The sequence below is a fragment of the Streptomyces sp. Ru71 genome (assembly GCF_002920535.1).
GTDB lineage: Bacteria > Actinomycetota > Actinomycetes > Streptomycetales > Streptomycetaceae > Streptomyces.
In genome coordinates this window covers 1-55502 of sequence record NZ_PQSS01000039.1, presented here as the reverse complement: position 1 = coordinate 55502, position 55502 = coordinate 1, and the positions used below count along the sequence as shown (strand labels likewise).

Sequence of the window (55502 nt, the reverse complement as noted above, 5' to 3'; positions counted from 1 at the left end):
CGGCCGGGCCACCGCCCATCTCACCGACTGCGATGTGCACCGCACCACCGCCGACGGGGTCACGCTGGACACCGACGCGGTGGTCACCCTGGCCGACTGCCGTATCCACGACATCCCGGAGAACGCGGTCGATCTGCGCTCGCGTTCGGTGCTCACGCTCACCCGCACCTCGGTGCGGCAGTTCGGCCGCAACGGGCTGTCGGTGTGGGATCCGGGCACGCGTGTGGACGCCAACCAGTGCGAGATCTTCGACAGCACCGGCGACTACCCGGCCGTGTGGGTCAGCGACGGCGCGACGGCGGTGCTGGACTCGTGCCGGGTGCACGACGTGCCCGACGCGCTGTTCGTCCTGGACCGCGGCTCGCGGGTGGACGTCGTCGACAGCGACCTGTTCCAGGTGCGCAACACGGCCGTGTCGGTCAGCGACGGCGCCACCGCGCAGCTCGACGACTGCCGCGTGCGGGACGCGGCGACCGGGGCGTGGTTCCGCGACCACGGCAGCGGCGGCACGCTGAACTCCTGCACGCTGTCGGGCACCCAGACCGGAGTCATCGTCACCAAGGGCGCCGACCCGACCATCGAGCGGTGCACGGTCGACTCCCCGTCCGAGGCGGGCTTCTACGTGTCGGCGGGCGGCCGCGGCAGCTTCCTGAACTGCCGGGTGACGGGCAGCGGCGGCTACGGCTTCCATGTGATCGACGGCTGCCGCACCACGCTGAGGAAGTGCCGCACGGAGCGCTGCGCCCGCGGTGGTTACGAGTTCGCCGACGGCGGCCCGGACACCGGCTCGGGGACCGGGCCGGTGGTCGAGGACTGCACCGGCGACGAGAGCGCGAGCCTGCGCACCCCGGTGGCGCCGGAGCCGGCCGTGCAGACGGTGAGCAGCTCGATGGGCCTGCTCGGCGGGGTCCCTGAACAGCGCGTCACCGTGCCCGGGCCGGCCGCCGCGGAGCCCGCGGAGTCGGCGCGCACCAGCAAGGACGTGCTCGGCGAACTCGACGCGCTGGTCGGTCTGGAGAGCGTCAAGCGGGAGGTCCGCGCCCTCACCGACATGATCGAGGTGGGCCGGCGCAGGCAGCGGGCAGGGCTGAAGGCGGCGTCGGTCAAACGGCACCTGGTCTTCACCGGTTCCCCCGGCACGGGCAAGACGACGGTCGCCCGGCTGTACGGCGAGATCCTCGCCTCCCTCGGGGTGCTGGACAAGGGCCATCTGGTCGAGGTGTCCCGGGTCGACCTGGTCGGCGAGCACATCGGCTCCACGGCCATCCGCACCCAGGAGGCCTTCGAACGGGCGCGCGGCGGGGTGCTGTTCATCGACGAGGCCTATGCCCTCTCCCCCGAGGACGCCGGGCGGGACTTCGGCAAGGAGGCCATCGACACGCTGGTGAAGCTGATGGAGGACCACCGTGACGCGGTGGTGGTGATCGTCGCCGGCTACACCGCCGAGATGGAGCGGTTCCTGTCCGTCAACCCCGGGGTGGCCTCCCGCTTCTCACGGACGATCACCTTCGGCGACTACGGCCCCGAGGAGCTGCTGCGGATCGTGGAGCAGCAGGCGGAGGAGCACGAGTACCGGCTGGCGCCGGGCACGGCCGAAGCGCTGCTGAAGTACTTCACGGCGATCCCCAAGGGGCCGGCCTTCGGCAACGGGCGCACCGCGCGGCAGACGTTCGAGGCGATGGTGGAGCGGCACGCCGGCCGGGTGGCGCAGCTGGCCGAGCCGGACACCGACGACCTGACCCTGCTCTACCCGGAGGACCTGCCGGACCTGCCCTGAAGGCCGCGGCCGCTCAGGTGCTCTCCGCGGCCCGGTCGCCGTCGTCCTGCGGCCGCTGCGGCGGCACCCCGGGTGCGCCGGGCGCCGGGGCCTCGCCCATGCCGTCCGGCACGGCGGGCTCCGCGTGCCGCAGCCGGGCCAGCAGCTGCCGGCGTTCCTCGGCGAAGGCCGGGTCGGCCTGGTAGTCGGAGTGGCCGAGGATGGGCGCGGGCAGCGGGTGCAGTGCGGTGCGGCCGTAGGACAGGGGGTCCTTCAGGGGTTCCCGGTCGACCTCGGGGCCGCCGGCGCCGGTCAGCCGCACGGGGCCGCCGATGGGGTCGGTGAGCCGGTGGAGGTTGCGCCAGCGGTCGACGTCGTGGTGCAGCGAGGCGAGCGCGGCGGTCCCGAAGTGGGCGGGGAACCAGCGGCCGTAGAGGCGCTCGATCGGGGAGCCGTAGGTCAGCAGGGCCACCCGCTTGCGGGCGGACGGTGGCAGCTGCCAGGCCGCGGCCGCTGCGAGCACGCTGCCCTGGGAGTGCCCGGAGATCACCAGGCTGCCGCCGGTGGCCCGGGTCCAGGTGGCCATCCGCCAGGTCAGGTCCGGCACCGCGCGCTCGGCGTAGCAGGGTGGTGCGAAGGGGTGGGCGGCGCGCGGCCAGAAGGTGCCGACGTCCCACAGGATGCCGATGGTGCGCCGGGCGGAGGCGTCCTTGTAGGCACGCCGGCCCCAGGTGACGAACAGCAGGAAGCCCAGCCCTATCAGCCAGGACCCCAGCGCCTGCGCGGTCTCGGCGGCGCCTTGCACGAAGGGGTGCGCGTCGCGCGCGGCGCCCACCGGGGTCTTCCCGCTGCCCAGCGCGCCCACGAGGGCGGCGGCGCCGAGCAGCAGCGTGGTGACGGAGGTGATCGCGACGATCCGGGGTGCGCGGTCGGTGAGCGAGGCCAGTGCGCGCGTGGTGGCGATACGGCGGGTCAGGGCTGTGTCGCCGGCCTCGCCGTGGTAGTCGCGCTCGACGGCGGCCATCTCCGCGCGGCGCAGCCTCCAGGCGCGGCGCGCGAGCCAGCCGCACAGGGCGAGCACCACCACCAGCAGCGGCGGGATGACGGAGGCCTGCCAGGTGAGCAGCACGGGCGGGCCGGGCAGGGAGGCGCCGGTGCCGTCCAGCCAGTCGGCCACCCGCTGCGACACGCCGCCGGAGATCACACCGCCCAGGGCGCAGGCGAGCATCGCGACGGCCGGTCCGCCGAGGCCCCGCATCGCGGCACGCCGGTCGGGCCGGGTGCGGTGCAGCAGGTGGGCGACCACGCCGAGGACGACGACGAGCAGGCTCTGGACGAGGGTGATGCCGCCGAAGGTCGCGTTGCCCGGAAGCCGGCCGGCCGACCGCCAGCCCGGCCGTTCCCATCCCGCGTACACCGCGGCCGCGAGGAGGAGCAGCAGGGCGGCCAGCGGCAGCCACCGCACGAGGTGGGCGTCGAGGGCCCGGTCCTTGCGGCGTTCGGTGCGGCCGCGGCGGCACACGACCCACACCACGGTCACCGCCCCGGCCACGATCGCGCCCTGAAGCAGCCAGCCGAGCAGGTTCAGGACTGCGGGGCCGCCGGGCCGCCGGTCGAAGCGCGCCGCGGCCGACCCCACGGCGGCGGCCACCGTCAGCAGTCCGGCGGCGGTGTGGGCGGCGCGCAGCCGGGCCACCAGGCGGCGCCCGTACCAGAAGCCGGGCCGGCTCAGGGCGGTGCGGCCGATCGCCTCGTCGGGTTCGACGGGGCGGTCCATCGGCTCGGTGGCCTCGTAGGCGTTCCAGGTGCGCAGGGACAGGTACCACAGCAGTCCGGTGAGGGCGGCGGGGACGAGCGCGGCGAGCGCGAGGCGGCGTCCCGGCCGGCTCCACCAGCCGCCCGCGGACTCGGTGGGCGACAGGAAGCCGAGCCAGGAGTGCCGCCGCGCGCAGTCGGGGGTGCCGGCGCACTGCCAGGCGGCGAGGTCGAGGGCCACCTCGCAGGCGGCCGCCACCAGCAGCACCGTCAGGGTCAGCCCGGCGAGGCGCACCAGCAGCCCGTACAGGCGCACGGTGCGCCGGCGGCCGTGGGCGGAGGGCCGCATCCAGTGGGCGAGGTTGACGACCATGAACGGCAGGAGCAGCAGCCACAGGGCGCGGGTGCCGTTGCCGGAGGTGAGGTTGCACCACACGTACGCCTCGGGCACGGGTTTGCCGCGGTAGTCGCCCGGACGCTGCTCGGCGTCCACGTCGCCGGCCCGCCGGAAGACGGCGGCCGTGTCGTCGCCGGTGATCCGTACCGTGCGCGGATCGCCCAGCATCTTCTCGGGTGTGGCGCCCCCGACTCCGTGGACGAGGAGTTCCAGGGCCGTTGATTGCGCGCGTTCCACTGTCCGCACTTCCCCCGTGGTGCCGCCGTCGGCTGTCGTGTGCCGGGACCAGGATCTCCGCCGCGGGCGGGTCCTGTACCCTCCGTCACCAAATCTCCCCGATCCGTGCGGCGGCGAACCGGGCCGACGACATCAGGATGGCATGTGCGCGACGGGCCGGGCGGGTGGCGCGCGGTCCACGGCGACGTGCGAGGATGGGACGTCCGCACACCCGGGCGGACAAGCTCCTCGTCGCGGCGGGTGCGCCGGGCGTGTCGGAGCGGACGGCGGCTTGAGGCGAAAGGACCGGAGCGTCACGTGAGTGAGAATCAGAACCTCCTCGCGGAGCAGCGACGTGCCCTGATCGTGGACGAGGTCCGGCGGCGTGGCGGGGTCCGGGTCAACGAGCTGACCCGCAAGCTCGGCGTGTCGGACATGACGGTCCGCCGTGACCTGGACGCGCTGGCCCGGCAGGGTGTGCTGGAGAAGGTGCACGGCGGCGCGGTGCCGGTGGTCGAGGCGAGCACGCACGAGCCGGGGTTCGAGGCCAAGTCCGGTCTGGAGCTGACGGCGAAGGAGGACATCGCGCGGGCGGCGGCCGAGTTGGTGGCGCCGGGCAGCGCGATCGCCCTGTCGGGGGGTACGACGACGTACGCGCTGGCGCACCGGCTGCTGGACGTGCCGGATCTGACCGTGGTGACCAACTCGGTCCGGGTCGCCGACGTCTTCCACGCGGCGCAGCGCACGTCCGGGCCCCGGCAGGGGGCGGCCACGGTGGTGCTCACCGGTGGAGTGCGCACGCCGTCCGACTCGCTGGTGGGTCCGGTGGCCGACCAGGCGATCGCGGCGCTCCACTTCGATGTGCTGTTCCTCGGGGTGCACGGGATATCGGCGGAGGCCGGGCTGTCCACGCCGAACCTCGCTGAGGCGGAGACGAACCGCCGGCTGGTGCGGTCGGCGCGGCGCGTCGTCGTGGTCGCGGACCACACCAAGTGGGGCACGGTGGGTCTGAGTTCGTTCGCGAAGCTGGACCAGGTGGACACCTGGGTGACGGATGCCGGGCTGCCGCGGGAGGCACGCGCGGAGATCTCCGAGCATGTGCGGCTGGTGGTCGCGGGTGAGCCGGAAGAGGACGGCGAACCCGTGCGGGCCGCAGACAACTGACGGTCCGCCAGATATCGTGACGGCCCGAACGCGGGCCGCTGCGAAGGGGGATGCACCCATGGCTCACCGTCTGCGCCCGGTGGGGCTCGACTTCACCGGCACGGCTGCCGTACGGCATGTCTTCGCCCAGGAGATCACGGCCGGTCCTCAGCGGGTGTACGGGGCGCTGGCCGAGGACGTACCGGGCTGGTCCGAGTGGTTCTGGGCGGTGGCACTGGTCCGGCCGTTCGACGACGGTGCGCGCCGGGAGGTGCGGCTGCGCGGCGGGACGCGCTTCCTGGAGACGATCCTCGCGGCGAAGGAGCCGGAGGTGTACGCCTACCGCGTCGACGTGACCAACGCGCCGGGCTGCCGGGCCCTGCTGGAGGAGTGGCGTCTGACGCCGTCCGGCACCGGCACCCGCGTCCAGTGGACGTTCGCCGCCGACGGCACGCTCCCCTTCCGTCTGGCTCTGGGCGCGGCCCGCCCGGGTCTGGCCCGGTCGTTCCGGGGCGCGGTGACGGCACTGGACCGGCGGCTGGCGGGTTAGACCGGGGGCGTTGTCGTACCCGGCCCTTAGGCTCACCGCATGAGCGTGTCCCTCTATTACCACGCGCGCCGTGAGACGCCGCTGACCGAGGCCGAGAGGGCCGAGGTCGAGCGGATCACCCGCGCCCACCTGGAGTCGTTCCCGTACGCCGACGAGGAGAGCCTGTACTTGTACACCGGCGGTGGCGGCGAGCCGGACCAGGTACTGGCCGGGTCGACCAAGCTACCGAAGCGACCGGGGCGGCTGTTGCCGGTGATCGCCCATGTCCTGGACTCGCTGACCGAGTTGCGCCGGGCGGTGCCGAGGGCCGCATGGAGCGTGCACATCGACGGCGAGGACGTGCCGTGGGACGAGGACGAGGGATACGCCCTGCCCGGCATGCGGGACGAGGACCTCATCGCCGAGCTCGGCGGCCCCTGACGCGCATCGCCCCCGCCCCGGCGGGCAGCTCCGCCGCGGAGCCCACCGTCGCCCTCAGTCCGGCCACACCCCGGTCGCCAGCAGGGAGTCGATGGCCTCGGCGTACGGGGCGATGTCCAGGCCCTGTTCCCTGAGCCAGGTGTCGGAGTAGTACTTGTCCAGGTAGCGGTCGCCGGGGTCGCACAGCAGGGTGACGACGCTGCCGTGGCGGCCCTGCGCGACCATGTCGGCGACGATCTTCAGCGCGCTCCACAGGCCGGTGCCGGTCGAGCCGCCCGCCTTGCGGCCGATGGCCCGCTCCAGGGCGCGTACGGCGGCGACGGAGGCCGCGTCGGGGACCTTCATCATGCGGTCGACGGCGCCCGGCACGAAGCTCGGTTCCATGCGCGGCCGGCCGATCCCCTCGATCCGCGAGCCGCAGTCGCAGGTGACGTCCGGATCGCCGGTGGTCCAGCCCTCGAAGAAGCAGGAGTTCTCCGGGTCGGCGACGCAGATCCGGGTGTCGTACTGCATGTAGTGCACATAGCGCGCGATGGTCGCGGACGTGCCGCCGGTGCCGGCCGTCGCGACGATCCACGCCGGTTCCGGGAACCGCTCCAACTCCAGCTGGCGGAAGATGGATTCGGCGATGTTGTTGTTGCCGCGCCAGTCCGTGGCCCGTTCGGCGTAGGTGAACTGGTCCATGTAGTGGCCGCCGGTGTCGGCCGCGAGGCGGGCGGACTCCTCGTACATCGTGCGCGGGTCGTCCACGAAGTGGCAGCGGCCGCCGTGGAATTCGATCAGGCGGATCTTCTCGGCGCTCGTCGTACGCGGCATCACCGCGACGAACGGCACGCCGATCAGCTTGGCGAAGTACGCCTCCGACACGGCCGTCGACCCGCTGGACGCCTCGATCACCGGGCGGTCCGGGCGGATCCAGCCGTTGCACAGGCCGTAGAGGAACAGCGAGCGGGCGAGGCGGTGCTTGAGGCTGCCGGTGGGGTGGGTCGACTCGTCCTTGAGGTACAGGTCGATGCCCCAGTGCTCGGGCAGCGGGAAGCGCAGCAGGTGGGTGTCGGCCGAGCGGTTGTGGTCGGCCTGGACCTTGCGGACCGCTTCTTTCAGCCAGTCGCGGTAGGCGGCGTCGCTGCGGTCGACGTCCAGGGTGGCGCCGGTCGGGGTGTGCTCGATGGTGCTCACGACAGTGCTCCTCACACTTCGCGCCGACGGCGCGTCGCGCGGCCGACACACCGATGATAAGCACCCCTCGCACCACTTCTCACCTGCATAAACGCCTCTTTGGGCGGCTCAAAGCCGCCCTGGGGCACGCACGTGCGAACCGGCCCCCGGCGCAGGCGTGCGCACCTGCCGTGACGTGGGGGGCGCATTCGGCCAGTGCGCCGGGAGGCGCTGTCGCACCCTGGTGCTCGGCGGACTCGGCGGGCAGACTTCCGGACGTGACGCAGCCCACGGCCCTCGGGCCGGACGGGTCGGGAGCCACGTGTGCCTGACGGGGCGTGGCCGGATCACCACACGCGCAAGGGGGCAGGTCGGCATGGCGGAGCCGGAGTTCACGGCCACGGACGTGCGGATCGACACGGGAGCGCGCTCGCTCACCCGGGCCGGCCGGATCCGGATCAGCGGCGGCGGGCCGGGGTTGCCCACCGGCCAGGGCAGTGAGATCGCCGGCGCCCCGGTGCGACCGACGCGCGTGAGCAGCCCCTTCCTCGCCCCGCGCGGGCGTGCGTCGGCCGTCCTCGGCGGCCGGCGTCACCTGCTGACGCTGGGTGAGAACGACCCCGCCCCGGGCGTGCCGGGCTCACCGGCGGCACGCCCGTTCCGCCGGGCCGTGCACGGGGCGGCCGGGCGCACCGGCTGACCACGCAGCGCAGGCGATCGGTCGCGGCGAGTTGCGGGACCGCATCCCCTGGGTCACGCTGGTGTCACGTCACTTAGGGTTTACCGGCGACAACGCTGCGAACCAGCCCGCCGGCCACGACAGCAGGCGGCAGTGTCACGCAGGCGTCCTGCTGAAGATCCGTCCTCCGTGTTCTTCCGGACCTCACGTCGGGGAGTCGCAGCCGTGATCAGTTACCCGAGCAGGCACTGCACGGTGGAGCTCCAGGCCCTGCCGTCGCGGATCGGCCAAGTCCGCAGAATCGTATCTGCGCAGTTGCGCTACTGGCATCTGGACCCACTGATAGACCGGGCGACGCTCGGTGTGACCGAGTTGCTCACCAACGTCCACCAGCACGCCGAGCCCGACAAGACATGCACCGTGGAGATCGAGCTGCTGCCGTCGCAGCTCGTCGTCTCCGTCCGGGACCGCGATCCACGTCTGCCGGTCCTGGACACCGACCAGCAGACGGACACGGACGCCACCTGTGGGCGGGGCCTCGCCATGGTCGCCGCCGTCAGCGAGAGCTGGGGAGCGCGTCCGGAGGGCGAGGACGGCAAGGTCGTGTGGTTCACCCTGCCCACGCCCGCCTCCGCACCGGCCCGGCCGGCCCGCGCCCCGCGGCGCACGGCCGCGGAACCCCGGTTCGTCGAGGTCGCCGTCGAGCCCGTGGGCCCTGTGGGGCCCGTCGCACCCGTGGCCTCCGCGGCGCCCGTGGTCGACGAGCCCGCCCCCGCGCACGCGCACGCTCCCGCCCGGTCGGCCGTTGTCGGCTGACCGGGCGGTGAGGCACCGCGCCGACCGGGCGCCGGGAGCGGTGGGACGTACCGCTCCCCCGCGTCACTCGGTGGCGATGGCCCGCAGCACGTCCAGGCGGGCCGCCCGCCGGGCCGGCCTGAGCCCCGCCAGGGCACCGGCCGCGAGCCCCACCAGGGCCACCACCGCGAGCCGGCCGGGCGGCAGCGCGAAGGCGAACGCGCTGTCCGACGCGCCGTCGGAGGCGCGCACCAGCACCCAGCCGAGGAAGCCGCCGAGCCCGAGCCCGCCGACCGTGCCGAACGCGGCCACCAGCACCGACTCCCAGCGAACCATGGCCCGCAGCTGGGCCCGGGTCTGGCCGACGGCCCGCAGCAGACCGAGTTCGCGGGTGCGCTCGTGGATCGCCAGCGTCAGCGTGTTGGCGATACCGAGCAGGGCGATCAGCACCGCGAGCGCGAGCAGCGCGTAGACCAGGGTGAGCATCATGTCGATCCCGCCCGCCGAGGACTGCGCGTACTCGTCGCGTGTCTGCACCTCGGGGTCGCCGTAGCGCGCGGCGACCTTCTGCACGGCCGCCTTGCCCGCGTCCTGGCTCACGCCGTCCTTGAAGGAGACGGCGAGGAGGGTGTCGGAGTCCTGCGTGCGGTGCGGGGCCCAGGCCGCGCGGGTGATGACGTAGTCGCCGGCCAGTTCTGAGCGGCCGTAGACCGCGCGGACGGTGAAGGGCTTCCTCACCCCGTCGGTGAAGGTGAGTTCGGCGGTGTCCCCGGTCTCCAGGCCCTGCCGGTCGGCCTCCGCGCGGGTGACGGCGATGCCGTCGCCGCCCAGGGCGCGCAGGTCGCCGCGTACGGTGCCGAGGTCGAAGGTGCGCGCCAGGGCGGCCGGGTCGGTGACGGTCAGCGCCCGTCCCTTCCCGTCGACCTGGGCCACTCCCCTGCCGAGCCCGACGGCCGTGTCCACCTCGGGCAGCCGGGCGACGGCGGGAGCCAGTTTCGGGCTGAGGCCGCTGCCGCCCGCCCCGAACGAGGGGGTGCTCACCGCGACGTCGCCGGCGAAGGACCGGGAGACGGTCTGGTCCATGGTCGCCTTCAGCGAGGCGCCGAAGACGGTGAACAGGGACACCACCGCCACGCCGATCATCAGCGCCCCCGCGGTGGCCGCGGTGCGCTTCGGGCTGCGCAGCGCGTTGCGCCGGGCGAGGGAGCCGGTCACCCCGCGCAGCCGGTCCAGCGGGCCGCCGAGCAGGCGTACGGCGGTGCCGGCGGCGACCGGGCCGAGGACCACGAACGCGGCCAGGGCCAGCAGCGCGCCCGCGCCCGCGAGCCACACGGACGGCGAGAGCAGGACGCCGGTGAGCGTCGCGGCGGCGGCCAGCACGATCAGCGCCGCTCCGGCGGCTGCCCGCGACCGGGAGGCGCCGGAGGTGTCGACGGCCGTCTCGCGCAGCGCGGCCAGCGGGGCGGTGCGCCCGGCGCGTAGGGCGGGCAGCAGCGCGGAGCCGAGGCAGACCAGCACGCCGACGGCCAGGGGCAGCGCCATCGACAGGGCGCCGATCACCAGTCCGCCGTCCGGGAAGGGGAACCCGATGGCCGGGAACAGGGCCTGCAGCCCGGCGGCGATGCCGATGCCGCCCGCGAGGCCGGCGAGCGAGGCGGTCACGGCGACGGCGCTCGCCTCGGCGAGGGTGGTCGCGGTGATCTGGCGGCGGGAGGCGCCGAGCGCGCGCAGCAGGGCGTTCTCGCGGGTGCGCTGGGCGACGACGATGGCGAAGGTGTTGTGGATGGAGAAGGTCGCGACCAGCAGGGCGACCCCGGAGAACACGAGGAGGAAGGTGGTGAAGAGGGTCAGGAACTGACTGGAGATCATGTCGGTGTTCTCCTGCGCCGACTCCTGCCCGGTGATGGCCTCGACGCCGTGCGGCAGCACGGGCGTGAGCCGCTCGACGAGCTGACGCTCGCTCACCCCGGCGTCCCCGCGCACCTGGATGCTCGCCGCCTGGCCGGGCCGCGCGGTGAGGTACTTCTCCGCGTCGGCCTGCGTCATCCCGGTGAAGGTCACCTGGGCCATGCCGTCCGCGCCGCCGAAGGTCGCCAGGCCCACGATCCGCACCCGGACCGGGTCGGGCGTGCGCAGAACCGTGGTGTCGCCGAGGTGCAGTCCGCCCTTCTTCGCGGCGCCCCGGTTGACGACGACCTCGCCCGGCTTCCGTGGGACGCGGCCCTCGGCGAGGGTGTACGGGTTGAGCCGCGGGTCGGTGATCCAGTTGCCGGCCAGGGTGGGCGGGCCCTGGCCGCCGACGGGCTTGCCGTCGCTGCCGACGAGCTGGCCGGCGCCCTGGATGTTCGGGGCGGCCGCGGCGACACCGGGCACGCCCTCGATCCTCCTCACCAGGTCGGTGCGCACGGGCTGCCGTACGCCCTGGCTCTCGCCGGGTGTGGTGATGGCGTCGGCGCTGCGGACCACGGCATCGGTGCCGGCGGTGGCACTGCCGAACATGGAGTCGAAGCTGGCGCGCAGGGTGTCGCCCATGACGAGGGTGCCGGCGAGGAAGGCCACGCCGAGGAAGACGGCGAGGAAGGTGCCGGCGAAGCGCCGCTTGTGGGCGCGCAGGCCGGCCACGCTCAGGCGCAGGGAGGCGTTCATGAGGGCACCTCGAAGGCTTTCATGCGGTCCAGGACGCGGTCGGCGGTCGGCGCCGGCATCCGGTCGACCAGGCGGCCGTCGGCGAGGAAGACGACCTCGTCGGCGTGGGCGGCGGCCACCGGGTCGTGGGTGACCATGACGACGGTGCGGTCCATGTCGCGCACGGCCCGGCGCAGCAGGCCGAGCACCTCGCCGCCGGAGCGGGAGTCGAGGTTGCCGGTGGGTTCGTCGGCGAAGACGACGTCGGGCCGGCCGGCGAACGCCCGCGCCACGGCGACGCGTTGCTGCTGCCCGCCGGACAGTTCGGCGGGGCGGTGGTGGAGCCGGTCACGCAGCCCGACGACGTCGATCAGGGCGTCGATCCACTCGGGCTCGCCCCGGTTGCCGGCGAGGTCCAGCGGCAGGGTGATGTTCTCGGCGACGGTCAGCGTCGGAACCAGGTTGAACGCCTGGAAGACGAAGCCGACGCGGTCGCGGCGCAGCAGGGTGAGCCGGCGGTCGTCGAGGCCGGCGAGGTCGGTGTCGCCGATGTGGGCCGAGCCCGAGGTGAGGGTGTCGAGGCCGGCCGCGCAGTGCATCAGGGTGGACTTGCCGGAGCCGGAGGGCCCCATGATCGCGGTGAAGCGTCCGGCCGGGAAGGCCACGCTCACCCCGTCCAGGGCCCTGACGGCGGTGTCGCCGACGCCGTACACCTTGACGGCGTCGACGACCCGGGCGGCTGTCCGTACGGCGGTGGTCGTGGTCGTCATGCCGCACCGCCCTTGCGGCCGAACTGCTCGTCCAGGACGGACAGCCGGCGCCAGTACTCGTCCTCGTCGATCTCACCGGCGGCGAAGCGGCGGCCGAGCAGGGTCAGCGGTGAATTGTCCTCGGCGGCGGGCGGCCGCCACGGGCCGCGCCGGCCGCCGCGCCACACGGTGCGGCGCAGCAGCGCGATGCCGCCGCCGATGGCCAGGGCCCAGATCACCGGGAAGAGCAGGATCCACGGGCCGGGCCCGCCGTCGCCGAAGTGCGCCAGGGTCAGCATGGTCGGTCAACTCCTCGGAAGGTGCGTCCTTGCGGTTCGCTTCCGAGAGTCGCCCCGGCGGGTGCCCCGGGTCGTCGTACGGCCAGCGGCAGTGTGCGTACCTCCCAGGGAGTACGCGGGAGTGTTCAGCGGGTGGTGATGTCCCCGTGGCGGATGACGTACGCGTACGTCCCGGAGTAGCCGATGGACGGGGTGATCAGCAGGCGGACCTTGACCGGGGCCGGTTCGGTGCTCGCGGTGGAGAACGTGCCGACGGCGTGGCTGCCGGTCAGCGGGTACCAGAACCAGCTGTTGGCGCCGCCCACCCGGACGCGGTCGGACTCCTTCCAGGCACCGCCCTTGTGGACGAAGACCTGAAGGCGTACGGAGGCGGCGTAGGGGTCGGTGGCCGAGCGCAGGGCGGTGAGGGTGACCTTGTAGTCCGAGCCGAGTACGGCGGAGGCGATCTCCCTGGTGCGGGGCGCGTGTCCGGTCCGGTCGGCGGGCGAGGCGGTGGCGGCCGTGGCGGTGGCCAGGACGCCGAGGGTGAGGGCGGCGGCGGACAGGGCGACGGTCCGGCGGCGCGGCGGGCGGGATGCGGTGTGTGCGGTCATGGCGGCCTCCCTTTGCTGGAGGAGACATACGGGACGGCCGGGTGGTTGCACTCGGGGATCAACCCTGGATTCTGTAACTACTAGTATGTACAGTAAGCGCATGAGCACGTCGGAGCGACTGATCGAGTCCACCCGCGAACTGCTGTGGGAGCGCGGCTACGTGGGCACCAGCCCCAAGGCGATCCTGGAGCGCGCGGGTGCCGGCCAGGGCAGCATGTACCACCACTTCAAGGGCAAGCCCGACCTCGCGCTGGCCGCCATCCGGCGCACGGCCGAGGAGCTGCGCACCGCCGCCGGTCGGGTGTTCGACGGTCCGGGCACGCCGTACGAGCGCATCGCCGCGTATCTCACCCGTGAACGCGATGTGCTGCGCGGCTGCCCCGTCGGCCGGCTGACGATGGACCCGGACGTCATCGCCAGTCCGGAGCTGCGCGCCCCCGTCGACGAGACCATCGCCTGGGTCGAGGCCCGGCTCGCCGCCCTCGTCGAAGAGGGCAAGGAGCAGGGGCAGTTCGCGGCCGGCCTCGACAGCGAGGAGATCGCCGCGACGATCCTCGCGACCGTGCAGGGCGGCTACGTGCTGGCCCGCGCCTCCGGCTCCCCCGCCGCGTTCGACGCCGGTGTGCGGGGACTGCTCGCCCTGCTCGCACCCGACAGCGACACGTGAAGGAGACACGTGCACATCACCCGCAAGCGCCCGGACTCCCTGCGGGGTCCGGCCGAGAACTTCACCGGCACGGTCTGGCTCGACGAGGTCGCCGCGCCGCCCTCCCCCTCCCGGCTGCGGATGTTCAACGTCCACTTCGCGCCCGGCGCGCACACCGCGTGGCACCGCCATCCGCACGGCCAGGTCCTGCACGTGCTGGAGGGCGAGGGACTGGTGGGACGCGAGGGCGGCGAGGCGGAGCCGATCCGGGCCGGCGACACCGTATGGATCGAACCGGGTGAGTGGCACTGGCACGGCGCCGCCCCCGGCACCTTCATGACCCATCTCGCGGTCGTCGAGGCCGCCGAGGACGGCACGACGGCCGACTGGGACCGGCACGTGGACGACTACCCCGCCTGAGAGGAAGCGCCTTTCCATGCACGCCATGCAGTACGCCATGACACTCCCCGCCGACTACGACATGGGCGTCATCCGCTCGCGCGTGTCCCGCCTCGGGCACAAGCTGGACGACTGGGAGGGGCTCGGACTCAAGGCCTATCTGATCCGCGAGCGCGGTGTGCACGGCTCGCCGGTCAACCAGTACGCGCCGTTCTACCTGTGGCACTCCACGCAGGGCATGAACCGCTTCCTGTGGGGCGGCCCGTTCCAGGGACCGGTCGACGACTTCGGGCGCCCGGCCGTCCAGCAGTGGACGGGTCTGGCGTACGAGGAGGGCGCGGCCGCCGGCTCCCCCGCCGCCGTCGCCGCAGTGCGGCGGCGCTCCGTCCCGGACGGCGTCGTGATCGCGGAGTTCATGGATGAGGCGGCGGCCGAGGCGCAGCGGCTGGCCGGCGAGGACGGGGCCGTGCTCGCGGCGGCCGTGGTGGACTCCCGGCACTGGGAGGTCGTCCACTTCTCGCTGTGGGAGCAGCAGGAGCCCAAGGCCGAGGGCGACGTCTTCCAGGTGCTGCACCTGTCCGCGCCGGGGCTGCACAGGCTGCCCCGGGGCCGGCAGTGGTGAGCTTCGTCCGTACGGTGCTCGGGGACGTCGAGCCGGAGCGGCTGGGCGTGTGCGACGCGCACGACCACCTGTTCTTCGCCAGTCCCCGGCTGCCGGGCCAGGAGCTGAACGCGGCGTCGGCGGCGCGCGCCGAACTCGCGGCGTTCCGGGAGCAGGGCGGCGGCAGCGTGGTGCAGTGGACGCCGTACGGACTGGGGCGGCGGGCCGCCGACCTGCCGGCGCTGTCCCGGGAGACCGGCGTCCATGTGGTCGCCGCGACGGGCCTGCACCAGGACGTGCACTACGACGGGAAGGTGCTGAGGGAGCTGCGCGGCAGGCTCGCCGAGGTGTTCGTCGCCGAACTCACCGACGGCATCGGCACGTCGGGGGTACGAGCGGGCCTGATCAAGGTGGCCGGCGGCTTCCACGCGCTGGACGCGCACGCCCGCTGGACGATGACCGCGGCGGCCGAGGCGCACCGGGCCACGGGCGCACCGATCGCCGTCCACCTGGAGCTGGGCACGGGCGCGCTGGACGTGCTCGACCTGCTGTGCGGGGAGTTGGGCGTGCCACCGCACCGGGTGATTCTCGGGCACCTCAACCGGTTCCCCGACCCACTGGTGCACCGGCAGGCGGCCGAGGCCGACTGCTGGCTGGCCTTCGACGGTCCGTCCCGCGCCCACCACGCGACCGACTGGCGCATGCCCGAGGCCGTGCGGGCCCTCGCCGAGGCCGGCTTCGGCGACCGGCTGCTGCTCGGCGGCGACACGACGACCGCCGCCGCCCGCTCCGTCGACGGCGGCCCGGGGATGCCCTACCTGCTGCGCCGGGTGCGGCCGCGGCTCGCGGCCGTGCTGGGCGAGGAGCTGGTGGGGCGAATGCTGACCGCCAACCCGGCGCGCGCGTTCGCGGCCGAGTGGCGGTGAGCGGGCGTTGGCCCGATCATGTCGGGTTCTGGCCCGCCGGGGCCGCGCGCGGCGGGCCGCCGGGACCGCACAATGACAGCCACGGCCCCGCGGGTGAGGAGCGAGACGACGATGGCCCTGGAGATGCGCGAGAAGTGCGAGCGCTGTACGACGACGGTGCTGCCGCCCGACGCGCCGGCCCTGATCTGCTCCTACGAGTGCACGTTCTGCGTGCCGTGCGGCGAGGAGATGCGCCACGTGTGCCCCAACTGCGGCGGCGAGTTGGTCCCGCGACCGCGCCGCCGGAGCTGAGTGGGATTCAACCCGGCTGGTCGGTGTCCTTCAGCGCACCCCAGCCGTGCCAGCGCTCGACCTCGATCCAGGCGCTGACGCGTGCGCGTTCCCGGCGCGGGTAGGGGCCGCCCAGGTAGTGCGTGGCGAGGCGGTCGATGTCGGCCAGCCCCTCGTCGTCGTACATCTGCGCGACCCGGCCGATGAGCGTGACATGGGTGTACCAGTCGTCGTCGGCGAGGACGGTCAGGGTCACGCGCGGGTCGCGGCGCAGGTGCTTCAGGCGCACCCGGCCCTGATCGAGGCTGACCAGCACCCGGCCGTCCTCCCACAGGTACCAGGTGGGGGTGGACACGGGTGCGCCGTCGGAGCGCAGCGTGGCCATCACGCACGGGTTGGGGCGGCTCAGCAGCTCCACGGCCTGCGGCGGCAGCGGCGGCTTGGACATGGGGTTCCTCCCTGTCGTCGGTTCCGGATCGGCTCTCAGGACGCCGGCTCGTCGGGGAAGCTGGCGAAGTAGGCGGCCACCATGTCCTCGTCGGCGTGGCCCTGTGCGGCGGCCCGGGCCATCCGCGCGGCGCTCGCCGCGGCCACGTCGAGACGGGCGCCGTGGCGCTCACCGGCCGCCACGATCAGGCGGGCGTCCTTCTCCGCCGTGGCCACCGCGAACTGCGGCGGCGTCAGCTTGCCGTCGAGGATCAGGGACGCCTTGGCGCGCAGGTACCCCATGTCGAGCGGGCCGCCCGCGACGAGGTCGAAGAACCCGGCCGGGTCGACGCCGAGCGCCTTGGCCAGGGCCAGGGTCTCGCCGGTCGCCGCGGTGGCCGCGATCACCCAGCTGTTGGCGACCAGCTTGAGCCGGGTGGCACTGGCCGCCGAGCCGTCCTCGCCGGTCCACACCGTCCGCGCGCCGACCGCGTCGAAGACGGGCGTGACCTGCTCACGGCCTTCGGCGGGCCCGGCCGCCAGCACGGTCAGCTGCCCCGCCTCGGCGGGCTGCCGGGTGCCGAGCACCGGCGCGTCGTAGAAGACCAGGCCGTGCTCGTCGGCGAAGGCCGCCAGCTCGGGCACGTCGGCCAGGCCGGCGGTGGTCGACTGGACCCAGGCGGCGCCCCGGCGCAGGGCGGGGGCGGCCTCGCGCATGACGTCCAGGGCGGCGGCACCGTCGTACAGCATGGTCAGGACCACGTCCGCGTCCCGCACCGCCTCGGCCGGATCGCCGGCGACACGCACGCCGTCGGCGGCCAGCGGTTCGGCCTTGGCGCGGGTGCGGTTCCAGGCGTGCACGGTGTGGCCGGCGCGGGCGAGGTTGCGGGCCATCGCGGCGCCCATGATGCCGGTGCCGAGGACGCTGACGGTGAGCTTGTCGGTCATGACGCGGAGGTTCCTACTCGTGGAGTGCGGTGTGGATCTCAGGCGTGTGGATCTCAGGCTCCAGCCTTCCCGGAGACGGCCCGGGCAAGCAAGCCGGTCGCCGGCCCGGCGCCACGCGTTCGGGTGAGCGCCGCTCGCACCTTCCGTTGGCCCGGCCGCCTACTTGCCGATGCCCGCCGACAGTCCCCGCACGAAGTGCCGCTGGCCGATCAGGAACACCACGATCATCGGCAGGGCGGCGATGGTCAGGCCCGCGAACAGCACCGGCCAGTCGGAGTTGAGCCGTCCGGCCATGTCGGCCAGGCCCACCGGGAGCGTCTTGAGACGGTCGTCGGTGATGAAGACCAGCGCGAAGGCGTACTCGTTCCAGGCGAACAGCGACTGCAGGACCGCCGCCGAGACCAGGATCGGCCGGGCCATCGGCACGACCACCCGCCAGAACGTCTGCCAGCGCCCGGCGCCGTCGAGGAAGGCGGCTTCCTCCACCTCCACCGGCTGGCCGAGCAGGTAGGCGCGGACGAGGAAGGTGGTGAAGGGCACCTTGAAGGCCGTGTACAGCACGATCAGCGCCCAGTAGGTGTCGTAGATGTGCAAGGCCTGGAGCAGTTGGGACAGCGGGACGATCGCCACGGTCGGCGAGAGCATCATCGCGCCGAGGACCAGCAGCAGCGCGGGCTGCGAGCACGGGATGTCCAGACGGGTCAGGCCGTACGCCGCCCAGGCGCTGACCAGGACGACGGCGAGGACGCTCGCGGAGGTGACGAGCAGCGAGTTGAGGAGGTAGCCGAGCACACCCTGGTGCCAGGCGTCGGCGTAGGTGCTCCAGTGCGGGTGGGCGGGCAGGCCCCAGGGGTCGGAGAAGATCTCGCCGTTGGACTTCAGGCCGGAGACCGCCATCCAGAACAGCGGGTAGAGCACGGCGACGGCGAGGGCGGCGAGAGAGGCGTGGGCGAGGACGCGCAGGGCCGCGGTGCCGGCCGTGCGGGCCCGCCGGACGGGCGGGGCGGCCGCGGTCGTGGGGATGCGGGACCGGTCGACGGTGAGGGTCATGCCGTGGCCGCCTTCCTGCGGGAGTGCAGGAGCTGTACGGCCCCTGCGGCGAAGGTGATCAGGAACATCACGGTGCCGATGGCGGCGGCGTAGCCCATGTCGTCGCCGGTGAAGGCGGAGGCGTACAGCCAGGTGCCGAGGACCTGGCTGGAGTTGGAGGGGCCGCCGCCGGTCATCACCATGACCTCGTTGAAGACCAGGAAGGCGCCGGAGACGGTGAGGATGACGAGCAGGGTGGTCATCTCGCGGACCATGGGCACGGTGACGGTGAAGAAGGTGCGGACGCGTCCGGCGCCGTCCACGGTGGCCGCCTCGTACAGCTCGCGCGGGATGCGCTGCATGGCGACGGTGAGCAGCATGGTCGTGTAGCCGAAGGACTGCCACTGGCTCATGTTGATCACGCCCCAGATGGAGGTGGCGGCGTCGCCCAGCCAGTCGTGCTGCAGCGAGCCGAGTCCGACGGCCTTCAGGGCGCTGTTCACCAGGCCCGCGTCCGGCTGGTACAGGAACTGGAAGAGCAGGCCCGCCACGGTCATCGACACGGCCGCCGGGACGAAGTACACGGTGCGCAGCAGCCCGCGCAGCCGGCGCCCGACCGCTTCCTCCAGGACCGCGGCCAGCACCAGGGCCGCCCCGACCTGGAAGACCACCGAGGTGACCGCGTAGGCGACGTTGTTGAGCAGGGCGTGCCAGAAGACCGGGTCCGCGGCGGCCTGCCGGTAGTTGTCCAGTCCGACGTAGCGCATGCCGGGCCGGAAGACGCTGAACTTGAACAGGCTGAGCCGGACGTTCTCGACGATCGGGTAGTAGACGAACAGCGCGATCAGGGCGAGGGCGGGGGCGACGTACAGGGAGTGGTGCAGCCGGTGCCGCTTTCTGCCGTGGGGTGTGCCGTGGTGTCCCATGGGGGCACCTCCTTCGGGGCGGGTTCGGGGGTGTGTGGGTCGCTCAGGGGGTGACTCCGTAGCGCCGGGCCTGCTCGGCGCCGCGCCGCACCTCGCGCAGGGCCGCCTGTGGGGAGGTGCGTCCGGCGAGGACGGCCTCGGCCGCGGACAGATAGGGGTTGACGATCTTCTCGCCGGCCCGGGTGTCCAGCCATACGGCCATGTGGTGCCCGGCGATGGTGCGCTGGGCCTTGGCGAGCCCGGGCAGTTCGGCCGCGTCGGCGGTGCCCTTGACGGCGCTGAGCCAGCCGAGGTCGCGGACCAGGGTGCGGGCCTGCGCGCGGCTGGTGAGGAACTTCAGGAAGTCGACGGCGAGGGCCTTGTGGGGTGAGGCGTTGGAGACGAGCAGTCCGTCCGCCCCTCCCGCGATGGCCCGCGGGTCGCCCTGCGCCCCGGGGATGCCCGGCATCGGGAAGAAGTCCCAGTGGCCGGCGAACTCCTCGGGGGCGCCGCCCTGTTCGGTGAGGTAGGAGAACTCCAGGGTCTCGATGTACTGCATGGCGGCCTTGCCGTAGAGCATGCGGGCCTGCGCGGACTCGTGGCTCATGCTGGTGCCGCCCGGGGCCATGCAGCGCTGCTTGAGCCGGGCGAGGTCCTCCAGGGCGCGGGCGTAGCCGGGGTGGCTGAAGCCGCCCCGGCCGTCGTAGTCGCGGGCGAGAACGTCGGCCGGGACCTCGGCGGCGTTGAACTGGGTGAGGAAGTGGCCGGCGGGCCAGCCGTACTGGTTGCCGAAGGCGAGCGGGGTGTAGCCGGCCTTCCGGATGCGGTCGCAGGCGGTGAGCAGCTCCGGGAAGGTGCGCGGCGGCGCGGTGACACCGGCCTTGGCGAACAGGGCGGTGTTGTACGCGAACACCTTGGCGTCGACGTCGAGCGGGACGCCGTAGGACTTGTCGTCGAAGGTGAAGGCGTCGAGGGCGTTGCGCTCGAAACTCCCGCCCCACGCCGTGCCCTTGAGCTCGCTGCTCAGGTCGGCGGCGAGCCGGCCGTCGGCGAACTTGCGGGCGTACTGGCCCGGCCAGGCGAAGAAGATGTCCGGCAGCTCGCGGGAGGCGGCGAGGACGGCGATGCGGTCCTTGTAGGGCTGGTCGCCGACGGCCTGGAGCTCGATGGTGACGCCGGGGTTCTGCTTCTCGTAGGCGCGCACGGCCTGCTGGAAGTAGGGCGCGTACTCGGGGTCGGCCCACTTCTCCAGGACGGTGAGGTGTCCCTGCGGGCGGCCGTGCAGCGCGAAGTCGTTCGGGGTGACGGTGACCGGCCGTTGCCCGCAGCCGCTGACCAGCAGCATCAGCAGGGTGGTGAGCAGGCAGCCGGCCGTGAGGGCGGGTGTTCGGCGCATCGGTGGCTCCTGGCGGTCGGGGGTCGGAGGGATCAGAGCGTGCCGGCGGCCTCGAAGGCGAGCGGGTGGCCGAACGCTCCGGGCTGGGTGCAGACCTCGGCGGCGTAGGCGGCGGCGCGGGCGGCGGCGTCGGCGAGGGGGCGCCCCTCGTGGTGCAGGGCGACGAGCAGGGCCGCGATGAAGGAGTCGCCGGCCCCCAGGGTGTCGGTGGCCTCGACGGGCACGACGCCCTGGTGGTGCACGGTGCCCTCGCAGTGGATCAGCGCCCCGCGGGCACCCCGTGTCACCACGGCCAGGCGCACCCCGGCCTCGACGGCACGCCCGATCAGGCCGAGGGCGTCGGTGTCGCCGGCGTCGGGGCGGGAGAAGACGGCGGCGCGCACGTACGGCAGGAGGGGTGCGGCGTAGGACCAGGGGCGGTCGGAGAAGTCGAAGCTGACCGGGCAGGCGGCGGCCAGGCGCGGCAGCTGGTCCTCCAGGCGGCTGCAGTCGCCGGTGTGCATCAGGTCGAAGCGGCGCAGCCAGGCGAGGTCGGCGGCGTCGGGGGTGAAGTGGGAGACGGTGGGGTCGCACTCGCCGAAGGTGCGGTTGCCGTCCTCCTCGACGTACACGGTGGCGTACGCGTTGGGGCCGTCGGCGGTGCGCAGTCGGTCGAGGCCGATGCCCTCGGCGGCGAGGGCGGCGCGGATGTGAGCGCCGGCGGTGTCGTTGCCGGTGACGCCGAGGTAGGCGGACTCGGCGCCGAGCCGGGCGGCGTGCACGGCGACGTTGAGGGCGTTGCCGCCCGGGTACATCAGGCCGCGCTGGGGGTAGCGGTCGACGACGTTGTCGCCGACTCCACAGATGCGCATGAAGGTTCCTCGGCAAAGGGGTGCGGGTACGGGGCGGCCCGGTGCGGCGCCGCACCGGGCCGGGGGTGGAGCAAGGGCGGGGGGCCGTGGCTCAGTACTCGACCTGGAACATGTAGCGCCGCTTGTCGAGGTCGTGGCCGCGCACGGACTCGTAGTGGCGGGCGAGGCGGGTGCCGAAGACGTCCAGGGCGATGGGTGTGATGTCGCCGCGCAGGTGGGCCGGCACGCCCGGGAGGGAGAACATCGTCGAGTCCACGTAGTGCGCTTTCTTCGTGTACTTGTCGAGGAAGGTCTTCGCCCGCTCGGCCATCGGGCGGGTGGCGTCCTCCCCGAGGAAGAGGATCACCGGCTGGTCCTCGGTGACCACCTCGAAGGCACCGTGGAAGAACTCACCGGCGTTGTAGCTGCCGCCGTGCTTCCACTGCATCTCCATCAGGTAGCACATGGTGAAGCCGTACCCGGCGCCGTAGTTGGGGCCCGCGGAGAGCACGTAGGTCACCCGCTCGTCGGCGAGGGCGGCCGCGATCGAGGCGGCGAGCTCCTCGCCCTCCTCCTGCGCGGTGTACAGGGCGTCGGGCAGCGCCTCGTAGGCCTGGCGCAGGGCCGCGTAGTCGCCCTCGACGCCGGTCTTCTCCAGCAGGGCGTAGGCGAGCTGGCCGAACAGCACGCCCTTCGGGGCGACGACGGTGTCCTCGCTGCGGTAGGTGAACGCCACGTGGGCGGCCCGGGCGAGCGGGCTGTCCGCGCTGCGGGTGAGCGCGGCGACCTTGGCGCCGGCCTCACGGGCGTAGTGGGCGGCGGCGACGGTCTCCTTGGTGGTGCCGGTGTGCGAGGAGACCAGGACCAGGGAGCCCTCGCCGAGCAGGGCGGGCCTGCGGTGGTTGAACTCGTCGCTGTTCAGGTGGAAGACGGGGAACTGCGCCCGGGTCTGAAGCAGGTACTGCACGGGGTAGGCGGCGGTGAGCGAGCCGCCGCAGCCCACCAGGAAGACGTTGCGCAGGCCGGCCCCGACGACCTCGTCGACGAAGGCGCGGGCGGTGTCGTTCTGGCTGAGCGCGAAGGCCACGGCCTCCTTGAAGTCCTCGGTGATGGGCTTGAGGGGCAGGGTTGCGGTGCTCACGCGTTTCCTTCCGAGAGGTGGATGGAGAACGTTCCCAATCCCATGCCGCACGGAAGGGCGAAGGGGATTGGGAACGTTCTCACCGGCGGTGGTGAGAACCTTCCCACCGGCCGATCCGGAGCGTCAAGACCTCTTGCGCGCCCGATAATCTGAGCCCTGCCATGACGACGAACCGACGCAGCGGCCGCGCCCGCCCCGCCACCATCCCCGACGTCGCCCGCGAGGCCGGGGTGTCCCGCTCCACCGCCTCCCGCGCCCTCGCGGACTACGGGTCCGTCTCCCCGGAGGCCCGGGAGAAGGTGCGCGCCGCCGCCGAGAAGCTGGGCTACCGGCCCAACCAGCTGGCCCGCTCGATGATCACGGGGCGCACCCACACGCTCGGCGTGGTCGTGGCCGACATCCAGAACCCGTTCTTCGCCGGTGTCACCCGCGGCATCACCGACGCGGCCCGCGCCGCCGGCTACCAGGTGCTGCTCGCCAACACCGACGAGGACGTCACCGCCGAGCGGGCGGCGGTGAAGACGCTGCTCGACAAGCACGTCGACGGCCTGATCGTCTCCCCCGCCTCCACGGCCGACGCCGCCCACCTGAAGGCCGCGCACACCTCGGGCTGCCCCGTCGTCCTGCTGGACCGCCGCGCGCCCGGCCTGCCCTGCGACTCCGTCACCGTCGACAACCGGGGTGCGGCACAGGACGCGGTGCGCCGCCTGATCGCGGCCGGCCACCGGCGGATCGGCCTGGTCAGCCTGGTCGGCACCGGTGACGAGGACCCTTCCGGCCCGATCACCACGGGCCTGGAGCGCATCGAGGGCTACCGGGCCGCGCTGCGCGAGGCCGGCATCGAGGACACCGAGCGGTATCTGCGCCGCGGCGCCTTCCACCGCCAGGACCCCGCCGCGCTGGCGGCCGGCCTGCTGGCACTCGCGGACCGGCCCACGGCCGTGTTCGCCACCGACAGCATGATCGCCCTCGGTGTGCTGACGGCCGCGCGGGCGGGCGGCCTGACCGTGCCGGACGACCTGTCAGTGGTCACCTTCGACGACCCGGACTGGGCCGCCGCGGTGCGCCCGCGGATGAGCGTGGTCGCGCAGCCCGTCCAGGAGCTGGGGGCCTGTGCGGTGCGGGCGCTGACGGCGCGGATCGAGGGCAGCGGCGAGGAGCCTCGCCACGTCACGCTCGACACGACGTTCATCGCCCGGGACTCGGTGGCCGCACCACCGTCCCTTGATTGACCGATCGTTCTTGAATGAGCTAGCGTCAGCTCATGGCCCGAACCAAGGAATTCGATCCGGACGCCGCCCTCCTGTCGGCCCTCGACCTCTTCTGGCGCAAGGGCTATGAGGCGACGTCGATGGCCGACCTGGTCGAGCACCTGGGGATCGGGCGGGCCAGCATCTACGCCACCTTCGGCAACAAGCACGACCTGTACCTGAAGGCGCTGGACCGCTACGGCGAGGCGCACAACCCGCTGCTCGCGCTGGAGCTGTCCCAGCCGGGGCCGGCGCTGCCCGCCGTACGGGCGGTGGTGCGCCGGTTCGCCGCCGAGGCGGCGGACGACGCCCGTCGCGAGCGCGGCTGCTTCGTCACCAACACGGCGGCCGAGCTGGCCCCGCACGACGACGCCGCCGCCCGCCGGGTGGAGCGCAGCTGGGGGCATGTGGAGACCCTGCTGCACTCGGCCCTGCTGCGCGCCCGGGCCCAGGGCGAGCTGCCCGAGGGGCGCGACCCGCAGGCGATGGCCCGCATGCTGCTGGTGCTGATGCAGGGCGTCCGGGTGGTGGGGAAGGCCTCGACGGACCCGGCGCGGGTGCTCGACGCGGCGGAGCAGGCGCTCGCGCTGCTGGACTGACGCCCGTTCCTTCGCGCGCACTCTCACGGAGCGGCGTTTTTCGCTGCCCTGATACTTGACCGAACGGTCTGGAAAGAGGGGGAACCATGACCGCGCTCGACAGCGCGGCCCCGCCCATGGGGCGACGCGCCTTCGCTCTCCTCGGCACCGTGCAGGTCACCCTGATCTACACGCTGGCCGCCATCGCGGTCCCGCTGCCCCGCATCGGGCTCGCCTTCGGACTGGGCCGCGAGCGGCTGGTGGTGCTCAGCGCCGCGTACGGCCTGGCCTTCGCGGGGCTGCTGCTGCTCGGCGGGCGGCTCGCCGACCGGTACGGCGGTCGCCGGACACTGCTCGCCGGGCTGCTGCTGTTCGCCGTCGCCGGTGCCGCCGCCCCGCTCGCCCCCGGCTACGGCGCCCTGGTCGCGGCCCGTTTCGCGCAGGGCGCCGGCGCCGCCCTGACCGCTCCGGCCGCGACGGCCGTCCTGCGCGCGCTGGCCGGTTCCCCGGCCGCCTACGGCCGGGCGATGGCGACCTGGGGCGGGCTGTCGGTGCTCGGGGCGACGGCGGGCAACCTGCTGTCCGGTGTCGTCGCCGCCCTGCTGTCCTGGCGGTGGGCGCTGGCCGTCCCGGTGGCCCTGGCGGCGCTCGCCCTTCCGGCGGCGCTGCGCCTGCTGCCGCGCGATCCGGTACGGCCGCGCGGCACACCGCTCGACGCCCCCGGCGCCGTCCTGGCCACCGCCGGGATCACGGCGGCGAGCCTGGGCCTGGTCCGCACCGACGCCCGGCCCTGGGGGTCGGCCGACGTGCTGGTGCCGCTGCTCGCGGGAGCGGTCCTGCTGGCCGTCTTCCCCGCCGCCGAACGCCGGGCGGCCGACCCGCTGCTGCCGCCGGGTTTCCTGCGCGACGGGCGCCGCGCGCTCGGGCTGGCCGCGACCGCGCTCACCGCGTCCGGAACCGCGACCACCTTCCTTCTGTTCTCTCTGCACTTCCAGGACGAGCGCGGCTGGTCGGCGCTCACCACCTCGGCCGCGTTCGCCCCGTTCGCCGCGGTCCTGGTCGCCGCCGGACGGGTGGCCCCGAACCTGGTGCGGCGCCACGGCCCCCTCGCCGTCACCGGCGCCGGTCTGGCCGGCGTCGCGGCGGGCCTGGCGCTCCTCGCGCTCGCCGGACTCGACCCGGCCGTCCCGTACGGCTACGGCGTACTGCCCGGGTTCCTGCTGCTGCCCGCGGGGGCGGCCCTGGCCTTCGCCGGCGCCGCCGTCCTGGCCACCGACCGCGTGCCCGCGCACCGCACGGGTCTTGCGGGCGGCGTCCACAACACGGCCATGGAGACCGGCCCCACGGTCGTCCTCGCCGTCCTGCTCGCCGTCGGCGACGACGCCGCGAGCCTCGGCACGGCGGCCGCCCTGTGCGCGGCCGCGGCCGTCCCGCTCCTCCTCGACCGCCGCTGACACACCGTCACCGGACCTCGCCCATCCGCCCATCGAAGGGAACACCCATGTCCAGCAACCGCTTCTCCGGCCGCACCGCCCTCGTCACCGGCGGCGGCACCGGCATCGGCCGGGCCGTCGCGCTCGCCCTCGCCGCCGAGGGCGCCCGGGTCGTCGTGGCCGGCCGCTCCCGGGAGCCGCTCGACGAGACCGTCGCGCTGATCGAGCGGGCCGGCGGCACCGCGGTCGCCGAGGTCGCCGACGTCAGCCGGGCCGCCGACGTGCAGGCGCTGGTGCGCGCGGTCGCCGACCGGTTCGGCAGCCTCGACGTGGCCGTGAACAACGCGGGCGTCTTCCGCGGCGCCCCGCTCGCCGACCTCTGCGAGGAGGACTGGCGGACACTGCTCGACATCAACGTCACCGGCGTCTTCCTCGCCCTGCAGGCGGAGATCCGGCAGATGCGCACCCAGCCCGGCGGCGGCGCCATCGTCAACATCGCCTCCAACCTCGGGCGCCACAAGCAGGTGCCGTTCGCCGTCGCCTACGCGGCGAGCAAGGCGGCCGTCGCCTCCCTCACCCGCGGAGCCGCACTGGAGTACATCGCGGACGGCGTGCGCATCAACGCCGTCAGCCCCGGCGCGTCCGACACGACGATGTCGCTGCGGCCCGGCGAGACGGAGGCGGAGCGCGCCGTGCGCATGAAGGACCAGTCGCCGCTCGGCCGGGTGTCGTCCCTTGAGGAGGTCGCCGAGGCCGTGCTGTACCTGGCCTCCGACGCGGCCGCGTCGCTGGTCGGCACGGACCTCGTGATCGACGGCGGTGCCGCGCTGTAGCCGGCGGTCAGCCGCCGGTCAGCGCCCCGAGCGGATCGTCCAGCACCGGCTGCCACGCCAACTCGGCCGCTCCCACCAGGCTGTTGTGGTCCAGGGAGCAGGCCAGGATGGGCACGCCGCCGCTGCGGCCCCACAGGCTGCGGTCGGCGACGACGGCGCGCAGCCGCTCGGGGTCGGCGTCCAGCAGCGTGCGGTGCAGGCCGCCCAGGATGATCCGGTCAGGGTTGAGGATGTTCACCAGCCCGGCCAGGCCCAGGCCCAGGCGGTCGACGAGCGCCTCGACGGCACGCCGGACGTCCGGGTCGTCGTACTCGTGCCGGATCAGGTCGTTGGCCTGCTGGAGCAGCGACACCTCCGGGCCGGGGTCGCGGCCGGCGGCGGTGAGCAGGGCCAGCGGGTCGGCCTCGACGTCGAGGCAGCCGCGGCTGCCGCAGTGGCAGGGGCGGCCGCCCTCGGGGTTGACGGTGAGGTGGCCGACCTCCAGGGCGAGGCCCGAACTGCCCGTGTGCAGCCGCCCGTCGAGCACCAGCGCGCCGCCCACGCCGCGGTGCCCGGTGGCCACGCACAGCAGGTCGCGCGAGCCGCGTCCGGCGCCGTGCCGGTGCTCGGCGAGCGCGGCGAGGTTGACGTCGTTGGCGGCGAACGCCGGCCCGGTGATCCCCGCGTCGCGCACGCAGGCGGCGAAGATCTCCCGCACCGGTGCGCCCACCGGCCAGGCCAGGTGCAGCGGGTTGAGCGCGAGGCCCTCCGGTTCGGCGACCGCGGAGGGCACGGCGAGCCCCGCGCCGACGCACCGGCGGCCCGTCTCGTGCAGCAGCCGGGCGCCCGCCTCGACCACGGAGCCGAGCACCTTCGCCGGGTCGGCGTCCACGGTCTCGCAGCCGGGAGCGGTCGCGACGATGCGCCCGCCGAGGCCGACCAGGGCGGCACGGAAGCCGTCCGCGTGGACCTGCGCGGCGAGCGCGACGGGTCCGTCCTCGGCGACGTTCAGCCGGTGCGAGGGGCGGCCCTGGGAGCCGGCGGGGGCGCTGGGCCGGGCGTCGACGCGGATCAGCCCCAGCGCCTCCAGCTCCGCGGCCACCGCGCCGGCGGTCGCACGGGTGACGCCGAGTTCGGCGGTGAGCACGGCCCGGGTCGGGGCCCGACCGGTGTGCACGAGCTCCAACGCGGGCCCGAGCGCACCGCGCCCCCGGTCCAGCCGCGTCCTTGAGGTGGTCCCTTCCCCCGCCGGCCGGGGGTCCGCCTTGCCGCTCATGAGGGATGAGTCTGTCATGATCCGCTGCTCAGGTGGCGTCCGCCCGCAGACCGCTGACCCGCAGCGTGATGTTCAGCCGCCCGGTCAGCCCGAGCCACGGCGGTGCGCTGCCCGGCAGTACGCGCGGCACCCCGTGGTAGGCGAACCGGGACGGCCCGCCGAAGACGAACAGGTCCCCGCTGCGCAGTTCGACGTCGGTGTAGGGCCGGGCGCGGGTCTCGGGGTTGCCGAAGCGGAAGACGCAGCTGTCGCCGAGGCTGAAGGACACCACGGGCGCGTCGGCCTTCTCGTCCGCGTCGCGGTGCATGCCCATGCGGGCGTCGCCGTCGTAGAAATTGATCAGGGCGATGTCGTACGGCTCCGGCGGCTGCGCCTGCGGGCCCAGCGCCGCTGTGACCGCGCGGCGGCCCAGTTCGCCGAGCCAGGCCGGGAACGGCTTGACGGGGGCGCCGTCGCCGTCGACGACCGTGCGGGCGTAGGCGTACGGGTACCAGTGCCAGCCCAGGCAGACCTGCCGGGCGGTCATCGTGCCGCCGCCGGGGGTGCGCACGGTGCGCAGGCCGGCCGGGGGGAGCGCCCAGGTGCGGCAGGCGTCGAGCAGGGTGCGCTGCTGGTTCGTGTCGAGCCAGTCCGGCATGTGCACCGCGCCGGGTGCCGGCTCGGCGCGCTCGCGCGGGAACAGCTCGGTGTCCATGGCACCATCCTGCCCCACGTGGCCTGAGCTGCGGCTCCGCTAGCCTGGACGCACCATGAACGACCGTATGACGACGCCCTGGGGCGAGCTCGCGCTGACCCGTTTCCCCGAGGACCCGCGTGACAGGCTGCGCGCCTGGGACGCGTCCGACGCGTATCTGCTGCGGCACCTGGCCGAGGAGCGCATCGACCTGTCCGGGACGGTCGTGGTCGTCGGCGACCGCTGGGGCGCGCTGGTCACGGCGCTGGCTGAGCACGCGCCGACGCAGATCACCGACTCCCATCTGTCGCAGGAGGCGACCCGGGCGAACCTCGCCCGCAACGGGGTCGCCCCGGGGACCGTGTCCCTGCTGACCACGCAGGACGTGCCGCCGGGGCGGATCGACGTGCTGCTGGTGCGGGTGCCGAAGAGCCTGGCGCTGCTGGAGGACCAGCTGCTGCGGCTGGCGCCGGCGCTGCACGAGGGGTCTGTGGTGGTCGGCACCGGGATGGTGAAGGAGATCCACACCTCTACGCTGGCGCTGTTCGAGGACATCCTCGGCCCGACGCGTACGTCGCTGGCCCGGCAGAAGGCGCGGCTGATCTTCTGTATGCCGGAGCCGGGGCGGGAGCGGCCCGCCAATCCGTGGCCGTACACCTATCGGCTTGAGGACGGTGTCGGGGCGGTTTCGGGGCGGCCTGTGGTGAACCACGCCGGGGTGTTCTGTGCGGACCGGCTGGACATCGGCACGCGGTTCTTCCTGCGGCATCTGCCCGCGACCGACGGGCCGCGCCGGGTCGTCGACCTGGGGTGTGGCAACGGTGTCGTGGGTACGTCGGTGGCGCTGGCGAATCCGGAGGCCGAGGTGCTGTTCGTGGACGAGTCGTTCCAGGCCGTGGCGTCGGCGGAGGCCACGTACAAGGCGAATGGGGTGCCGGGGCACGGGGAGTTCCGGGTGGGGGACGGGCTGGCGGGGGTTGCCTCCGGCAGTGTGGATCTGGTGCTGAACAATCCGCCGTTCCATTCGCATCAGGCCACGACGTCGGCTACGTCGTGGCGGATGTTCACGGGGGCCCTGCGGGTGCTGCGGGCGGGGGGTGAGCTGTGGGTGATCGGGAACCGGCATCTGGGGTATCACGTGAAGCTGCGGCGGGTGTTCGGGAACTGTGTGGTGGTGGCGAGTGATCCTAAGTTTGTGGTGTTGCGGGCCGTGAAGCGGTAGGGGTATTGGGTCGTCGTTCGTCTGCGGGTTGCGTTGTGGCTGGTCGCGCAGTTCCCCGCGCCCCTTTGTGCCTGCGGCGGCCCCTTGCTGTTGCGTCGTGGCGTGCGTAGCGCCTGCGGCCGGTTCGTGAGTCGGGGCCGGGGTGGGGGGTGTCCGTCGGCGGCCTTCCCGCCGTCGTGGCAGGGGTCAGCTCAGGACGGCGATGATGCGCGTCACCTCCTGGGTCATCGCCTCTCGGCCCACCTTGAGGTACTTGCGGGAGTCCACCGCCTCCGGGTGGGTGGCCAGGAAGGCGCGGATCGCTCCGGTCATGGCCGCGTTGAGGGCCGTGCCTACGTTCACCTTGGTGATGCCGCCCGCGACAGCCGTGCGCAGTTCGTCGTCGGGGACTCCCGAGGAGCCGTGCAGGACGAGTGGGAGTTCCAGGGCCTGGGCCAGGCGCTTGAGGAGGTCGTGGTCGAGGGTGGCGGTGCGGGTCGTCATGGCGTGGACGCTGCCGATGGCCACGGCGAGCGCGTCGACGCCGGAGTCGGCTACGAAGCCGCGGGCCTCGGTGGGATCGGTGCGGGCGCCGGGGGCGTGGGCGTCCAGCGGGGGGCGGCCGTTCTTGCCGCCCACCTGGCCCAGCTCGGCCTCGATCCAGATGCCCTGGGCGTGCGCCCAGTCCGCTGCGGCGCGGGTCGCGGCGAGGTTCTCGGCGTACGGCAGTGCGGAGGCGTCGTACATCACCGAGCTGAAGCCTGCCGTCGGTGCCTGCCGCAGGAGGGCGTCGCTCTGTACGTGGTCCAGGTGCAGGGCCACGGGCACGGTGGCGGCGTCGGCGGCGGCGACTGCGGCGCGGGCCAGCGGCAGGAGACGGCCGTAGCGGAACTTCACGGCGTTCTCGCTGACCTGGAGGACGACGGGTGCGCCGGCCTGTTCGGCGCCGGCGATGACGGCCTCGACGTGTTCCAGCGTGATGACGTTGAAGGCGGCGACGGCTGAGCGGTCGACGGCGGCGCGGGTGACCAGCTCACCGGTGGTCGCGAGGGGCACGGAGTGTCCTTTCAGGGGGCGAGGATCACCGAGCGGGTCAGGTGGCGGGGCTGGTCGGGGTCCAGGCCGCGGGCCGCGGCGACGGCGACAGCGAGGCGCTGGGCGCGGACCAGTTCGGCGAGGGGGTCGAGGCCACCGTCCACCCAGAGTCCGCCGGTGGCCCGGACCTGGCCGGCGAGGCCCTCGGGTGCCTGGCCGAACATCCAGGTGGCGGTGGACTTGGTGGTGATGCTGATCGGGCCGTGCCGGTACTCCATCGCCGGGTACGCCTCGGTCCAGGACAGGGACGCCTCGCGCATCTTCAGTGCGGCCTCGTTGGCCAGGCCGACCGTCCAGCCGCGGCCGAGGAAGGTGAACTGGCGGCAGCCGACGAGCCCTTCGGGGAGGTCTGCGGCGAGCGCGGCCCGGGCGTCGGCGACGGCGGCGTCCGTGTGCAGGCCCAGGTGGGCGCGCAGCAGGGTGAGCGCGGTGGTGGCGAAGCGGGTTTGTACCACCGAGCGTTCGTCGGCGTAGGTGAGGACGACGATGTCGTCTGCGGCCTCCATGACCGGGGTGTCGGGGTCGGCTGTCACCGCTGTGGTGCGGGTGTGGCCGCGCAGGCGGGTGAGGAGGTCGAGCACCTCGGTGGTGGTGCCGGAGCGGGTGAGCGCGACGACCCGGTCGTAGGAGCGGCCGTGGGGGAACTCGGAGGCGGCGAAGGCGTCGGTCTCGCCCTGGCCCGCGCCCTCGCGCAGGCCGGCGACCGCCTGGGCCATGAAGTAGGAGGTGCCGCAGCCGACGACCGCGACCCGCTCCCCCGGTGCGGGCAGTACCGCCGCGTGCGCGGCGGCCTCCGCCGCGGCGCGGGTCCAGCACTCCGGCTGGCTGTTCAGCTCGTCCTCGACATGGGTCATTCTGGCCGCCCCTTCGGATGCCTGTTTGTTTGTGCAAGATATAGCGAGCTTTCGAGCAACTTCAAGCATTTGACGTCAGAGGCGGTGCGCTAGGGTCACGGTGAGCCGAGGTGGAGGAAAGAAGGAGGTGCGGATGTCGCGCGACGCCCGCTGGAAGGCGCTGCTGGAGCTGCTCGTCGAACGCGGCCGGCTGGACGTCGAGGAGGCCGCTGCCGAGCTGGAGGTGTCGGCCGCGACGATCCGCCGCGACTTCGACCAACTGGCCGAGCAGCAGATGCTGGTGCGCACCCGGGGCGGCGCGGTCGTGCACGGGGTGTCGTACGAACTGCCGCTGCGCTACAAGACGGCGCGGCGTGCCTCGGAGAAGCAGCGCATCGCCCGGGCGGTGGCCGAGCTGATCGCACCCGGCGAGGCGGTCGGGCTGACCGGTGGCACCACCACCACCGAGGTGGCCCGCGCGCTCGCCGTCCGCAGGGACCTCGCGTCCGGCTCACCCGCGCTGACCGTCGTCACCAACGCGCTGAACATCGCCAACGAGCTTGCCGTGCGGCCCCAGTTCAAGATCGTGGTGACGGGCGGCGTGGCGCGGGCCCAGTCCTACGAGCTGATCGGGCCGCTCGCGGACGGGGTGCTGGGGCAGATCACCCTGGATGTCGCCGTGCTCGGCGTGGTCTCCTTCGACGTCGTGCACGGGGCCGCCGCGCACGACGAGGCCGAGGCCGCCATCAACCGGCTGCTGTGCGAGCGGGCCGAGCGGGTGATCGTCGCCGCCGACTCCAGCAAGCTGGGCCGCCGCGCCTTCGCCCGTATCTGCGCGGCCGAGACGGTGAACACGCTGGTCACCGACGCGGCGGCGGACGCGGAGACGGTACGGCGGCTGGAGGAGGCCGGCATCGAGGTGGTCACGGTCTGAGCCTCCCGGCCCGGGCCCCGCGTCCGCGAGCTGATCCGAAGGGCACGCCCTAAGCTGGAAGCCGCGCCGCGGGCAGAGGTCCAGGGAGGCTGCGATGGCCCAGGTATCACACGAGGGCGTCCGCCGTGGCTCCGGTTATCTGCCGGTCGCCGACCACGGGCTGATCGGCGATCTGCGCAGTGTGGCCCTGGTCGGGACGAACGGCACCATCGACTGGTACTGCGCTCCCTCCTTCGACGCGCCGAGCGTCTTCGCGGCGATCCTGGACGCCGAGCGCGGTGGCTGCTTCGAGCTCGCCGCGAGCGGGGCGGCCCGCACCAAGCAGTTCTACTTCCCCGACACCAACGTCCTGATCACCCGCTTCTTCACCGGGGACGGCGTGGGCGAGGTGCAGGACTTCATGCCGGTCGGCGGCGCGAAGGCGGAGACCGAGCGGCACCGGCTGATCCGGCGGGTGATCTGTGTGCGCGGAACGGTGCCGTTCCGGGCCCGGGTGGCCCCCCGTTTCGACTACGGGGCGCGACGGCACACGCTCCACCGCACCGGTGACACCGCGGTCTTCGCCTCCGACGGCCTCTCCCTCGCGCTGACCTCGACCGTCCCACTGGAGGCCGACGGGCAGGACGTCCGCTCGGAGTTCAAGCTCACCGAGGGCGAGTCGGCGGTGTTCGCGCTGGACGAGGTGAGCGGCGAGGTGGCGCCCCGCCGGTGCGCGAGCCGGGAGGCCGAGGAGCAGTTCGCGGCCACGGTGGCGTACTGGCGCCGCTGGCTGTCCTCCTCCCGCTACCGCGGCCGCTGGCGCGAGATGGTGCACCGCTCGGCCCTCACCCTGAAGCTGCTCACCTACGCGCCGACCGGGGCGATCGTGGCCGCCCCGACCACCAGCCTGCCCGAGCGGCTGGGCGGAGAACGCAACTGGGACTACCGGTACGTGTGGGTGCGCGACGCCGCGTTCTGCGTGTACGCGCTGCTGCGGCTCGGCTTCAGCGAGGAGGCCGAGGCGTTCATGGACTTCGTCACCCGGCACATCAGCCCCGGCGACTGCAAGAGCGCCGGACCGCTGCAGATCATGTACGGCATCGACGGCCGCACCGACCTGACCGAACGCGAACTCCCCCATCTGGAGGGCCACTTCGGCTCGGCACCGGTACGCGTCGGCAACGCCGCCGCCGACCAGCTCCAGCTGGACATCTACGGCGCGCTGATCGACTCCATCTACCTCTACGACAAGTGGGCCAAGCCGATCTCCAGCGACCAGTGGGACGACGTGTGCGGGCTGGTCGACTGGGTGTGCGCCCACTGGGACCAGCCCGACGAGGGCATCTGGGAGACCCGGGGCGGGCGCCGGAACTTCCTGTACTCGCGGCTGATGTGCTGGGTGGCGATCGAGCGGGCCATCCGCATGGCCAACCGGCGCGGACTGCCCGCGGACCTCAACCGCTGGCGTGAGTGCCGCGACACCGTCTACCGGCGGATCATGGACCGCGGCTGGTCGGCGGCGCGCGGGGCGTTCGTCCAGTACGAGGACGGTGACGTGCTGGACGCGGCCGTGCTGATGATGCCGCTGAGCAAGTTCATCGCGCCCACCGACCCCAAGTGGCTGTCCACGCTGGACGCCCTCACCCGGGACCTGGTCTCCGACTCCCTGGTCTACCGCTACGACCCGCAGGCCAGCCCCGACGGGCTGCGCGGCGACGAGGGCACCTTCTCGATCTGCTCGTTCTGGTACGTCGAGGCACTGGTGCACGCGGGCCGGCTGGACGAGGCCCGGCTGGCCTTCGAGAAGATGCTGACCTACGCCAACCACCTGGGCCTGTACGCCGAGGAGATCGGCCACACCGGCGAGCAGCAGGGCAACTTCCCGCAGGCGTTCACCCATCTCGCCCTGATCAGCGCGGCGTTCAACCTGGACCGGGCGCTCGGCTAGCGAAGGAGCTCACGCACATGACGGACGGGACGGCCTCCACGGCGGCGGACTACTGGGAACCCGTGTGGCGGTCGGGCCGCCGTTACCGCACGATCGACGACCAGGAGGCCGGGGCCCTGCGCCGGCAGGTCGGCGCGGGCGCTGGGCGGCCGGCGCTGGACGTCGGCTGTGGTCTGGGCGAGCTGGCCGCCCGGGTGCACCGGCTCGGCTACCGGGTCACGGCCGTCGACTGCGCGCCCACGGCGGTCGCTCAGGCCCGCCGGCGCCACCCCGAACTGGACGTGCGGGAGCTGGACTTCACCGCCCGCGACCTGTCGGGGCTGCCGCACCCGGCCTACGCGCTGATCACCTGCCGGCTGGTCTACCGCTGGATCCCCGACAAGGCGGCCTTCCTCGCCCGGGTCCGCGCCCTGCTGGCGCCCGGCGGCGTCTTCTGGGTCGGCACCTCGATCCACGACCCGTCCCGGGGCGAGCCCCACCCGTGGGAACTGGCCCCCGCGGACGCCGAACTGCTGACCGCCGACTGGTCCCGCGTGGACGTCGAGGACCTGGACGGCTACCAGTGCCTGGCGCTGCGCCCCTGAACCGGGCGCGTGCCGGGGGGTGTTCCTCCACCGACCGGGGCCGCATGCGCGCCCCGCGTGCCGGGTAGGGTGCGCGAGCGGGGACCGTCCTCGGTTCGCCGCCGAGCCCCGCGACAGGAAGGAACGCGATGAGCGCCCACCCGAGCATCGACGGCGTGCTGCCGCCCGCCTTCATGGCCCCCGAGACCTCCTCCTTCGTGGACTTCCTCGCCGCGCACGCGCCCGACCTGCTGCCGGGCAACCGTGAACTGCCCACGGCCCGCGCCGGATTCGAGGCGCCGCACGGCACGACGATCGTCGCGGCGACCTACGCCGACGGTGTGCTCGTCGCGGGCGACCGCCGGGTGACGATGGGCAACGTCATCGCCAACCGCGAGTACGAGAAGGTCTTCCCGGGCGACGAGCACTCCGCGGTCGCCATCGCCGGCACGGTGGGCGTGGCGGTGGAACTGGTGAAGCTGTTCCAGCTGGAGCTGGAGCACTACGAGAAGATCGAGGGCACCCCGCTCTCCCTGGACGGCAAGGCCAACCGGCTGACCACGATGGTGCGCGGCAACCTGGGCATGGCCATGCAGGGCCTGGCCGTGGTGCCGATCTTCGCGGGCTACGACCTGGACCGGGGCCAGGGGCGCATCTTCAGCTACGACGTCACCGGCGGCCGCAGTGAGGAGCGGGGCTTCACCGCGACCGGCTCCGGCTCGGTGTACGCGCGCGGCGCGATGAAGAAGCTGTACCGGGAGGGGCTGCCGGAGAGGGAGATCGTCACCGCGGCCGTGCAGGCGCTGTACGACGCCGCCGACGACGACTCGGCGACCGGCGGGCCCGATCTGACCCGGCGGCTGTTCCCGCTGGTCGCGCTGGTCACGGAGGACGGCTACCGGCGGCTGCCGCAGGAGGAGGTCGCCGCGATCGCCCGGGAGGTCGTCCAGCGGCGCGAGGAGAGCCCCAACGGGCCGCAGGCACCCGTGCTCTGACCTTCGGGGCGCGGTTCCCCGACCCAGGCGCGGCGCACCGGCGGATCGATCCGGGGCAGCGGGCGGTCCGTCCGTGTGCCCGGCCGCCGATCGGGCACACGGGGAACATGGTCGGTGACACGGGCGACGACAGGCTCACGCGGGTGCAGGGCGGGAGCGGTCACCGCGCGGTGCCGCACACCGCCGACGTGCGGATCGAGGCGTGGGGCGCGAACCGGGAGGACTGTCTGGCGGAGGCGGTCCTCGGCATGGTGGAGTGCTTCGCCGACGTGTCCCGGGTGCGGCCGACGGCGGTGGAGCGGCTGCGGGTGGCCGGGACCGGCGACGACGACCTGCTGGCGGCGCTGCTGGAGGAGGTCGTGTACCGGATGGAGGTGCACGGCCGGGTGCCGGTGGACGTGGAGGCGGACGCGGAGGACGACGAGCTGGACGTGCGGCTGGCGGTGGCCGAGCTGGCGGACGTGGAGATCACCGGCGCGGTGCCGAAGGGGGTGTCCTGGCATGAGCTGCATCTGGGGCCGGGGCCTTATGGGTGGTCGTGTTCTGTGACCATCGATGCGTGAGCGCTCCGCTGGGTTGGGGGCGAGTCGCGTCGTGCCGGGTTCTGTCGGTTGTCGGGTGCGGGTGGGGGGTGGCTGGGCGCGCAGTTCCCCGCGCCCCTTCGGGGCGCTTCTCAGCCCTTGATCACGCCGAGCGGTACCAGGCGGGCGACCGTGCGGCACAGGCCTGCTGCCTCGCTGGTGGCCACTACCGCGGCTACGTCCTTGTAGGCCTCCGGGGTTTCTTCGGACAGGCCGCGCCAGGACAGGGGGCGCACGGCTATGCTGGCCCGTTCCAGGCGGGCGCGTAGTTCGCGGCCGGTGACGGTGCGTGCGGCCTCGTGGCGGCTCATCGTGCGGCCCGCGCCGTGGCAGGTGGAGGAGAAGGCGTCGCCGCCGCTGACGCCGGCCAGCACATAGGACGCCGTACCCATGGTGCCGGGGATCAGCACCGGCTGCCCGGCCTCGCGCAGGTCGGGGGGCAGGTCGGGGTGGCCGGGCGGGAAGGCCCGGGTGGCGCCCTTGCGGTGCACGCACAGGCTGCGGGGCGTGCCGTCCACCGGGTGGGTCTCGATCTTGGCGAGGTTGTGGGAGACGTCGTAGACCAGGGACAGCCGGATGCCCGCGGCCCGCAGGAAGACGCGGCGGGTGGCGTCGGTCAGGAGCTGGCGGTTGGCCCGGCCGTAGTTGGCGGCGGCGGCCATCGCGCCGAGGTAGGCGCGGCCCTCGGGCGATTCGACCGGGGTGCAGGCCAGCTGCCGGTCGGGAACCGAGATGCGGTAGCGGGCCATGGCGCCGCCCATGGCCCGGACGTGGTCGGTGCAGATCTGGTGGCCCAATCCGCGTGAGCCGCAGTGGATCATCACGCAGACCTGCCCGGCGGCGATCCCGAAGGCGGCCGCGGCCTGCGCGTCGTGGACCTCGGCGACCCGCTGCACCTCCAGGAAGTGGTTGGCGGAGCCGAGGCTGCCGACCTGGCCGAGGCCGCGCTCCCGGGCCCGTTCGCCGACCTGCCCGGTGTCGGCGTCGGCGACCGCGCCGGCGTCCTCGCAGCGCAGCAGGTCGCGTTCCTCGCCGTGGCCCTCCTCGACGGCGTACCGGGAGCCGCCGCGCAGGATGCGCTCCAGCTGGCGGGTGCCGCTGAGGTGCCACACGCCGCCGGGTCCGGCGCCGCGCGGGATCGCCCGGTCGAGGCCGTCCATGACGGCGGTGAGCGCGGGCCCGAGTTCACGGGCGTCGCAGTCGGCGGCGAGCAGCCGTACCCCGCAGGAGATGTCGAAGCCGACACCGCCGGGTGAGACGACGCCCCCGCGTGCGACGTCGGTGGCGGCGACGCCGCCGATCGGGAAGCCGTAGCCCCAGTGGATGTCGGGCATGGCGTACGCGGCGTGCACGATGCCGGGCAGGGTGGCGACGTTGGCCACCTGCCGCAGGGACTGCTCGGCGTCGGCGAGCAGCTCGCGGGAGGCGAAGACGACGCCGGGCACCCTCATGGGCCCGTGCGCGGGGATGCGGTAGCGGTAGGGGCGTTCCTCGACCAGTTCCATGGCGGCCTCCGCGCCGCTGTGAGGTCTCAGCCGGTGGCCTGCCACCCGGTCCAGCGGGCGACGGTGACCAGGATGACCGGGCCGTCCGGGGGGCGGGTGGCGTACTGGGGGTACTTGCGGCGCAGCAGGGTGATCGCCCCGGTGTGCTCCGCGCGTGCCGCGGCGTCGTCGGTGCCGGCCGGCACGGTGTGGGCGCCTCCGTCGGCGCGCACCCACCACAGCCGGTCCCAGTCCTCGTCGTAGGCGTCGGCGAGCAGGCTGACCGCCGGGTGGGCGGCGATGTTGCGCAGCCGTTTGAGCCGCTGCGTGGACTTGGGTTTGCGGTCGACGGCGGTGACGATCCGGTCGCCGTCGGCGGCGAACACGACGGGCACCAGGTGCGGGTGGCCTGCCGCGTCCACGGTGGCGAGCCGGGCCACGCGGGCATCGGCGAACCGCCTGCGTGCCTCGTGCTCGTCCATGGCGGGCACCTCAGGTCTCCTCCTCCGCCGCCGCCAGGGTGGGTACGACGGCGACCGGGCACTCGGCGTGGTGCAGCACCGCGTGCACCACGCTGCCCAGGCGCAGCGCGAACCGGCCGGCGGGCGGATGCCGGGCGACGACGACCAGGCCGGCCCGTGCGGACGCCTCCACGAGGACGGCCGCCGGGGAGCCGATGACGAGGTCGGTGTCGGCCCGGACCTGCGGATACTCGGCGAGGGGCCGGGCGGCGTGTTCGAGCACGCGGGTGCGGATGTGCTGTTCGTCGTCGATCCGGCTGACCTGGGGCACCACCAGACCGGCCCGCGCCAGCGGCATCCAGGCGTGCACCACCCGCACCTCGACGCCGCGCAGCCGTGCCTCGGCGAGCGCGAACCGTACGGCGTCGGTGTCCCGTTCGTCGCGGACGCCGACGACGACGCTGCCGTGGGCGGCCCTCTCGGTGTGCCCGCGCGCGACGACGACCGGCCGGTTGGCGTGCGCGGCGGTGCGCAGGCTCACCGAGCCCAGCAGCAGTCCGGAGAAGCCGCCGCGCCCGCGCGTGCCGACGACGATCAGGTCGGCGTCGCGCGCGGCGTCGATGAGGGCCTCGGCGGGCCGGTCGTGGGCGAGCGCGGTCTCCAGGGGAAGGCCGGGGTGGCCGGCGGCGATACGGGCCACGGCGTCGTCGAGGACGGAGGCGGCCGCGTCCAGGACGCGCGCGTCGGCGCCCTCCCCGGCCGGGCTGCCCGGGCCGACGGCGTGCAGCAGGCGCAGACCGGTGCCGCGCAGATCCGCCTCGGTGGCGGCCCAGTCCGCGGCGAGCCAGGCGTCCGAGGTGTCGTCGACGCCGGCGAGCACGGCGCGGGGCGCAACGCCGGTCACCTGGCTCACCCCTCCCGCAGGGCGTCGAGCACGTCCGCGTCGGTGAGCTGCTCGAAGTCCTCGTACCACAGGCCGACGGCGCGGAAGTCGGCCGGCCGGTACAGGCACACCACCTCGTCGACCTCCCGGGAGAGCAGCTCGGCGGACTCGGGGGCGGCCACCGGCACGGCGAGGACGACGCGTTCCGGTCCCTGGCGGCGGGCCCAGCGGACGGCGGCGCGCGCGGTCGCGCCGGTGGCGAGCCCGTCGTCGACGACGATCACGGTGCGCCCGGTCAGGTCCAGGGCCGGGCGACCGCCCCGGTAGAGGTGCTCGCGGCGGCGCAGTTCGGCGCGCTCGCGCCGCACCGTGCCCGCGAGCGCCTCGTGGGTGAGGCCCATGCGTTTGAGCGCCCATTCGTCGAACAGCGGCGGGTCGTCGCCGGCCAGCGCCCCGACCCCGAGTTCCTCCTGGAAGGGCGCTCCGATCTTGCGGGCGACGAGCACGTCGAGAGGGGCGCCGAGGGCGCGGGCCACCTCGCGGGCCACGGGGACGCCGCCGCGGGGCAGTGCGAGGACGAGGGGGTGCGCCAGGGCGCCCTTGTCCTGCCGGATGCGCAGTTGCTCGGCCAGTTCCCGACCGGCCTGGGTGCGGTCACGAAACTCCATGGGCTCTGCGCCTCCTTCCGACGTCCGCCGCTCACGGCGGCGGGCCGGACGTGCGGCCGGGTACCCGGCGGTCGGCCCGCGCACACGCCGGGTCAGCGTGCCGGGCGGCCCTGCCGCAGGAAGCGGCGCAGCCGGGTCAGCGGCCAGGTGTTGATCACGTCGTCCCCGGTGAGCCAGCCGCGCTGGGCGGTGCCGATGCCGTAGCGCATGTTGGCCAGGTGCAGGGTGGAGTGGGCGTCGCTGTTCACGGCGAACTTCACGCCGTGCCGCTTGGCCCGCAGGATGTCCTCGTCGCGCAGGTCGAGCCGGTCGGGGTGGGCGTTGATCTCCAGCGCGGTGCCGGTGCGGGCGCAGGCGGCGAAGACCGCGTCCAGGTCGGCGTCGATCCCGGGGCGTCTGCCGATGAGGCGGGTGGTGGGGTGGCCGATGATGTCGACGTAGGGATTCTCGCAGGCGCGTACGAGCCGCCGGGTCATGGCGGCGCGGTCCTGGGTGAAGTGGGAGTGCACGGAGGCCACGCACAGGTCGAAGCCGGCCAGGAATTCCGCCGGCCAGTCCACGTCGCCGTCGGGGCCGATGTTGAGTTCGGCGCCGTGCAGCAGCCGCATGCCCCGGCCCTTGCCGTAGGTGCCGTCGAGTTCCCGGACGCGCTCGCGCTGGGCGAGCATCCGCTCGTCGGTCATGCGCTGCATGGCCATGTCGGGGCCGTGGTCGGTGATCGCGTAGTAGGCGTAGCCGCGTTCGGCGGCCGCGGCGACCATCTCCTGGAGCGGGGCGAGACCGTCGGTGAGGTCGGTGTGGGTGTGCAGGTCGCCGCGCAGATCGGCCTCGGTGACCAGGTCGGGCAGTTCGCCGCGCAGCCCGGCCTCGATCTCGCCGCGGTCCTCGCGCAGGGTCGGCGGGATCCACGGCAGGCCGAGGCGGGCGTAGACCTCCTCCTCGGTCTCGGAGACGATCTTCTCGCCGCTCTCCGCGTCGAACAGCCCGTACTCGGACAGCTTGAGTTTGTGGTGCACGGCGCGTTCGCGGGTGCGGATGTTGTGCGCCTTGGAGCCCGTGAAGTACTGCAGGGCGGCTCCCCAGGAGTCGGGCGGTACGACGCGCAGGTCGACGGAGAGGCCCTTGGTGGTGCGGATCGACGTCTTGGTCGTGCCGTGCGCGATGACCTCGTCCGCGTACGGCAGCTCGGTGAACGCCTTCATCAGCGGGCCGGAGTCGTCGGCCGCGGCGAGGACGTCGAGGTCGCCGATGGTCTCCTTCACACGGCGCAGGGAGCCGGCGTAGGCGCAGCGGCCGCAGCCGGCCGTGCCGGAGAGGACGGCGACGATGTCGGTGGCGAGGTCGAGGGCGACGTCGAGCAGGACGCGGTCGCCGGCGGACCGCAGCAGTTCGATGCCGTGCAGGATGTTCTGCTCGGTCTTGGGGCCGAAGCCCTTGAGGTCGCGCAGCCGTTCGCCTTGGATGGCTTCGGTCAGCTCCTCGACGGAGGAGATGCCCAGCTCCTCGTACAGGACCAGGGCCTTCTTCGGGCCGAGGGTGGGGATGGCCGTCAGCCGCCGCACGCCGGCCGGGATGCGGGCGCGCAGTTCCTCCACGGCGGCGACGGAGCCGGTGCGGAAGTACTCGGTGATCTTCTCGGCGATCGACCTGCCGACGTTGGGGATCTCCTGGAGCCCTTTGACGTCCAGGCCGGCCACGTCGGCGTGGTGTCCGCCGATCGCGCGGGCAGCCTTCTCGTAGACACGTGCCCGGAACGCGTCTCCCCCGGTGATCGAGATCAGGTCCGCGTATTCCTGGAACAGCGCGGCGACCTCGTCGTTGGAACGAGCCACACCTCCAGGGTAGGTGCGGTACGCGGCGGCGTCAGGGGGTACCCGCGACGGTGGCACCACTCTTCCGCCCTCTTCGGGGAGATGACTCGCATGCTGTTGCTCGGACTCCTCCTCCTCGCGGCCACGGTGGCCTTCACGGTGCTGGCGATCGCGGGCAACCTGGGCGGCGGACCGCAGTACCCCGTGTCCGTGCTCGACCATCACATCGCGACGATGAACGGGCTGGCGCTGTTCAGCTCGGGCCTGGCGCTGGCGCTGATCTTCTGTCTGGCGCTGGCGATGATGAGCGGTGCGGTCCACCGCCGTCGCCGGGCGCCGCGCGGCGTCGGGACGGCGGACGACGCGGACGACGCGGACGACAGGACGACGCTGCACGACATGATGCACCGGCCGCACCGGCACGCCTGACCGACCGGCTGCGGCCGGCGGCGCGGGGCCGCCGGCCGGGTCGGTGCGGCAGCAGTTACCAGATGACGGGCAGCCGCTCGGGGATGCGCTTCATGAAGCCCGTGCGCCACACCAGTTGCCCCGCGGGCACGGCCAGCGCGAGGTGCGGCAGCCGCTCGGCGAGCACCTCCAGGGCGACCTCGGCGTGACGGCGGCCGAGTGCGGTGGCGGGGCAGTAGTGGGAGCCGCCGCCGAAGGAGAGATGGTCGGCGGCGTTGGGACGCCCGACGTCGAAGCGGTGCGGGTCGGGGAAGCGCTCGGGGTCGAAGTTGGCGCCCTCGACGAGCACCAGCACCAGCTCTCCCGCACGCACCCGCACATCGCCCAGGCGGACGTCCTCCAGGGCGATCCTGGGCAGCGCGTCCCCGATGGACAGGTTGACCCGCAGCAGTTCCTCCACGGCCGCGCCGGTCACCTCGGGCCGCTCACGCAGCAGGTCCCACAGCTCGGGGTGGGTGAGCAGATGGACCAGGGCCATGGCGAGGAAGCCGGAGGTGGAGATCACTCCGGCGCCGAACAGGGTGACGCCGACGGTGGCGAGCATCTCGTCGGTGAGGTGGGCGTACTCCGGGTCCCCGCGCAGCTCGGCCAGCTCCCCCATGAGCCCGCCGGTCCCGGGGTGGTTCATCAGGCCGGTCATCCGGGCGATGTCCCGGTCCCAGTTGACCTTCGCGCCGGTGACGGGGCACGGGGAGTTCATGAAGGCGATGTCGAGGCTGCGCAGGAACGCGGGTGCCTCGGTCTGCGGGATGCCGAGGATGTGGCAGTGCATCCCGGCGGAGTACGGCTCGCAGAAGGCGCCGCGCAGGTCGGCGGTCGGCCCCTCGGCGACGAGCACGTCGACGAGACGGTGGGCCTCGCCGCGGATCCACTCCTCCAGTCCCGGCGCCTTGGGGTTCAGGGCCCGCATCACCGCCCGGCGCAGGCCCGCGCCGGTGATGTTGCCCATGTTGTTCACGACCTCGGGCGGAATCGTCAGGGCGTACTGGCGGGGCGCTCCGGGGGCGGAGGTGTCCTTCAGGGAGAACCTGCCGTCGGTGAGCACCTGCCGGCACAGCCGGTAGGAGGACACCAGCCACGCCTCGTCGCCGGCGATGGTCCGCACCCGGGTCACCGGGGCGGCCTCCCGCAGGGCGGCGACCTCGTCGGGAATCCGGGTGCCGTCCCAGGAGAAGGGGAAGTCGAGCAGGGGCGGGGTCTGGACGCTGGTGGTCATGCGGCGGCTCCTTGGACGGGTGCGGGGACGGATCCGGCCGGGTCGGCGTCGGCCGGGGTCACGACGGCGTGGCCCTGATTGCGGGAGGCGCGCAGTCCGGCGCCGCGCGCGTACAGCAGCTCCGCCATGGGCAGCAGCTGGTGGTAGCAGTTGAGCGAGGACGGAACGCCGAGGATCGCCGGGGTGTCGAGGAAGAGCGGGGCCTCCGCGCAGACGTACTCCAGGCACACCGCGCGCTGCCGCTCGTTCGCCGGCTCCCCGCGGGCGGCGAGGAAGCGGCTGACGAGGGAGTCGCAGACGGCGCGGAAGTCGTCGTCGCCGGCCAGGCGGTGGGTGAGCCGGCGGTGCATGTCGCGGTAGGCGTCGTTGTCCCGCAGGGCCGACATCGGCTGCCAGCGCAGCCGCACGCCGTCCGGGTCGGCCGCCTCCACCGCGTCGCGGACCTTGGCGCGCACGCCTCTGAGGTTCTTCACGGCCTTGCGGCGGGCGTCGTCGGGGGCGTAGCCGCAGGCCTCGTACATCTCGGCGACGAACAGGTCGGTGTAGACGAAGTCGACGCGTTCGAACCGGCTCAGCCCCCAGCGGGCGAGGTCGTGCAGCCGCCCGGCGGAGAAGTAGCTGTTGCCGGGAGAGACCCCGATGACGGCGTGCGCGCCCTCGTCGTGGATGACCCGGCAGTGCGGGGTGTAGGGCTGGACCTGGAAGACGTCGGCCATCAGCACGGATGCTGTGGTCAAGGAGTGATCCTCCGCCGCGTGCGAGTCCCGGCAGGGCCCTGTGCCCTGGGTGTGGCTACGCGGCGCCCACACACTATGTGCGTCGACGCGAACACGGGGCGTCACGGATCACTTTGGCTGAAAATACTCGTAGCAAGACCTCATATCCGCAGCAGAGCAGCTGAATTCCGGCCATGCGGGGGGACCTTGGGTGACGTCATCACAGCGGTGGCGGCGAGAAGTCGCATTCGGGCGGCCCGTTCCACACCGGAGCCAGGCGCGATCCGAAGCACCAGAACGAGCCGTTTCCCTTCAGGCCACGCAGTGTTCACTCACCATTCACCCCAGATGCGGTACTCGTCCCGACGGCCGCACATCCCGAAACCGGCACGCCGGGCGGGGACGCTGTCGTACGCGCTCGCCCCGTCGAGATAGGCGGGCTCGCCCGCTTCCAGCGCGTCGAGGTGTGCGCCGGTGCGCTCGGCGGCGGCGAGCGCACCCTTGCGCCACAGCTCGCGCCAGGCGGGCACCCGCGGGCGCACCAGACGGGCGGCGGCCCGCTGGAAGGCGCGATACGGGCCGTCGTCCCCGGCGAGGAGGGCCGCGCGCAGCGGAAGGTAGCCCGCGACGGCGAGGTCCCGGCGGCGACGGGCCGCCGCCTCCACCGCGGGGCCGGTGCCGGGTGGGAGCGTGGCGGCGGCCGCGTACGCCTGCGGGTCGGCGAGCACCTCGGGCGGGAAGGTGAACACCGCGTCCCCGGCCTCCGGCAGCCCGCTGTTCTGCATCAGCACGGTGACACGCAGATCGCCGCCCTGCACCATCCGGTGCACGGTGCCCGGGGTGAACCAGGCCAGCGAGCCCGCCCGGAGCGGGATGTCCCGGTAGCCGTCGGGGCTGAGGGTCTGCACCGCGCCCCGGCCGCCGGTCACGACATACGCCTCCGTGCACACCAGGTGCAGATGCGGGCTGCCGCCGCAGACGCCGTCGGCCGCCTCCCAGTCGTAGGCGCGCAGATGGGACAGCCCGACAGCGCCGGGCAGCGGCGGCGGCGGGACGTCGTTCACCACGGGAGGCCCCGGAGATGGGCGGCGACCCGTTCGCGGTCCCAGGCACCGTCGGCGATCACCACCCGGTAGCGGTAGCCGAAGGACTCCCCCGGCGCCACGGCGAACTCCTCGAAGAACGCCCAGGAGAACGCGACCGTCGCGATGGGCTCGCTGCGCACGAACCAGTGGGAGGCGTGGATCGCGGACGTCTCGTCGAGGTTCTCCGGGGCGTGCGCGAAGACCAGCGTGGAGTGGGCGTCGGCCTCGTCGTGCTCCGCGGCGAAGGCCAGCCAGGGCCCCTGAGCCCCCATCAGCTTCTGTGCCCCCTCCTCCCCCGGGCCGAAGACACGGCCGCCGGTGAAGTCGCGGGGTCCGCGCCACTGGAGTCCGGTGTAGCCGGCCATCTCGCGGCCGGCGGTGGTCGGGGAGCCGAACAGCAGCGGCTGGTCACGCAGGTTGGTGAGGCGGATCGACCAGTCCAGCGCCCAGCTGCCGGCCGACTCGTCCACGGAGTGCACGGTGATGCCGCGCTCCTCCCGCGCCCACTCCTGTCCGCCGTGCGCGAGCCAGGTCAACTCCTCCGTGAGCGCGAGCTGTTCGTCCTCGGCCTCGAAGGAGGTGAAGCCGTCGTGGCGCATGGAGCCGATCCGGTCGGGCAGGGCGAGGTAACCCTGTTCGTGGACGTAGGAGTTGCCGCCCCAGAAGTTCTGCCCGGAGAGGTGACTGGCCGTCATCTGCAGGCCCTTGTGCCAGCGGTGGTCGCTGGGCCGGTACCCGGTGACCGTGTGCCCGGCCAGGGTGCGCAGCGGGTGCGCGTACGGCTTGCGGGACTCGAAGGCCACGGGGTCGGGGCGGTAGACGTACCGCAGGATCTCGACACCGTTCGCGGCCTCGACCGCGACGTGTTCACCGTGGACGTGACCGACCCGGATGCTCACACCGCCTCCTTCGGGGCCCAGTCGGGGTGGTCGCCGTGCATGGCCGAGTAGTACGGGTCGCCGGGGCCGATCTCGCCGGCCCGCACCGGGCAGCCGGTGAACGCCGCCTTGTACAGGGCGGCGGCGAACTCCAGCGTCGCGCGCGCCTCCGGGCCGCTGCCGGGCGGCCGTACTCCACGGTCCCAGGCGTCCAGGAGGGCGCCGAGCTGGGCCGTGTGGGAGCTGGGCACATCGGCGGCGGGGATGTGCCAGGCGGCGGCGCGCTCGGGGTCGGCGTGCGGGGCCGGGGTGTAGACCCAGTCGTCGTTGGCGTGCCCGTACAGGTGGGTCAGCTCGACGGTCGCGTGCGCGCAGTCGATCCGGATGCGGCTCACCTCGTCGGGCGACAGGACGCTGTTGACGACGGTGGCGAGCGCGCCGGCGCGGAAGCGGACCAGAGCGGTGGAGACGTCCTCGCTCTCGGTGTCGTGCACCAGCCGGGCGGCCATCGCCCGCACCTCCTCCCACTCGCCCAGCAGGTGCAGCAGCAGGTCGTACTGGTGGATGCCGTGGCCCATCGTCGGCCCGCCGCCCTCACTGGCCCAGCGCCCGCGCCACGGCACCGCGTAGTAGGCGGCGTCCCGGTGCCAGGTCGTCTGGCAGTGCGCGACCAGCGGGGCGCCCAGCTCACCGCTCGCGATCAGCTCGCGGGCGTGCACCGCGCCGGACCCGTAGCGGTGCTGGAAGATCACGGAGGCGTACGCGCCGGACGCCTGCTCGGCGGCGGCGATGTCGTCGTACTCGGCGAGCGACAGGCACAGCGGCTTCTCGCACAGCACCCAGGCGCCCGCCTTGAGCGCGGCGACGGTCTGCTCCCGGTGCAGCGCCGGCGGCGTCCCGATCAGCACCAGGTCGGGGCGTACGGCGTCCAGCATGGCGCCGGTCGAGGCGTATCCGGCGACCCGCTCCCCCGCCAGCTCCCGGAAGGCGTCCAGCCGGGCCTGGTCCACGTCGACGGCCGCGACCAGTTCCACCCGGTCCGCGTGGGCCTGGAGCGCGGGCAGATGGCTGCCGGCGACGATGGCGCCGGTGCCGATGACGGCGACGCGGCGGCGGGAGGGGGGCTGGGGCATGCGGCGCTCCTCGGCGGGTGGACGGCGGTTCGGGGAGCAGGCGGGCAGGGACGCGGAGTGGGATAGAAAGCGCTTGCTCCCCGGAGAGACCCTAGGGTCAGCGGGACGGGCAGGACAACCCCCGCGTGCGCGGATTCCCCGATGCGACGGCCGCGCGGCCGTACCGTGGAGGCATGGGCGGCGGCACCGTGACGCTGTTCCTGTGCGGCGATGTGATGCTCGGGCGCGGCGTCGACCAGATCCTGGCGCACCCCGGCGATCCGGCACTGCGCGAGGAGTACATCGGTGACGCGCGCGCCTATGTCCGCCTGGCGGAGTCGGCCGGCGGGCCGGTGCCGGCGCCGGTGCCCCCGTCCTGGCCGTGGGGCGAGGCGCTGGCCGCGCTGGAGGCCGAGGCCCCGGACGCGCGGATCGTCAACCTGGAGACCTCGGTCACCCGCAGCGACGACTTCGCGCCCGGCAAGGGTGTCCACTACCGGATGCACCCGGCCAACCTGCCCGCCCTGCTCATGATCCGCCCCGACGTGTGCGTGCTGGCCAACAACCACGTGCTGGACTTCGGCCGCCGCGGCCTCGCGGAGACACTCGCCGTACTGGCCGGGGCGGGCCTGCGCACGGCGGGCGCCGGGCTGGACGCCGACGCGGCATGGGCACCGGCGGTGGTGCCGGCGGGCGGCGGCCGGGCCCTGGTGTTCGCGATCGGGACGCGGTGCAGCGGCGTCCCGGCCGACTGGGCGGCGGGCCCGGACCGCTCCGGTGTCGCCTACGTCCCCGCCCTGACGCCCGCGGCGGCCGAGGCGGTCGTGGCGCGGGTACGGCGGTTCAAGCGCCCCGGTGACCTCGCGGTGGTGTCGGTGCACTGGGGTTCCAACTGGGGCTACCGCGTGCCCGGCGCCCAGGTCCGCTTCGCGCACGCCCTCGTCGACGGCGGCGTGGACCTGATCCACGGCCACTCCTCGCACCATCCACGGCCGATCGAGGTGTACCGGGGGCGGCTGATCCTGCACGGCTGCGGGGACTTCGTCGACGACTACGAGGGCATCACCGGCTACGAGCGCTACCGCGACGACCTCCGACTGGCGTTCCTGCCCACGCTCGAACGCCCCACGGGCCGCCTCGCCGGACTCCGCATCCTGCCCTGGCGGTCCCACCGCATGCGGCTGGAACGGGCGCCGGGTGCGGACCGGGAGTGGCTGCGCGAGGTATTGGACCGGATCAGTGAGGGGGTGCGGGTGGGGGTGGGGGCTGAGGGGGTGCTTGTGGGGGAGGTTCCGGGGGGTTGAGGCATTGGGGACGCTTGGGGCAAGGGCGACGGTGGGGGCGGTGGGGTGGGCGCCGATGGCGTGCGGGGCGTCGAGGGTGAGCCGTCTGAGGGCGGGGGCTGGCAGGAGTTGGCTGTCGGCGGGGCGTGCCGTCTGGCGGGGGCTGCCGGCCGGCACGGGGCGCCAAACGGCTCGGCCTGCCAACCGGCGCGAGCTGCCGCCCGGCAAGGCATGCCATCCGGCACAAGCCGCCAACCGGCACAAGCTGCCAACTGGCACAGCCTGCCACCCGCACCAGGCCGCCACCCGGCAAGGCATGCCATCCGGCACGGACCGCAACCGGCACAAGCTGCCAACCGGCGCAGCCTGCCAACCCGCACCGGCCGCCGCCCGGCAAGGCATGCCACCCGACACATCGTGCCGCCCAAGCGGCGGACGCCCGCCCCGTACTGCCCGGCCCGCCCCCGCTCAGTCCTCCGCTACCAGTTCCACCGGGGTGGCTATCACGTCGACCAGGGCGTCGCCGCGCAGGGCCGTCAGGGCCAGGGGGCGGCCGATGGCGTCCTCCAGCATGCGGCGTTGGAGGGCCTGGGCGCTGCCGACCGGTTCCCCGTCGGCGGTGAGCAGCAGGTCGCCGGTGCGCAGGCCGGCGCGGGCGGCCGGGGAGGCGGGGACGACCTCGGCGATGCGCAGCCCGGTGGGCCGGCCGGTGCGCTCCCGCAGCGGCGGGGGCAGTGGCGCGGGCGTGCCGGCGATGCCGAGGTAGGCGCGGCGCACCCGGCCGGCCGACAGCAGGGTGGTGATGATCTGCCGGCTGGTGTCGTTGACGGGGATGGCGAGGCCGAGGCCCACGTCGGCGATGGCGGTGTTGATGCCGACGACCGCCCCGTCGGCGGTGGCCAGCGCCCCGCCGGAACTGCCGGGGTGGAGGGTGGCGTCGGTCTGGACGACGTCGTCGACGACCCGGGTCGCGGCGCCCGCGCTGGTCGGCAGGGACCGGCCGAGGCCGCTGACCACGCCGGCGGTGACGCTGCCGGCCAGGCCGAGCGGGTTACCGACGGCCACCACGAGCTGCCCGACCCGCAGGGTGTCGGCCTCGCCGAGCCGGGCGGGCGGTGGGGTCGGCCCGTCGGCCCGGACGACGGCGAGGTCGGACAGCGGATCGGCGCCGATGACGTGGAAGGGCACGGTGGTGCCGTCGGCGAAGGACGCGGTGCCGGCGTCGGAGCGGCCCACGACGTGCGCGTTGGTGAGCAGGAACCCGTCGTCGGTGAAGACCACGGCGGAGCCGGTGCCGCGCACGAACCGGCCCCGGGTCCACCGGTGTGCCACGGTCAGCGCCGCCACCTTCGGGGTCAGCTCGGCGGCCACCGAGGTGACGATCCGCGAGTACGCGTCGAGCGCGGCCTGCTCCTTGCCAGAGCGGTCGGGCTCGGAGAGAGTCTCGGCCACGGGGCGCCCCTTCCGCTCGCCCGGTGTGGATTACATGATTACACCGGACGGGCGGAAGGGGAACAGAGCGGGCGGAAGCGGTGAAAAGGCGACGCCCGCCGGCTACAGCGCCCGCTCCAGTCGCTCCGCCACCAGCTTCACGAACCGGGCCGGGTCCTTCGGCTGGCCGCCCTCGGCCAGGACGGCGAGCGTGTGCAGCAGCTCGGCGGTCTCGGTGAGGGCCGAGCGGTCCTCACCCGCCTCCTGGTAGGCCCGGTTCAGCCCCTGGACCAGCGCATGACCGGGGTTGAGCTCCAGGATGCGCTTGGCGCGCGGCACCTCCTGGCCCATCGCGCGGTACATGTTCTCCAGCGCCGGGGTCAGATCGCCCGCGTCGGAGACCACACAGGCCGGGGAGACGGTGAGCCGGGAGGACAGACGGACCTCCTTGACGTCCTCCGCCAGCTGCTCCTTCATCCAGCCGAGCAGACCGGCGTAGGTCTCGGCCTGCTTCTCCTTCTCGGCGTCGGTTGACTGCTCGTCCTCGCCGTCGAGGTCGATCTCGCCCTTGGCGACCGAGCGCAGCCGCTTGCCCTGGAACTCACCCACGGCGTCGACCCACACCTCGTCGACCGGGTCGGTGAGCAGCAGCACCTCGATGCCCTTGGCGCGGAAGGCCTCCATGTGCGGGGAGTTCTCGACGGCCTGCCGGGATTCGCCGGTGAGGTAGTAGATGTCCTCCTGGCCGTCCTTCATCCGCTCCACGTACGCCGCGAGGGTGGTCTGCTCCTCCTCGCCGTGGGTGGAGGCGAACGAGGCGACGGCGAGGATCGCGTCGCGGTTCTCGGCGTCGGTGACCAGGCCCTCCTTCACCACGGCGCCGAACTCCCGCCAGAACGTGGCGTAGCGCTCGGCGTCCTTGGTGCGCATCTCCTTGACGGTGGAGAGGACCTTCTTCGTCAGCCGGCTGCGCATCGCGCGGATGTGCCGATCCTGCTGGAGGATCTCGCGGGAGACGTTCAGGGAGAGGTCCTGCGCGTCGACGACGCCCTTGACGAACCGCAGGTAGGACGGCAGCAGCTCCTCGCAGTCGTCCATGATGAACACGCGCTTGACGTACAGCTGCAGGCCGCGCCGGTGGTTCTGGGTGAACAGGTCGTGCGGGGCGTGGGAGGGGACGAACAGCAGGGCCTGGTACTCGAAGGTGCCCTCGGCCTGGAGGCGGATGGTCTCCAGCGGGTCCCGCCAGTCGTGGCTGATGTGCTTGTACAGCTCGTGGTACTCGTCGTCGGAGACCTCGTCGCGCGAGCGCGCCCACAGGGCCTTCATCGAGTTCAGGGTCTCGGGCTCGGGCGCGTCGTCGCCCTTGGGCTGCACCAGCTTGATGGGCCAGGTGATGAAGTCCGAGTAGCGCTTGACGATCTCGCGGATCTTCCACTCGGACGTGTAGTCGTGCAGCTGGTTGTCGGGGTCGGCGGGCTTGAGGTGGAGCGTGACGGCGGTGCCCTGCGGGGCGTCGTCGACGCGTTCCAGGGTGTACGTGCCCTCGCCGCGGGACGACCAGCGGGTGCCGTGGCTCTCGCCTGCGCGCCGGGTGAGCAGGGTCATCTCGTCGGCCACCATGAAGCCGGAGTAGAAGCCGACGCCGAACTGGCCGATCAGGCCCTCCGCGCCGGCCTCGTCCTCGGCCTCCTTCAGCTCCTTCAGGAACTGGGCGGTGCCCGAGTTGGCGATCGTGCCGATGAGCCGCCCGACCTCGTCGTAGGACATGCCGATGCCGTTGTCCCGCACGGTGAGGGTGCGGGCGTCCCTGTCCACCTCGATCTCGATGTGCGGGTCGGACACGTCCGCGTCGAGCGTGTCGTCCCGCAGCTTGGCGAGGCGCAGCTTGTCCAGCGCGTCGGAGGCGTTGGAGACGAGCTCCCGCAGGAAGACGTCCTTGTTCGAGTAGACCGAGTGGATCATCAGCTGCAGGAGCTGGCGGGCCTCGACTTGGAACTCAAACGTTTCGGTCGCCATGGTTCGCGATTACCTCACAGAGGACTTCGGTGGCCGTAACTGGTGGCAATCACTTTAAAACACCTGGTCAGGCCGGAACGGGTGACTTCCGGCCGCGCGTGGGTCACCCGGCCCCGTTCCGGGGTGCGCCGTGGTCCGTGCGATCAACGAGCGCTGGGCCGCGAGGAGCTCGCCAGGCAGGCAACACAAAAGACCGACGGGCCGGCCAATGCGGCCGGCCCGTCGGTGTGCCTACGGTGTGCGGTCAGGAGCGGGCGGGCACGGCCACGTCGATGCCACGAGCGGCGACGAGGCGGGCGCTGCCGTCGGTCAGGCGGTAGCACATGCCGACCACGGCGGCCCGGCCGGACTCGACGCGCTCGGCGAGGTCGCGGGAGCGCTCCAGGAGCATGTCCACGGTGCGCCGGATGTGCTCGTCCAGAGCGCCCTCGACGGTGTCGTCGCCGGCCGCGCGGGCGGCGAGCACGCTGGGGGTGACCCGCTCGACGACGTCCTGGACGAAGCCGGGCGGGGTCTGCCCGGTCTCCAGCGCGGAGCGGGCGGCGCCGACGGCGCCACACGAGTCGTGGCCGAGGACGACGACCAGCGGGGCGTCGAGCACGCTCACCCCGAATTCTATGGAGCCGAGCACCTCGGGACCCGCCACATGGCCCGCGGTGCGCACCACGAACAGGTCACCCAGACCCCGGTCGAAGATGATCTCGGCGGCCAGCCGGGAGTCCGAGCAGCCGAAGAGGACGGCGAACGGCTTCTGCGAGGGTGCGATCTCGGCGCGGCGAGCGGCGTCCTGGTTGGGGTGCTGGGGGGCACCGGAGACGAACCGCTGGTTGCCGTCGAGGAGCAGATCGAAGGCCTCGCGGGCGGAGAGGGTCGGCGCATCAGTCATGGCCACAGGTTACTGGGTGCCTTCCGGCCATGCCGGGTCAGGCCAGGTGGCCGAAGACGACCAGATTCTGGGTGTAGTCGCGGGCCGAGCGGTCGTAGCTGCCGGCGCAGGTGATCAGGCGGACCTGGGCCTGCGGGGTGTCGGCATAGACGCGGTCGCTCGGGAAGTCGTCCTTGTCGAAGGTCTGCGTGCTGTCCACGACGAAGGCCGCCCGGCGCCCGTCGGCGCGGTCGACGTAGACCACGTCGCCCTTGCGGAGTTCGTCCAGGTGGGCGAAGACGGCCGCGGCGGTCTTGGTGTCGACGTGCCCGGCGATGACCGAGGTGCCCGCCTCACCGGGCGAGGGGCCCTTGGCGTACCACCCGACGAGGTTGGTGTTGTCGGGCGGGGGCGGCTTGAGCCGGCCGGTGGAGTCGATGGCGAGGTCGGTGAAGGGGGCGTCGACCCCGATCGCGGGGATCAGCAGCCGGGTCGGGCGGGAGCGGGGCAGGTGCGGTCCGGCCTCGCCCGGCGCGGACGACGACGTGGCGGCGACGGCCGGCGCGGCATGCGGCCGGGGCCCGGCGCCGGGAGGGGAGGTGTCGTGGCGGCCGGCGAGACCGACGACGGCGACGAGGGCCACGGCGGCCCAGAAGAGTGTGGCGAGGGTGCGCGGTCCGCGTCTGGGCGGCCGCGGGGCTGTGTCGGGGGAGGACGGGGAGGATGCTGCCATCGGAACACCACCTCATTCGGGCACGGCAGCGGCGAGGACCGGACGGTGGAGCGGCGGGGCCGCCGCCGGCTGGATGCGCGTGCGGCGGCCCGTGGAGCTATGTCGGCTATGTCGTCGGGCATGGTCAGGCCACGCTTCCCGAGACCTTCTTGCGGCGCAGCGCGAACAGGCCGGCGCCCGCGACCGCGACGGCGGCCAGGCCGCCGGCGGTGACGCCCGGCGTGGCGAGCGCGCCGCCGCCGGTGTGCATGCCGCCCTTGGGCTTGTCGTGGTCACCGCTCCAGGAGCCGCTGTCCGAGCCGCCGCCCCAGCTGTCGTTGCCGGAGGTCTTGCCGCCCCAGTCGGAGCCGCCGTTGTCCTTCTTGTACGTCTCCGGGTCCTGCTTGGGGTCGCGGGGGCTGCCGCCCCAGTCGTCGTCGGAGAGCAGGGTCAGCGCTCCGCCACCCGTGTGCATCCCGCCGTGCGGCTTGCCGTGGCTGCTGTCCTTGTCGTGCTCCTTGCCGTAGGAATTGTCGTGCTCCTTGCTGTACGAGGAGTCCTCGTGGTCCCAGCCGCCGGAGCCCTCGGCGTAGGCGGGGGCGGCGATGGCGAGGGCCGCGGTGGCCGTCGCGGTGGCGAGCAGGATGCGGGCAGAACGCATTCGACAGTCCTTCCGTCGTGGCCGGGCAGCAGACGACTTGTCAGCTTCGGAGACCCGGCCCTGGCGTGATCCACCGTCAGCCAAGACCGGCCCGGGCACCATTCAGGGCGCTCACACGGGTTACGACCCCACCCCGACGGCGGCATCCGGCCCCTCCCCGAGGGCCTCGGCGCCCGGGTCGGGGCGCGTGGTCTGGGCGGGGGTAGCGACGGGCCGGGTGTCAAGGAGGCTGCCGGGCAAGGCGGCGGCGCGGCCGGTGCAGGGCCGCGAGCGGGGCCGCCGCGTGTGCGCCCTGGTAGGGGCCCCGGCGGTGCGCCTACAGTGTGACGCCCCTGGTCACCGGCTCCCGCCCGGGCCGCCGCCCGCATCCGCCCGCCGGACGGGGGCAGGCGTGGCGCGAGGGGCGCCGGCGATCGCCCATGTGAACGGCACACCATCCGTAGCCCGCCCCGGGCCGCGCCGCCGTGCGGGCACGGCCCCCTGGGCGCGTCGTATGCCGCTGGAGGCCGCTGTGTCCCGACCCTGTGTCGCCCTGATCGCCGACCCCACGTCTCCTGAGGGCTGCCGGGAGTACCTCGCCCGGGCCGTCGAGCTGCTCACCGGCGCTCCCCCGCGGCGCCTGGACTCCCGGTGCTTCGCGGCCGGCGGCGCCGGGCGTGCCGCTCTGGAGGGCGGGCGGTTACGGCTGCGGGTGCCGGACGAGGACGTGGACGTGGTGCCCGACGTGGTCGTGCTGTACGAGATCCCGCCCGAGCGCAGGGGTGAACTGGCCGGTTTCCAGAGGCTGTTGGCCCGTAGCGGGGTGGCGCCGTTCGCGGGTTCCCCGCAGGCCTGGCGTTCGGCGACCGAGAAGGACCGCACCCTCGCGTGTTTCGCCCGGGACGGGGTGGCCCATATGGAGACCGTGGTGCTGTCCGGGCCGGCCCGGCAGGAGGCGGTGGCCGCC

Annotated in this window: 55 protein-coding genes and 1 pseudogene (1 of these 56 running past the window's edge); 24 read left to right on the top strand and 32 right to left on the bottom strand. The window is 73.5% G+C overall.

What is annotated here, in order from left to right; genetic code table 11:
* On the top strand, positions 1-1777 hold the 3' portion of the coding sequence (locus C3489_RS22570; RefSeq protein WP_103783855.1) for a right-handed parallel beta-helix repeat-containing protein. The gene continues 656 nt to the left of window position 1, outside the view; the window shows 1777 of its 2433 coding nt (coding positions 657-2433); its start codon lies beyond the left edge, outside the window; the stop codon is at positions 1775-1777.
* Between the two features lie 13 nt (positions 1778-1790).
* Here C3489_RS22570 and C3489_RS22565 read toward each other — a convergent pair whose 3' ends face one another.
* On the bottom strand, positions 1791-4154 hold the full coding sequence (locus C3489_RS22565; RefSeq protein ID WP_103783854.1) for a hypothetical protein: 2364 nt from the start codon (positions 4152-4154) through the stop codon (positions 1791-1793).
* Positions 4155-4442: 288 nt separating this feature from the next.
* On the opposite strand from C3489_RS22565, the gene C3489_RS22560 reads away from it, so the two are divergent.
* Genes C3489_RS22560 through C3489_RS22550 form a run of 3 tightly spaced genes read left to right on the top strand, consistent with a single transcriptional unit; the run spans position 4443 to position 6237 of the window.
* The gene (locus C3489_RS22560) at positions 4443-5288 is read left to right on the top strand and encodes a DeoR/GlpR family DNA-binding transcription regulator (protein ID WP_103783853.1); all 846 of its coding nucleotides are present in this window, start codon (positions 4443-4445) and stop codon (positions 5286-5288) included.
* A gap of 58 nt (positions 5289-5346) precedes the next feature.
* On the top strand, positions 5347-5817 hold the full coding sequence (locus C3489_RS22555) for an SRPBCC family protein (RefSeq protein WP_103783852.1): 471 nt from the start codon (positions 5347-5349) through the stop codon (positions 5815-5817).
* A gap of 39 nt (positions 5818-5856) precedes the next feature.
* Positions 5857-6237 (top strand): hypothetical protein, encoded by a 381-nt coding sequence (locus C3489_RS22550; RefSeq protein WP_103783851.1) that lies wholly within the window; start codon positions 5857-5859, stop codon positions 6235-6237.
* 54 nt (positions 6238-6291) lie between these two features.
* Here C3489_RS22550 and C3489_RS22545 read toward each other — a convergent pair whose 3' ends face one another.
* On the bottom strand, positions 6292-7416 hold the full coding sequence (locus C3489_RS22545; RefSeq protein ID WP_103783850.1) for a PLP-dependent cysteine synthase family protein: 1125 nt from the start codon (positions 7414-7416) through the stop codon (positions 6292-6294).
* Between the two features lie 355 nt (positions 7417-7771).
* On the opposite strand from C3489_RS22545, the gene C3489_RS22540 reads away from it, so the two are divergent.
* Together C3489_RS22540 and C3489_RS22535 are read left to right on the top strand one after the other, a co-directional pair.
* Complete coding sequence (locus C3489_RS22540; RefSeq protein WP_103783849.1) at positions 7772-8095, top strand: hypothetical protein; 324 nt, start codon at positions 7772-7774, stop codon at positions 8093-8095.
* Positions 8096-8299: 204 nt separating this feature from the next.
* The gene (locus C3489_RS22535; RefSeq protein ID WP_103783848.1) at positions 8300-8890 is read left to right on the top strand and encodes an ATP-binding protein; all 591 of its coding nucleotides are present in this window, start codon (positions 8300-8302) and stop codon (positions 8888-8890) included.
* 63 nt (positions 8891-8953) lie between these two features.
* Here C3489_RS22535 and C3489_RS22530 read toward each other — a convergent pair whose 3' ends face one another.
* From C3489_RS22530 to C3489_RS22515, 4 genes are all read right to left on the bottom strand, one after another.
* On the bottom strand, positions 8954-11515 hold the full coding sequence (locus tag C3489_RS22530; protein ID WP_103783847.1) for an ABC transporter permease: 2562 nt from the start codon (positions 11513-11515) through the stop codon (positions 8954-8956).
* Positions 11512-12264, bottom strand: coding sequence for an ABC transporter ATP-binding protein (locus C3489_RS22525; protein ID WP_103783846.1), 753 nt, complete (start codon positions 12262-12264; stop codon positions 11512-11514). The genes C3489_RS22530 and C3489_RS22525 overlap by 4 nt, the downstream gene beginning before the upstream one ends.
* Positions 12261-12542 (bottom strand): SHOCT domain-containing protein, encoded by a 282-nt coding sequence (locus C3489_RS22520; RefSeq protein ID WP_103783845.1) that lies wholly within the window; start codon positions 12540-12542, stop codon positions 12261-12263. Before C3489_RS22520 ends, C3489_RS22525 begins: the two co-directional genes overlap by 4 nt.
* Positions 12543-12667: 125 nt before the next feature.
* Positions 12668-13135, bottom strand: a complete 468-nt coding sequence (locus tag C3489_RS22515; protein WP_103783844.1) for a hypothetical protein — start codon at positions 13133-13135, stop codon at positions 12668-12670.
* Between the two features lie 85 nt (positions 13136-13220).
* Here C3489_RS22515 and C3489_RS22510 point away from each other — a divergent pair, with 85 nt between their 5' ends.
* The 5 genes from C3489_RS22510 to C3489_RS22490 all read left to right on the top strand — a co-directional run bounded on the left by C3489_RS22510 (position 13221) and on the right by C3489_RS22490 (position 15998).
* Positions 13221-13802 carry a TetR/AcrR family transcriptional regulator gene (locus C3489_RS22510; protein ID WP_103783843.1) on the top strand — a complete coding sequence of 194 codons (582 nt, stop codon included), beginning with the start codon at positions 13221-13223 and terminating at the stop codon, positions 13800-13802.
* 9 nt (positions 13803-13811) lie between these two features.
* Positions 13812-14201: a cupin domain-containing protein gene (locus C3489_RS22505; RefSeq protein WP_103783842.1), complete on the top strand. Its 390-nt coding sequence runs from the start codon at positions 13812-13814 to the stop codon at positions 14199-14201.
* A gap of 16 nt (positions 14202-14217) precedes the next feature.
* Positions 14218-14802: a DUF4865 family protein gene (locus C3489_RS22500; protein WP_103783841.1), complete on the top strand. Its 585-nt coding sequence runs from the start codon at positions 14218-14220 to the stop codon at positions 14800-14802.
* Positions 14799-15707: a phosphotriesterase gene (locus C3489_RS22495; protein ID WP_103783865.1), complete on the top strand. Its 909-nt coding sequence runs from the start codon at positions 14799-14801 to the stop codon at positions 15705-15707. The genes C3489_RS22500 and C3489_RS22495 overlap by 4 nt, the downstream gene beginning before the upstream one ends.
* A 111-nt stretch (positions 15708-15818) precedes the next feature.
* On the top strand, positions 15819-15998 hold the full coding sequence (locus C3489_RS22490; protein WP_103783864.1) for a DUF1272 domain-containing protein: 180 nt from the start codon (positions 15819-15821) through the stop codon (positions 15996-15998).
* Positions 15999-16005: 7 nt separating this feature from the next.
* Here the strand turns inward: C3489_RS22490 and C3489_RS22485 are convergent, their stop codons facing one another.
* The 7 genes from C3489_RS22485 to C3489_RS22455 all read right to left on the bottom strand — a co-directional run bounded on the left by C3489_RS22485 (position 16006) and on the right by C3489_RS22455 (position 22652).
* On the bottom strand, positions 16006-16425 hold the full coding sequence (locus C3489_RS22485; RefSeq protein ID WP_103783840.1) for a PPOX class F420-dependent oxidoreductase: 420 nt from the start codon (positions 16423-16425) through the stop codon (positions 16006-16008).
* Positions 16426-16460: 35 nt separating this feature from the next.
* Positions 16461-17351 carry an NAD(P)-dependent oxidoreductase gene (locus C3489_RS22480; RefSeq protein WP_103783839.1) on the bottom strand — a complete coding sequence of 297 codons (891 nt, stop codon included), beginning with the start codon at positions 17349-17351 and terminating at the stop codon, positions 16461-16463.
* Positions 17352-17510: 159 nt separating this feature from the next.
* The gene (locus C3489_RS39880; protein WP_103783838.1) at positions 17511-18401 is read right to left on the bottom strand and encodes a carbohydrate ABC transporter permease; all 891 of its coding nucleotides are present in this window, start codon (positions 18399-18401) and stop codon (positions 17511-17513) included.
* A complete protein-coding gene (locus tag C3489_RS22470) occupies positions 18398-19306 on the bottom strand; it encodes a carbohydrate ABC transporter permease (protein ID WP_103783837.1) in 909 nt (302 codons plus the stop codon). The genes C3489_RS39880 and C3489_RS22470 overlap by 4 nt, the downstream gene beginning before the upstream one ends.
* Before the next feature lie 43 nt (positions 19307-19349).
* Complete coding sequence (locus C3489_RS22465) at positions 19350-20681, bottom strand: ABC transporter substrate-binding protein (protein WP_103783836.1); 1332 nt, start codon at positions 20679-20681, stop codon at positions 19350-19352.
* A 32-nt stretch (positions 20682-20713) separates the two neighbouring features.
* Positions 20714-21532, bottom strand: coding sequence for a PfkB family carbohydrate kinase (locus tag C3489_RS22460; RefSeq protein WP_103783835.1), 819 nt, complete (start codon positions 21530-21532; stop codon positions 20714-20716).
* 91 nt (positions 21533-21623) lie between these two features.
* A complete protein-coding gene (locus C3489_RS22455; RefSeq protein WP_103783834.1) occupies positions 21624-22652 on the bottom strand; it encodes an SIS domain-containing protein in 1029 nt (342 codons plus the stop codon).
* A gap of 161 nt (positions 22653-22813) precedes the next feature.
* Here C3489_RS22455 and C3489_RS22450 point away from each other — a divergent pair, with 161 nt between their 5' ends.
* From C3489_RS22450 to C3489_RS22435, 4 genes are all read left to right on the top strand, one after another.
* Positions 22814-23884 carry a LacI family DNA-binding transcriptional regulator gene (locus C3489_RS22450; protein ID WP_103783833.1) on the top strand — a complete coding sequence of 357 codons (1071 nt, stop codon included), beginning with the start codon at positions 22814-22816 and terminating at the stop codon, positions 23882-23884.
* Between the two features lie 32 nt (positions 23885-23916).
* Positions 23917-24501 (top strand): TetR/AcrR family transcriptional regulator, encoded by a 585-nt coding sequence (locus C3489_RS22445; RefSeq protein WP_103783832.1) that lies wholly within the window; start codon positions 23917-23919, stop codon positions 24499-24501.
* A gap of 86 nt (positions 24502-24587) precedes the next feature.
* Positions 24588-25934, top strand: coding sequence for an MFS transporter (locus tag C3489_RS22440; RefSeq protein ID WP_103783831.1), 1347 nt, complete (start codon positions 24588-24590; stop codon positions 25932-25934).
* A gap of 47 nt (positions 25935-25981) precedes the next feature.
* Positions 25982-26746, top strand: coding sequence for an SDR family NAD(P)-dependent oxidoreductase (locus tag C3489_RS22435; RefSeq protein WP_103783830.1), 765 nt, complete (start codon positions 25982-25984; stop codon positions 26744-26746).
* A 7-nt stretch (positions 26747-26753) separates the two neighbouring features.
* Here the strand turns inward: C3489_RS22435 and C3489_RS22430 are convergent, their stop codons facing one another.
* Together C3489_RS22430 and C3489_RS22425 are read right to left on the bottom strand one after the other, a co-directional pair.
* Positions 26754-28001, bottom strand: a complete 1248-nt coding sequence (locus C3489_RS22430; RefSeq protein ID WP_103783829.1) for an ROK family protein — start codon at positions 27999-28001, stop codon at positions 26754-26756.
* 28 nt (positions 28002-28029) lie between these two features.
* Positions 28030-28695, bottom strand: a complete 666-nt coding sequence (locus C3489_RS22425) for an alpha-ketoglutarate-dependent dioxygenase AlkB (RefSeq protein ID WP_103783828.1) — start codon at positions 28693-28695, stop codon at positions 28030-28032.
* Between the two features lie 67 nt (positions 28696-28762).
* Between C3489_RS22425 and C3489_RS22420 the strand changes: the two genes are divergently transcribed.
* On the top strand, positions 28763-29896 hold the full coding sequence (locus C3489_RS22420; protein WP_103783827.1) for a methyltransferase: 1134 nt from the start codon (positions 28763-28765) through the stop codon (positions 29894-29896).
* Positions 29897-30082: 186 nt separating this feature from the next.
* Here the strand turns inward: C3489_RS22420 and C3489_RS22415 are convergent, their stop codons facing one another.
* On the bottom strand, positions 30083-30931 hold the full coding sequence (locus C3489_RS22415; RefSeq protein WP_103783826.1) for a class II fructose-bisphosphate aldolase: 849 nt from the start codon (positions 30929-30931) through the stop codon (positions 30083-30085).
* Between the two features lie 11 nt (positions 30932-30942).
* Entirely contained in the window at positions 30943-31824 is an 882-nt protein-coding gene (locus C3489_RS22410) for an SIS domain-containing protein (RefSeq protein ID WP_103783825.1), read from the bottom strand.
* 133 nt (positions 31825-31957) lie between these two features.
* Here C3489_RS22410 and C3489_RS22405 point away from each other — a divergent pair, with 133 nt between their 5' ends.
* The 5 genes from C3489_RS22405 to C3489_RS22385 all read left to right on the top strand — a co-directional run bounded on the left by C3489_RS22405 (position 31958) and on the right by C3489_RS22385 (position 36785).
* Positions 31958-32737 carry a DeoR/GlpR family DNA-binding transcription regulator gene (locus C3489_RS22405; RefSeq protein ID WP_103783824.1) on the top strand — a complete coding sequence of 260 codons (780 nt, stop codon included), beginning with the start codon at positions 31958-31960 and terminating at the stop codon, positions 32735-32737.
* Between the two features lie 94 nt (positions 32738-32831).
* Entirely contained in the window at positions 32832-34664 is a 1833-nt protein-coding gene (locus C3489_RS22400; protein WP_103783823.1) for a glycoside hydrolase family 15 protein, read from the top strand.
* Positions 34665-34681: 17 nt separating this feature from the next.
* The gene (locus C3489_RS22395) at positions 34682-35248 is read left to right on the top strand and encodes a bifunctional 2-polyprenyl-6-hydroxyphenol methylase/3-demethylubiquinol 3-O-methyltransferase UbiG (protein WP_103783822.1); all 567 of its coding nucleotides are present in this window, start codon (positions 34682-34684) and stop codon (positions 35246-35248) included.
* Positions 35249-35376: 128 nt separating this feature from the next.
* Positions 35377-36222, top strand: a complete 846-nt coding sequence (gene prcB, locus C3489_RS22390; protein ID WP_103783821.1) for a proteasome subunit beta — start codon at positions 35377-35379, stop codon at positions 36220-36222.
* A 107-nt stretch (positions 36223-36329) separates the two neighbouring features.
* Positions 36330-36785: an archease gene (locus tag C3489_RS22385; RefSeq protein WP_103783820.1), complete on the top strand. Its 456-nt coding sequence runs from the start codon at positions 36330-36332 to the stop codon at positions 36783-36785.
* Between the two features lie 110 nt (positions 36786-36895).
* Here C3489_RS22385 and C3489_RS22380 read toward each other — a convergent pair whose 3' ends face one another.
* The 5 genes from C3489_RS22380 to polX form a co-directional block, all read right to left on the bottom strand.
* Positions 36896-38308: an RtcB family protein gene (locus tag C3489_RS22380; protein ID WP_103783819.1), complete on the bottom strand. Its 1413-nt coding sequence runs from the start codon at positions 38306-38308 to the stop codon at positions 36896-36898.
* Between the two features lie 26 nt (positions 38309-38334).
* The gene (locus tag C3489_RS22375) at positions 38335-38769 is read right to left on the bottom strand and encodes a TIGR03668 family PPOX class F420-dependent oxidoreductase (RefSeq protein WP_181139789.1); all 435 of its coding nucleotides are present in this window, start codon (positions 38767-38769) and stop codon (positions 38335-38337) included.
* Between the two features lie 10 nt (positions 38770-38779).
* Positions 38780-39652, bottom strand: coding sequence for a universal stress protein (locus C3489_RS22370; RefSeq protein WP_258054903.1), 873 nt, complete (start codon positions 39650-39652; stop codon positions 38780-38782).
* Positions 39653-39657: 5 nt separating this feature from the next.
* Complete coding sequence (locus C3489_RS22365) at positions 39658-40299, bottom strand: phosphoribosyltransferase (RefSeq protein ID WP_103783817.1); 642 nt, start codon at positions 40297-40299, stop codon at positions 39658-39660.
* A 92-nt stretch (positions 40300-40391) separates the two neighbouring features.
* On the bottom strand, positions 40392-42131 hold the full coding sequence (polX, locus tag C3489_RS22360; RefSeq protein WP_103783816.1) for a DNA polymerase/3'-5' exonuclease PolX: 1740 nt from the start codon (positions 42129-42131) through the stop codon (positions 40392-40394).
* Between the two features lie 90 nt (positions 42132-42221).
* Here polX and C3489_RS39485 point away from each other — a divergent pair, with 90 nt between their 5' ends.
* Entirely contained in the window at positions 42222-42539 is a 318-nt protein-coding gene (locus C3489_RS39485) for a hypothetical protein (RefSeq protein WP_258054902.1), read from the top strand.
* Positions 42540-42594: 55 nt separating this feature from the next.
* On the opposite strand, the gene C3489_RS22350 is transcribed toward C3489_RS39485, so the two are convergent.
* The 5 genes from C3489_RS22350 to C3489_RS22330 form a co-directional block, all read right to left on the bottom strand.
* Positions 42595-43794 carry a cytochrome P450 gene (locus C3489_RS22350; RefSeq protein WP_103783815.1) on the bottom strand — a complete coding sequence of 400 codons (1200 nt, stop codon included), beginning with the start codon at positions 43792-43794 and terminating at the stop codon, positions 42595-42597.
* Positions 43791-44531 (bottom strand): tRNA-dependent cyclodipeptide synthase, encoded by a 741-nt coding sequence (locus C3489_RS22345; protein ID WP_258054901.1) that lies wholly within the window; start codon positions 44529-44531, stop codon positions 43791-43793. The genes C3489_RS22350 and C3489_RS22345 overlap by 4 nt, the downstream gene beginning before the upstream one ends.
* Positions 44532-44842: 311 nt before the next feature.
* A complete protein-coding gene (locus C3489_RS22340; RefSeq protein ID WP_103783813.1) occupies positions 44843-45577 on the bottom strand; it encodes a cupin in 735 nt (244 codons plus the stop codon).
* Positions 45571-46494, bottom strand: coding sequence for a PmoA family protein (locus C3489_RS22335; RefSeq protein ID WP_103783812.1), 924 nt, complete (start codon positions 46492-46494; stop codon positions 45571-45573). The genes C3489_RS22340 and C3489_RS22335 overlap by 7 nt, the downstream gene beginning before the upstream one ends.
* The gene (locus C3489_RS22330; protein WP_103783811.1) at positions 46491-47606 is read right to left on the bottom strand and encodes a Gfo/Idh/MocA family protein; all 1116 of its coding nucleotides are present in this window, start codon (positions 47604-47606) and stop codon (positions 46491-46493) included. The genes C3489_RS22335 and C3489_RS22330 overlap by 4 nt, the downstream gene beginning before the upstream one ends.
* Before the next feature lie 173 nt (positions 47607-47779).
* Here C3489_RS22330 and C3489_RS22325 point away from each other — a divergent pair, with 173 nt between their 5' ends.
* Positions 47780-48889 carry a CapA family protein gene (locus tag C3489_RS22325; protein ID WP_103783810.1) on the top strand — a complete coding sequence of 370 codons (1110 nt, stop codon included), beginning with the start codon at positions 47780-47782 and terminating at the stop codon, positions 48887-48889.
* A gap of 447 nt (positions 48890-49336) precedes the next feature.
* Here C3489_RS22325 and C3489_RS22320 read toward each other — a convergent pair whose 3' ends face one another.
* The 5 genes from C3489_RS22320 to C3489_RS22300 all read right to left on the bottom strand — a co-directional run bounded on the left by C3489_RS22320 (position 49337) and on the right by C3489_RS22300 (position 54556).
* Positions 49337-50320, bottom strand: a complete 984-nt coding sequence (locus C3489_RS22320; protein WP_103783809.1) for a S1C family serine protease — start codon at positions 50318-50320, stop codon at positions 49337-49339.
* Between the two features lie 102 nt (positions 50321-50422).
* Positions 50423-52318 carry a molecular chaperone HtpG gene (gene htpG, locus C3489_RS22315; protein WP_103783808.1) on the bottom strand — a complete coding sequence of 632 codons (1896 nt, stop codon included), beginning with the start codon at positions 52316-52318 and terminating at the stop codon, positions 50423-50425.
* A gap of 244 nt (positions 52319-52562) precedes the next feature.
* Positions 52563-53204, bottom strand: coding sequence for a carbonic anhydrase (locus C3489_RS22310; RefSeq protein WP_103783807.1), 642 nt, complete (start codon positions 53202-53204; stop codon positions 52563-52565).
* Between the two features lie 37 nt (positions 53205-53241).
* Positions 53242-53916 carry a class F sortase gene (locus C3489_RS22305; RefSeq protein WP_103783806.1) on the bottom strand — a complete coding sequence of 225 codons (675 nt, stop codon included), beginning with the start codon at positions 53914-53916 and terminating at the stop codon, positions 53242-53244.
* A gap of 124 nt (positions 53917-54040) precedes the next feature.
* Positions 54041-54556 (bottom strand): hypothetical protein, encoded by a 516-nt coding sequence (locus C3489_RS22300; protein WP_103783805.1) that lies wholly within the window; start codon positions 54554-54556, stop codon positions 54041-54043.
* A 511-nt stretch (positions 54557-55067) separates the two neighbouring features.
* On the opposite strand from C3489_RS22300, the pseudogene C3489_RS22295 reads away from it, so the two are divergent.
* Positions 55068-55502 (top strand): annotated as a pseudogene (locus C3489_RS22295) (alpha-L-glutamate ligase); the annotation flags it as partial.

Coding starts and splice junctions, on each gene's coding strand:
- C3489_RS22555 (WP_103783852.1), top strand. CDS start 5,347: ATGGCTCACCGTCTGCGCCCGGTGGGGCTCGACTTCACCGGCACGGCT.
- C3489_RS22550 (WP_103783851.1), top strand. CDS start 5,857: ATGAGCGTGTCCCTCTATTACCACGCGCGCCGTGAGACGCCGCTGACC.
- C3489_RS22540 (WP_103783849.1), top strand. CDS start 7,772: ATGGCGGAGCCGGAGTTCACGGCCACGGACGTGCGGATCGACACGGGA.
- C3489_RS22530 (WP_103783847.1), bottom strand. CDS start 11,515: ATGAACGCCTCCCTGCGCCTGAGCGTGGCCGGCCTGCGCGCCCACAAG.
- C3489_RS22525 (WP_103783846.1), bottom strand. CDS start 12,264: ATGACGACCACGACCACCGCCGTACGGACAGCCGCCCGGGTCGTCGAC.
- C3489_RS22520 (WP_103783845.1), bottom strand. CDS start 12,542: ATGCTGACCCTGGCGCACTTCGGCGACGGCGGGCCCGGCCCGTGGATC.
- C3489_RS22515 (WP_103783844.1), bottom strand. CDS start 13,135: ATGACCGCACACACCGCATCCCGCCCGCCGCGCCGCCGGACCGTCGCC.
- C3489_RS22510 (WP_103783843.1), top strand. CDS start 13,221: ATGTACAGTAAGCGCATGAGCACGTCGGAGCGACTGATCGAGTCCACC.
- C3489_RS22500 (WP_103783841.1), top strand. CDS start 14,218: ATGCACGCCATGCAGTACGCCATGACACTCCCCGCCGACTACGACATG.
- C3489_RS22490 (WP_103783864.1), top strand. CDS start 15,819: ATGGCCCTGGAGATGCGCGAGAAGTGCGAGCGCTGTACGACGACGGTG.
- C3489_RS22485 (WP_103783840.1), bottom strand. CDS start 16,425: ATGTCCAAGCCGCCGCTGCCGCCGCAGGCCGTGGAGCTGCTGAGCCGC.
- C3489_RS22480 (WP_103783839.1), bottom strand. CDS start 17,351: ATGACCGACAAGCTCACCGTCAGCGTCCTCGGCACCGGCATCATGGGC.
- C3489_RS39880 (WP_103783838.1), bottom strand. CDS start 18,401: ATGACCCTCACCGTCGACCGGTCCCGCATCCCCACGACCGCGGCCGCC.
- C3489_RS22470 (WP_103783837.1), bottom strand. CDS start 19,306: ATGGGACACCACGGCACACCCCACGGCAGAAAGCGGCACCGGCTGCAC.
- C3489_RS22465 (WP_103783836.1), bottom strand. CDS start 20,681: ATGCGCCGAACACCCGCCCTCACGGCCGGCTGCCTGCTCACCACCCTG.
- C3489_RS22460 (WP_103783835.1), bottom strand. CDS start 21,532: ATGCGCATCTGTGGAGTCGGCGACAACGTCGTCGACCGCTACCCCCAG.
- C3489_RS22450 (WP_103783833.1), top strand. CDS start 22,814: ATGACGACGAACCGACGCAGCGGCCGCGCCCGCCCCGCCACCATCCCC.
- C3489_RS22445 (WP_103783832.1), top strand. CDS start 23,917: ATGGCCCGAACCAAGGAATTCGATCCGGACGCCGCCCTCCTGTCGGCC.
- C3489_RS22440 (WP_103783831.1), top strand. CDS start 24,588: ATGACCGCGCTCGACAGCGCGGCCCCGCCCATGGGGCGACGCGCCTTC.
- C3489_RS22435 (WP_103783830.1), top strand. CDS start 25,982: ATGTCCAGCAACCGCTTCTCCGGCCGCACCGCCCTCGTCACCGGCGGC.
- C3489_RS22430 (WP_103783829.1), bottom strand. CDS start 28,001: ATGAGCGGCAAGGCGGACCCCCGGCCGGCGGGGGAAGGGACCACCTCA.
- C3489_RS22425 (WP_103783828.1), bottom strand. CDS start 28,695: ATGGACACCGAGCTGTTCCCGCGCGAGCGCGCCGAGCCGGCACCCGGC.
- C3489_RS22420 (WP_103783827.1), top strand. CDS start 28,763: ATGACGACGCCCTGGGGCGAGCTCGCGCTGACCCGTTTCCCCGAGGAC.
- C3489_RS22410 (WP_103783825.1), bottom strand. CDS start 31,824: ATGACCCATGTCGAGGACGAGCTGAACAGCCAGCCGGAGTGCTGGACC.
- C3489_RS22405 (WP_103783824.1), top strand. CDS start 31,958: ATGTCGCGCGACGCCCGCTGGAAGGCGCTGCTGGAGCTGCTCGTCGAA.
- C3489_RS22400 (WP_103783823.1), top strand. CDS start 32,832: ATGGCCCAGGTATCACACGAGGGCGTCCGCCGTGGCTCCGGTTATCTG.
- C3489_RS22395 (WP_103783822.1), top strand. CDS start 34,682: ATGACGGACGGGACGGCCTCCACGGCGGCGGACTACTGGGAACCCGTG.
- prcB (WP_103783821.1), top strand. CDS start 35,377: ATGAGCGCCCACCCGAGCATCGACGGCGTGCTGCCGCCCGCCTTCATG.
- C3489_RS22385 (WP_103783820.1), top strand. CDS start 36,330: ATGGTCGGTGACACGGGCGACGACAGGCTCACGCGGGTGCAGGGCGGG.
- C3489_RS22380 (WP_103783819.1), bottom strand. CDS start 38,308: ATGGAACTGGTCGAGGAACGCCCCTACCGCTACCGCATCCCCGCGCAC.
- C3489_RS22375 (WP_181139789.1), bottom strand. CDS start 38,769: ATGGACGAGCACGAGGCACGCAGGCGGTTCGCCGATGCCCGCGTGGCC.
- C3489_RS22365 (WP_103783817.1), bottom strand. CDS start 40,299: ATGGAGTTTCGTGACCGCACCCAGGCCGGTCGGGAACTGGCCGAGCAA.
- C3489_RS39485 (WP_258054902.1), top strand. CDS start 42,222: ATGCTGTTGCTCGGACTCCTCCTCCTCGCGGCCACGGTGGCCTTCACG.
- C3489_RS22350 (WP_103783815.1), bottom strand. CDS start 43,794: ATGACCACCAGCGTCCAGACCCCGCCCCTGCTCGACTTCCCCTTCTCC.
- C3489_RS22330 (WP_103783811.1), bottom strand. CDS start 47,606: ATGCCCCAGCCCCCCTCCCGCCGCCGCGTCGCCGTCATCGGCACCGGC.
- C3489_RS22325 (WP_103783810.1), top strand. CDS start 47,780: ATGGGCGGCGGCACCGTGACGCTGTTCCTGTGCGGCGATGTGATGCTC.
- htpG (WP_103783808.1), bottom strand. CDS start 52,318: ATGGCGACCGAAACGTTTGAGTTCCAAGTCGAGGCCCGCCAGCTCCTG.
- C3489_RS22310 (WP_103783807.1), bottom strand. CDS start 53,204: ATGACTGATGCGCCGACCCTCTCCGCCCGCGAGGCCTTCGATCTGCTC.
- C3489_RS22305 (WP_103783806.1), bottom strand. CDS start 53,916: ATGGCAGCATCCTCCCCGTCCTCCCCCGACACAGCCCCGCGGCCGCCC.
- C3489_RS22300 (WP_103783805.1), bottom strand. CDS start 54,556: ATGCGTTCTGCCCGCATCCTGCTCGCCACCGCGACGGCCACCGCGGCC.